Annotated in this window: 53 protein-coding genes and 1 pseudogene (1 of these 54 running past the window's edge); 19 read left to right on the top strand and 35 right to left on the bottom strand. The window is 68.4% G+C overall.

The genetic code is table 11. The annotated features are described in order from the left end of the window. The 4 genes in view from guaA to guaB are tightly spaced (at most 15 nt apart) and all read right to left on the bottom strand, a layout consistent with a single transcriptional unit that may run on beyond the window. On the bottom strand, nucleotides 1-1,000 hold the 5' portion of the coding sequence (gene guaA, locus EES48_RS13775; RefSeq protein WP_122468433.1) for a glutamine-hydrolyzing GMP synthase. The gene continues 554 nt to the left of window position 1, outside the view; 1,000 of the gene's 1,554 nt are visible here — the first part of the coding sequence; it begins with the start codon at nucleotides 998-1,000; its stop codon lies beyond the left edge, outside the window. After that, a complete protein-coding gene (locus tag EES48_RS13770) occupies nucleotides 997-2,409 on the bottom strand; it encodes an RsmB/NOP family class I SAM-dependent RNA methyltransferase (RefSeq protein ID WP_122468430.1) in 1,413 nt (470 codons plus the stop codon). The genes guaA and EES48_RS13770 overlap by 4 nt, the downstream gene beginning before the upstream one ends. Nucleotides 2,410-2,419: 10 nt before the next feature. Next, complete coding sequence (locus EES48_RS13765) at nucleotides 2,420-2,818, bottom strand: MAPEG family protein (protein ID WP_240623380.1); 399 nt, start codon at nucleotides 2,816-2,818, stop codon at nucleotides 2,420-2,422. 15 nt (nucleotides 2,819-2,833) lie between these two features. Then, entirely contained in the window at nucleotides 2,834-4,291 is a 1,458-nt protein-coding gene (gene guaB, locus EES48_RS13760; RefSeq protein ID WP_122468427.1) for an IMP dehydrogenase, read from the bottom strand. 140 nt (nucleotides 4,292-4,431) lie between these two features. Between guaB and EES48_RS13755 the strand changes: the two genes are divergently transcribed. After that, nucleotides 4,432-4,995, top strand: a complete 564-nt coding sequence (locus tag EES48_RS13755; protein ID WP_122468423.1) for a DUF2061 domain-containing protein — start codon at nucleotides 4,432-4,434, stop codon at nucleotides 4,993-4,995. Here the strand turns inward: EES48_RS13755 and EES48_RS13750 are convergent. Continuing rightward, nucleotides 4,992-5,750 carry an ATP12 family chaperone protein gene (locus EES48_RS13750; protein ID WP_240623379.1) on the bottom strand — a complete coding sequence of 253 codons (759 nt, stop codon included), beginning with the start codon at nucleotides 5,748-5,750 and terminating at the stop codon, nucleotides 4,992-4,994. The genes EES48_RS13755 and EES48_RS13750 overlap by 4 nt on opposite strands. A gap of 9 nt (nucleotides 5,751-5,759) precedes the next feature. Further along, entirely contained in the window at nucleotides 5,760-7,028 is a 1,269-nt protein-coding gene (locus EES48_RS13745) for a cation:proton antiporter (RefSeq protein ID WP_122468416.1), read from the bottom strand. A 121-nt stretch (nucleotides 7,029-7,149) separates the two neighbouring features. Between EES48_RS13745 and EES48_RS13740 the strand changes: the two genes are divergently transcribed. Beyond that, complete coding sequence (locus tag EES48_RS13740; protein ID WP_240623378.1) at nucleotides 7,150-8,691, top strand: MFS transporter; 1,542 nt, start codon at nucleotides 7,150-7,152, stop codon at nucleotides 8,689-8,691. A 227-nt stretch (nucleotides 8,692-8,918) separates the two neighbouring features. Here the strand turns inward: EES48_RS13740 and EES48_RS13735 are convergent, their stop codons facing one another. Both EES48_RS13735 and crcB read right to left on the bottom strand, forming a co-directional pair. Further along, on the bottom strand, nucleotides 8,919-9,911 hold the full coding sequence (locus EES48_RS13735) for an RluA family pseudouridine synthase (protein ID WP_122468410.1): 993 nt from the start codon (nucleotides 9,909-9,911) through the stop codon (nucleotides 8,919-8,921). Beyond that, the gene (gene crcB, locus EES48_RS13730) at nucleotides 9,908-10,282 is read right to left on the bottom strand and encodes a fluoride efflux transporter CrcB (RefSeq protein ID WP_122468405.1); all 375 of its coding nucleotides are present in this window, start codon (nucleotides 10,280-10,282) and stop codon (nucleotides 9,908-9,910) included. The genes EES48_RS13735 and crcB overlap by 4 nt, the downstream gene beginning before the upstream one ends. Before the next feature lie 47 nt (nucleotides 10,283-10,329). Here crcB and EES48_RS13725 point away from each other — a divergent pair, with 47 nt between their 5' ends. Next, nucleotides 10,330-10,770 (top strand): DUF2214 family protein, encoded by a 441-nt coding sequence (locus tag EES48_RS13725; RefSeq protein ID WP_122468401.1) that lies wholly within the window; start codon nucleotides 10,330-10,332, stop codon nucleotides 10,768-10,770. On the opposite strand, the gene EES48_RS13720 is transcribed toward EES48_RS13725, so the two are convergent. The 4 genes from EES48_RS13720 to EES48_RS13705 are packed head-to-tail and all read right to left on the bottom strand — an operon-like array spanning nucleotide 10,767 to nucleotide 12,857. After that, nucleotides 10,767-11,267 (bottom strand): CC0125/CC1285 family lipoprotein, encoded by a 501-nt coding sequence (locus tag EES48_RS13720; RefSeq protein ID WP_122468397.1) that lies wholly within the window; start codon nucleotides 11,265-11,267, stop codon nucleotides 10,767-10,769. The genes EES48_RS13725 and EES48_RS13720 overlap by 4 nt on opposite strands. 55 nt (nucleotides 11,268-11,322) lie before the next feature. Next, a complete protein-coding gene (locus EES48_RS13715; RefSeq protein ID WP_122468394.1) occupies nucleotides 11,323-12,057 on the bottom strand; it encodes an RluA family pseudouridine synthase in 735 nt (244 codons plus the stop codon). 9 nt (nucleotides 12,058-12,066) lie between these two features. After that, nucleotides 12,067-12,516, bottom strand: coding sequence for a hypothetical protein (locus EES48_RS13710; protein WP_122468389.1), 450 nt, complete (start codon nucleotides 12,514-12,516; stop codon nucleotides 12,067-12,069). Further along, nucleotides 12,513-12,857, bottom strand: coding sequence for an ElaB/YgaM/YqjD family protein (locus EES48_RS13705; protein ID WP_122468386.1), 345 nt, complete (start codon nucleotides 12,855-12,857; stop codon nucleotides 12,513-12,515). Before EES48_RS13705 ends, EES48_RS13710 begins: the two co-directional genes overlap by 4 nt. A gap of 141 nt (nucleotides 12,858-12,998) precedes the next feature. Here EES48_RS13705 and EES48_RS14945 point away from each other — a divergent pair, with 141 nt between their 5' ends. The 3 genes from EES48_RS14945 (at nucleotide 12,999) to EES48_RS13695 (ending at nucleotide 14,226) form a co-directional block, all read left to right on the top strand. Next, nucleotides 12,999-13,169, top strand: a complete 171-nt coding sequence (locus EES48_RS14945) for a hypothetical protein (RefSeq protein WP_162998180.1) — start codon at nucleotides 12,999-13,001, stop codon at nucleotides 13,167-13,169. A gap of 98 nt (nucleotides 13,170-13,267) precedes the next feature. Continuing rightward, nucleotides 13,268-13,495 carry a con-10 family general stress protein gene (locus EES48_RS13700; RefSeq protein WP_122468384.1) on the top strand — a complete coding sequence of 76 codons (228 nt, stop codon included), beginning with the start codon at nucleotides 13,268-13,270 and terminating at the stop codon, nucleotides 13,493-13,495. A 164-nt stretch (nucleotides 13,496-13,659) separates the two neighbouring features. Continuing rightward, on the top strand, nucleotides 13,660-14,226 hold the full coding sequence (locus EES48_RS13695; RefSeq protein ID WP_240623377.1) for a sigma-70 family RNA polymerase sigma factor: 567 nt from the start codon (nucleotides 13,660-13,662) through the stop codon (nucleotides 14,224-14,226). On the opposite strand, the gene EES48_RS14940 is transcribed toward EES48_RS13695, so the two are convergent. Next, entirely contained in the window at nucleotides 14,223-14,384 is a 162-nt protein-coding gene (locus EES48_RS14940; protein ID WP_205679480.1) for a hypothetical protein, read from the bottom strand. The two genes, EES48_RS13695 and EES48_RS14940, sit on opposite strands and share 4 nt — an antisense overlap. Before the next feature lie 122 nt (nucleotides 14,385-14,506). Between EES48_RS14940 and EES48_RS13690 the strand changes: the two genes are divergently transcribed. Then, a complete protein-coding gene (locus tag EES48_RS13690; protein WP_122468382.1) occupies nucleotides 14,507-15,340 on the top strand; it encodes a hypothetical protein in 834 nt (277 codons plus the stop codon). A gap of 54 nt (nucleotides 15,341-15,394) precedes the next feature. Here EES48_RS13690 and EES48_RS13685 read toward each other — a convergent pair whose 3' ends face one another. The 3 genes from EES48_RS13685 to EES48_RS13675 form a co-directional block, all read right to left on the bottom strand. Further along, on the bottom strand, nucleotides 15,395-16,558 hold the full coding sequence (locus EES48_RS13685) for an isovaleryl-CoA dehydrogenase (RefSeq protein WP_122468380.1): 1,164 nt from the start codon (nucleotides 16,556-16,558) through the stop codon (nucleotides 15,395-15,397). Between the two features lie 40 nt (nucleotides 16,559-16,598). Further along, complete coding sequence (locus tag EES48_RS13680) at nucleotides 16,599-17,876, bottom strand: lysozyme (protein WP_162998178.1); 1,278 nt, start codon at nucleotides 17,874-17,876, stop codon at nucleotides 16,599-16,601. A 136-nt stretch (nucleotides 17,877-18,012) separates the two neighbouring features. Beyond that, entirely contained in the window at nucleotides 18,013-18,948 is a 936-nt protein-coding gene (locus EES48_RS13675) for a DMT family transporter (RefSeq protein WP_240623376.1), read from the bottom strand. A gap of 94 nt (nucleotides 18,949-19,042) precedes the next feature. Between EES48_RS13675 and EES48_RS13670 the strand changes: the two genes are divergently transcribed. Then, nucleotides 19,043-19,480, top strand: a complete 438-nt coding sequence (locus tag EES48_RS13670; protein ID WP_122468375.1) for a YbaY family lipoprotein — start codon at nucleotides 19,043-19,045, stop codon at nucleotides 19,478-19,480. Continuing rightward, the gene (locus EES48_RS13665; protein ID WP_122468372.1) at nucleotides 19,477-19,698 is read left to right on the top strand and encodes a ribbon-helix-helix domain-containing protein; all 222 of its coding nucleotides are present in this window, start codon (nucleotides 19,477-19,479) and stop codon (nucleotides 19,696-19,698) included. The genes EES48_RS13670 and EES48_RS13665 overlap by 4 nt, the downstream gene beginning before the upstream one ends. On the opposite strand, the gene EES48_RS13660 is transcribed toward EES48_RS13665, so the two are convergent. After that, on the bottom strand, nucleotides 19,695-20,558 hold the full coding sequence (locus tag EES48_RS13660; RefSeq protein ID WP_240623375.1) for a LysR substrate-binding domain-containing protein: 864 nt from the start codon (nucleotides 20,556-20,558) through the stop codon (nucleotides 19,695-19,697). The genes EES48_RS13665 and EES48_RS13660 overlap by 4 nt on opposite strands. Before the next feature lie 53 nt (nucleotides 20,559-20,611). On the opposite strand from EES48_RS13660, the gene EES48_RS13655 reads away from it, so the two are divergent. From EES48_RS13655 to EES48_RS13640, 4 genes are all read left to right on the top strand, one after another. After that, the gene (locus EES48_RS13655) at nucleotides 20,612-21,748 is read left to right on the top strand and encodes an MFS transporter (protein WP_122468368.1); all 1,137 of its coding nucleotides are present in this window, start codon (nucleotides 20,612-20,614) and stop codon (nucleotides 21,746-21,748) included. Nucleotides 21,749-21,830: 82 nt separating this feature from the next. Next, a complete protein-coding gene (locus tag EES48_RS13650) occupies nucleotides 21,831-23,696 on the top strand; it encodes a cation:proton antiporter (protein ID WP_122468364.1) in 1,866 nt (621 codons plus the stop codon). A 161-nt stretch (nucleotides 23,697-23,857) separates the two neighbouring features. Then, a complete protein-coding gene (locus EES48_RS13645; RefSeq protein WP_162998177.1) occupies nucleotides 23,858-24,268 on the top strand; it encodes an OmpA family protein in 411 nt (136 codons plus the stop codon). Between the two features lie 48 nt (nucleotides 24,269-24,316). Next, nucleotides 24,317-25,033, top strand: a complete 717-nt coding sequence (locus EES48_RS13640; protein ID WP_122468355.1) for an SIMPL domain-containing protein — start codon at nucleotides 24,317-24,319, stop codon at nucleotides 25,031-25,033. A gap of 3 nt (nucleotides 25,034-25,036) precedes the next feature. On the opposite strand, the gene EES48_RS15200 is transcribed toward EES48_RS13640, so the two are convergent. Beyond that, complete coding sequence (locus EES48_RS15200; RefSeq protein WP_240623374.1) at nucleotides 25,037-25,333, bottom strand: hypothetical protein; 297 nt, start codon at nucleotides 25,331-25,333, stop codon at nucleotides 25,037-25,039. 123 nt (nucleotides 25,334-25,456) lie between these two features. Between EES48_RS15200 and EES48_RS13630 the strand changes: the two genes are divergently transcribed. Next, entirely contained in the window at nucleotides 25,457-27,826 is a 2,370-nt protein-coding gene (locus EES48_RS13630; protein WP_420807955.1) for an ATP-dependent helicase, read from the top strand. Nucleotides 27,827-27,838: 12 nt separating this feature from the next. Here EES48_RS13630 and prfB read toward each other — a convergent pair. Next, a protein-coding gene (gene prfB, locus EES48_RS13625) for a peptide chain release factor 2 (RefSeq protein ID WP_122468348.1) occupies nucleotides 27,839-28,964 on the bottom strand; the annotation gives its coding sequence in 2 pieces (ribosomal slippage) (nucleotides 27,839-28,894 and nucleotides 28,896-28,964; 1,125 coding nt in all). 140 nt (nucleotides 28,965-29,104) lie between these two features. Continuing rightward, nucleotides 29,105-31,498, bottom strand: a complete 2,394-nt coding sequence (locus EES48_RS13620; protein WP_122468842.1) for a penicillin-binding protein 1A — start codon at nucleotides 31,496-31,498, stop codon at nucleotides 29,105-29,107. A gap of 203 nt (nucleotides 31,499-31,701) precedes the next feature. Here EES48_RS13620 and EES48_RS13615 point away from each other — a divergent pair, with 203 nt between their 5' ends. Continuing rightward, nucleotides 31,702-32,928, top strand: a complete 1,227-nt coding sequence (locus tag EES48_RS13615) for a TadE/TadG family type IV pilus assembly protein (protein WP_122468344.1) — start codon at nucleotides 31,702-31,704, stop codon at nucleotides 32,926-32,928. A gap of 63 nt (nucleotides 32,929-32,991) precedes the next feature. Next, complete coding sequence (gene parE / locus EES48_RS13610; RefSeq protein ID WP_122468340.1) at nucleotides 32,992-35,064, top strand: DNA topoisomerase IV subunit B; 2,073 nt, start codon at nucleotides 32,992-32,994, stop codon at nucleotides 35,062-35,064. 3 nt (nucleotides 35,065-35,067) lie between these two features. Here the strand turns inward: parE and EES48_RS13605 are convergent, their stop codons facing one another. From EES48_RS13605 to EES48_RS13555, 11 genes are all read right to left on the bottom strand, one after another. Beyond that, entirely contained in the window at nucleotides 35,068-36,144 is a 1,077-nt protein-coding gene (locus EES48_RS13605) for a sulfotransferase family protein (RefSeq protein ID WP_122468336.1), read from the bottom strand. A gap of 19 nt (nucleotides 36,145-36,163) precedes the next feature. Next, entirely contained in the window at nucleotides 36,164-38,008 is a 1,845-nt protein-coding gene (gene cysN, locus EES48_RS13600) for a sulfate adenylyltransferase subunit CysN (protein WP_122468333.1), read from the bottom strand. Next, nucleotides 38,008-38,907, bottom strand: a complete 900-nt coding sequence (cysD, locus tag EES48_RS13595) for a sulfate adenylyltransferase subunit CysD (RefSeq protein WP_122468330.1) — start codon at nucleotides 38,905-38,907, stop codon at nucleotides 38,008-38,010. The genes cysN and cysD overlap by 1 nt, the downstream gene beginning before the upstream one ends. A 75-nt stretch (nucleotides 38,908-38,982) precedes the next feature. Further along, entirely contained in the window at nucleotides 38,983-40,590 is a 1,608-nt protein-coding gene (locus EES48_RS13590) for a DUF4139 domain-containing protein (protein WP_122468327.1), read from the bottom strand. Between the two features lie 2 nt (nucleotides 40,591-40,592). Further along, entirely contained in the window at nucleotides 40,593-42,011 is a 1,419-nt protein-coding gene (locus tag EES48_RS13585) for a DUF4139 domain-containing protein (RefSeq protein ID WP_122468324.1), read from the bottom strand. 78 nt (nucleotides 42,012-42,089) lie between these two features. Continuing rightward, nucleotides 42,090-43,679: a phytoene desaturase family protein gene (locus EES48_RS13580; protein WP_122468320.1), complete on the bottom strand. Its 1,590-nt coding sequence runs from the start codon at nucleotides 43,677-43,679 to the stop codon at nucleotides 42,090-42,092. Next, nucleotides 43,676-44,359: an SMC-Scp complex subunit ScpB gene (gene scpB, locus EES48_RS13575; protein WP_122468316.1), complete on the bottom strand. Its 684-nt coding sequence runs from the start codon at nucleotides 44,357-44,359 to the stop codon at nucleotides 43,676-43,678. Before scpB ends, EES48_RS13580 begins: the two co-directional genes overlap by 4 nt. Next, nucleotides 44,356-45,171, bottom strand: a complete 816-nt coding sequence (locus EES48_RS13570; protein WP_122468311.1) for a segregation and condensation protein A — start codon at nucleotides 45,169-45,171, stop codon at nucleotides 44,356-44,358. The genes scpB and EES48_RS13570 overlap by 4 nt, the downstream gene beginning before the upstream one ends. Further along, nucleotides 45,168-46,211, bottom strand: a complete 1,044-nt coding sequence (nagZ, locus tag EES48_RS13565; protein ID WP_240623373.1) for a beta-N-acetylhexosaminidase — start codon at nucleotides 46,209-46,211, stop codon at nucleotides 45,168-45,170. The genes EES48_RS13570 and nagZ overlap by 4 nt, the downstream gene beginning before the upstream one ends. A 133-nt stretch (nucleotides 46,212-46,344) precedes the next feature. Then, entirely contained in the window at nucleotides 46,345-47,124 is a 780-nt protein-coding gene (locus EES48_RS13560) for an SPOR domain-containing protein (RefSeq protein WP_122468307.1), read from the bottom strand. Between the two features lie 111 nt (nucleotides 47,125-47,235). After that, nucleotides 47,236-48,417: a deoxyguanosinetriphosphate triphosphohydrolase gene (locus EES48_RS13555; protein WP_240623372.1), complete on the bottom strand. Its 1,182-nt coding sequence runs from the start codon at nucleotides 48,415-48,417 to the stop codon at nucleotides 47,236-47,238. 59 nt (nucleotides 48,418-48,476) lie between these two features. On the opposite strand from EES48_RS13555, the gene erpA reads away from it, so the two are divergent. Further along, nucleotides 48,477-48,851 carry an iron-sulfur cluster insertion protein ErpA gene (gene erpA, locus EES48_RS13550; RefSeq protein WP_122468299.1) on the top strand — a complete coding sequence of 125 codons (375 nt, stop codon included), beginning with the start codon at nucleotides 48,477-48,479 and terminating at the stop codon, nucleotides 48,849-48,851. A gap of 24 nt (nucleotides 48,852-48,875) precedes the next feature. On the opposite strand, the gene arsH is transcribed toward erpA, so the two are convergent. From arsH to EES48_RS13530, 4 genes are read right to left on the bottom strand one after another with little or no spacing between them, the layout of a single operon-like run. Continuing rightward, entirely contained in the window at nucleotides 48,876-49,622 is a 747-nt protein-coding gene (gene arsH, locus EES48_RS13545; RefSeq protein ID WP_122468292.1) for an arsenical resistance protein ArsH, read from the bottom strand. Next, nucleotides 49,619-50,707 carry an ACR3 family arsenite efflux transporter gene (gene arsB / locus EES48_RS13540; protein ID WP_122468289.1) on the bottom strand — a complete coding sequence of 363 codons (1,089 nt, stop codon included), beginning with the start codon at nucleotides 50,705-50,707 and terminating at the stop codon, nucleotides 49,619-49,621. Before arsB ends, arsH begins: the two co-directional genes overlap by 4 nt. Then, entirely contained in the window at nucleotides 50,707-51,129 is a 423-nt protein-coding gene (gene arsC / locus EES48_RS13535; protein WP_122468286.1) for an arsenate reductase (glutaredoxin), read from the bottom strand. Before arsC ends, arsB begins: the two co-directional genes overlap by 1 nt. Nucleotides 51,130-51,143: 14 nt before the next feature. Then, nucleotides 51,144-51,473 carry an ArsR/SmtB family transcription factor gene (locus EES48_RS13530; protein ID WP_122468285.1) on the bottom strand — a complete coding sequence of 110 codons (330 nt, stop codon included), beginning with the start codon at nucleotides 51,471-51,473 and terminating at the stop codon, nucleotides 51,144-51,146. A gap of 134 nt (nucleotides 51,474-51,607) precedes the next feature. Here EES48_RS13530 and ettA point away from each other — a divergent pair, with 134 nt between their 5' ends. After that, entirely contained in the window at nucleotides 51,608-53,275 is a 1,668-nt protein-coding gene (gene ettA / locus EES48_RS13525; RefSeq protein WP_122468282.1) for an energy-dependent translational throttle protein EttA, read from the top strand. Between the two features lie 93 nt (nucleotides 53,276-53,368). Continuing rightward, nucleotides 53,369-55,748: pseudogene (locus tag EES48_RS13520) on the top strand (calcium-binding protein); the annotation flags it as partial.

The following is a 55,748-nucleotide window of genomic DNA, read 5'->3' as shown; positions in this document are numbered from 1 at the left end:
TCACGTCGGGATACAGCGTGCCCTGGGCCAGGAACTCGGCCCCCTCGATCTTGCCGGCCTCGCGGTCGAACACCTCGATGAACACCCGGCCGATGGTCTTGCGCTTGGTTTCGGGGTCCGAAACCCCGGCCAGCTGGCCCAGGAACTCGGCCGAGGCATCCACATGGATCAGGGGGATGTTGTAGTGCTCGCGGAACAGCGTCGTGACCTGGGTCGCCTCGTCCTTGCGCAGCAGGCCGGTGTCGACAAACACGCAGGTCAGCTGATCGCCGATGGCCTCGTGGATCAGCACCGCCGCGACCGAGGAATCGACGCCGCCCGACAGGCCGCAGATCACCTTGGCCGAGCCGACCTGGGCGCGGATCTTGGCGATCTGCTCGTCGCGATAGGCGGCCATGGTCCAGTCGCCGGTGAGGCCCGCGATGCCGTGGGTGAAGTTCTTGAGCAGGGCGGCCCCGCGCGGCGTGTGCATCACCTCCGGGTGGAACTGGACGCCATAGATGCGCCGCGACTCATCGGCGATGGCGGCGAAGGGGGCGCCTTCGCTGGTCGCGATGACCTCGAAGCCCGGCGGGATGGCGGTGACCCGGTCGCCGTGGCTCATCCACACCGGCTCGCGGTGATCGACGGCGCCGATGCCGGCGAACAGCGGGCTGTCCTTGGCGATGACGATCTCGGCGCGCCCAAACTCGCGGTGATGGCCACTCTCGACCCGCCCGCCCAGCTCGGCGCAGATCAGCTGTTCGCCATAACAGATGCCCAGGATCGGCACGCCCGCCTCGAACACGGCGTGATCAACGCGCGGGCTGTCCGCCTCGGTCGTCGATGATGGCCCACCCGACAGGATGATCGCCTGGGGCGCCATCGCCTTCAGCGCCTCGCCCGCCTTCTGGAACGGGTGAATCTCGCAATAGACGCCCGCCTCGCGCAGGCGGCGCGCGATCAGCTGCGTCACCTGGCTGCCAAAATCGACGATCAGGACTTTCTGGTGGTCGGTCATGCGGTGCGCTCGTAGAGGGCGAAGAAGAAGCCGTCGGTCCCGGTCGTGGCGGGCGACATCCGAAGGCGAACAGCGGGTGCTTCAGCGAAGGGCGGGGTTGTGGCGACCAGCGAAAAGTCTGGATGATTCGCCTCAAAGGCGTCGGCCGAGGCCTCGTTCTCGCGGCTCAGCATGGAACAGGTGACATAGACCAGCCGGCCGCCCGGCTTCACCAGCCGCGCCGCCTGTCCCAGGATACGAACCTGGAGCGCGTGCAGCCGCTCCACCTCCTCGGCCGTCAGCCGCCAGGCGTCCTCGGGGCGGCGGCGCCAGGTGCCGGAGCCCGAACAGGGCGCGTCGACGAAGACCAGATCGGCCGCGCCGTTCAGGTCCTCCATCCCCCCGCCGTTCTGCCCGATCAGCCGCAGCTCGGCCTCGATCCCCGCCCGCTCCAGCCGGGGCCGGATATTCTCCAGCCGCTTGTTGACGACGTCCGACGCGATCAGACGACCCGTCTCCCTTTGTGGGAGAAGGTGGCCCGCAGAGCGGGTCGGATGAGGGGTCGCGCCGGCCTCTGACGATGAGGTGCCGCCATCAACGGGCGACCATTTGCGCGGCCCCTCATCCGTCCGGTCTGCCGGTCTGCCACCCTTGCCCAGCGGGAGAGGAGGAGCCATCATCTGGCCCAGCCCGATCGTCTTGCCCCCGCCGCCGGCGCAATAGTCCACCACCGTCATGCCCGGTGCGGCGCCGGCCAGGGCGCAGACAATCTGGCTGCCTTCGTCCTGAATCTCGATCCGGCCGTCCTTGAAGGCGTCCAGCGCCTGGATATTCGGCGGCGGTTCCGACGCCAGCCGCAGGCCCACCGCCGACCAAGGCGTGCGCGTGGCCTCCAATCCCGCCTCGCGCAGTTCCGCCTCCACCGCCTCGATCGTGGTCCGGGCGGTGTTCACCCGCAAGTCGATCGGCGCGCGCGGCTGCATCAGCCCCCGGGCCTCCTCGGTCCAGCGCTCGCCGAAGGTCGCCTTGAAGTCCTCCACCACGAATTCCGGCAGGCCGGCCGCGACCCAGCCCGGCAGTTCACCCTCCCCCGCCGTCAGGCGCGATCGCTCCTGTTTCGACAGCGGACGCGGCCCATAGCCTTCTCCGGAATGCAGCGCCTCGATCTCGTCCAGGCTCAGGCCGTCGATCAGGCTCAGCGAGCCGATCACCAGCGCCCGCCCATCCTCGCGCCCGCCCATGGCCCACGACAGCCGTCCGCGCGCGCGCAGGACCTTGTAGACCCGGTCGGCCACGGCCCGGCGATCCTTGGACCCGGCGTAGCGATTGGCTTGGCCCCAGGCCTTGAGCACAGCCTCGGCCGGCTGTCGGCCCTGGGCGATGCTGTCGAGAACCGAAGCGGCGGCGGCGAGGCGGGCGGAAGGGGTCACGGGGCTCCGATCAGACGAACAGGGCGGCGATGATCAGCACCAGCCCCAGCGTCGCCACGCCCCAGGCCGCCGAGCGGACATAGGGCACGCCGAACGCGTAGAGCGGCACATAGGCCAGCCGGCCGAAGAAGTAGAGCTGCGCGCCCAGCAGGGTCAGCGTCCCATCCTTGCCCGCCACATGGGCCATCAGCACGGCCGCGATGAACAGCGGCAGGGTCTCGAACAGATTGGCCTGGGCCCGCATCAACCGCCCGGCCAGCTTGCCCGGCGGCGGCGGTGTCCCGTCACGCGGCCCGGCGTTCCACCTGGCGCCCAGCTCGGCCGTCCGCGCCGCCCCGGCCGCCAGGATCTGCACCAGCGCCAGCACCAGCGTCGCCGCCAGCAAAATGAATTCCGGCGTCATGTCCATGGCGGCCTCCCAGCCCTAGCCCTGCCGATAGTTCGGCGCCTCACGGGTGATCATCACGTCGTGCACGTGGCTCTCACGCAGGCCCGCGCCGGTGATCCGCACGAACCGGGCCTTGGCCTGCATCTCGTCGATCGTGGCCGCCCCGACATAGCCCATGGCGGCGCGCAGACCCCCGACCATCTGATGCAGCACCGGCGCGATCGGCCCCTTGTAGGGCGTCTGCCCCTCGATCCCCTCGGGCACCAGCTTCTCGGACGACACCTCCTTCTGGAAGTATCGGTCGGCAGAGCCCCGGGCCATGGCGCCCACCGAGCCCATGCCGCGATAGCTCTTGTAACTCCGCCCCTGGTACAGAAAGACCTCGCCGGGGCTCTCGTCGGTGCCCGCGAACATCGAGCCCATCATGGCGACCGAGGCCCCCGCGGCGATCGCCTTGGCCAGATCGCCGGAATATTTGATGCCGCCGTCGGCGATCACCGGCGCGCCGCTCTCGCGGGCCGCGCGGGCGGATTCCATCACCGCCGTCAGCTGTGGCACGCCCACGCCCGCCACGATCCGCGTGGTGCAGATCGAGCCCGGCCCGATCCCCACCTTCACCGCATCGGCCCCGGCGTCCAGCAGGGCGCGCGTGGCGTCATAGGTGGCGACATTGCCAGCGATCACCTGGACCCGGTTGGACTCGCGCTTCACCCGCTCGACCGCCCGCGCCACCGAGGCCGAGTGGCCGTGCGCGGTGTCGATCACCACCACATCGACCCCGGCCTCCGCCAGCATCATCGACCGCTCGTATCCCGCGTCTCCCACCGTCGAGGCGGCGCCGACCCGCAGCCGCCCCTCCTCGTCCTTGGCCGCGTTGGGGAAGGCCTGGGCCTTTTCGATATCCTTCATGGTGATCAGGCCGACCGCGCGCTGATCGGCGTCGACCACGATGACCCGTTCGATCTTGCGGGTGCGCAGCAACTCGCGCGCCTCCTCACGACCCGCCCCCTCGCGCACCGTGACCAGCTCGCCGGTGGTCATCAGTTCGGCGGCCTTGGTGTTCAGGTCGCTCTCGAACCGCATGTCCCGGTTGGTCAGCATGCCCAGCAGTCGGCCCGTCCTGGGGTCCACCACGGGAAAGCCTGAAATCTTGCGCGCCGCCACGATTTGCCGGACTTCACCCAGGGTCGTGTCCGGGTTCACGGTCACCGGATTGATGACCATGCCGCTCTCATAGCGCTTGACCATGCGCACCTGATCGGCCTGTTCCTCGGCCGTCAGATTGCGATGGATGACGCCCAGCCCGCCCGCCTGGGCCATGGCGATGGCCAGCCGGCCCTCGGTCACCGTGTCCATGGCGGACGACAGCAGCGGGATGTTCAGTTTGATGTCGCGCGTCAGCCGGGTCGAGACGTCCGCATCCGCAGGCATGATCTCGGACGCGCCGGGTTCGAGCAAAACATCGTCGAAGGTGAGCCCTTCGCGTATCTCCATCGGGAGTCTCCGTTTTGCGGGCCGCGTATAAGCCGCCCCCGACCCCGGGCACAAGGGGCGGAGATGCCGTTCCGCCACGATCGGCGACATTGGCTCTTCGGCGTTGCAACCTTGCCGCCCCGCCCCCATTGTCGTTGGCGATGGTCCGGGCCCTGGTGCAGTCTTTTCGCAGCCTCGCGCTGAAGATCGCCAGCTATGGCGTGATGCACCTGATTGTGGCGATCCTGGTGGCTTATGCCCTGACCCGCGACTGGCGCCTCGCCCTGGCCGTCGGCATCGCCGAGCCGATCGTCCAGACCCTGGCCTATTCCATCCACGACCGCGTCTGGCACCGCATCGAACGACGGCGGATGCTGTCGAACGTCGAGGAGGCGGCCGAGGCCTTCACCGCCCGCCTGTCGGCGATGGACTTGGCCGAGCAGCAACGCAGCCACGGCCACGCCGGTCACAGCCACGCCCTGCCCCGCGAATTCCCCCGCGACCTGCGTCAGGTGGCGCTCAAGACCGTCACCTACTGCGTCATGCACTTCGTGGTCGCTGTCAGCGTGGCCTTCGCCCTGACCGGCGATATCCGCATCGCTCTGGCCATCGGCATCATCGAGCCCCTGGTTCAGACCGTGTTCTTCACCGTCCACGACCGCGTCTGGAACCGCATCGAAGCGAGGAAGGCCGCCCGCGCCGCCGACAAGGTGGCCACGGCCTAGGGCTCCAGAGCCCTGAACCAGCGGTCCAGCATCTCGGCCTCGGCCCGGCGCGCCTCGGTGCGTTCGGCGGCTTCTTCATCGACGCCCCAGCGCTCCTCCTGAAACGCCTCGTCGAGCCTTGAGACCCCGAACAGATCGCTCCCCGACGCCGCGCCCCGCTGCAACGCCAGGCCCAACACCGCCGAGCCGAACAGCGGCGCGGCCATGGCCAGCCCGGCAAGACCGAAGTCGTCCAGCTCAAGCGCCAGCGCCCTAACCCGCGCGATCGCCTCAGGCGATTGGGCCCGGTGGATGATCCCCTCGCAGGGCTCCAGCGCCACCCCCAGTTCCCGCGCCGCCCAGTCCCGCCAGGCGCCCCAATGCCGCGCCTGACGCTCGACCAGACTGGTGGGCGTCTCGGCCAGGTAGCAGAGCGCGTCCGACCCGGCGTAGGCGGCGATCTCCTCGGCCACGGCGTCGCGGGCCTTGCCGATGCGGTCGATGGCCGTGGCCGCCAGTCGCTGGGCCGGCATGGTGGACGGGTCGAGGAACTCGCCCTGCGCCGCCCACTCCTCGGCCACCATCCGCGCCACCGCCTCGGTCGGCAGCTCGACCCGTGCGCCGGCCGGGGTCTTGGGCGTCCGTCCGTCCAGCGTCACGGCCCAGCCGCCCTCGCCCCGCTCCGTCCCGACCTCGTTCCATACCCGCCGCACCCGGTCGGGTGACAGTTCGACAAAGCGGGGACGAGGTGGCTTGGCGGGAGGCGTCTGGGTCATGCCGCCCATCTAAAGGTCCGTCGGCGCCGCCGCCAGTTCGCCGCGCTCGCGCGCCTTCCTGCCATAGACCCATTCGAACAGCGGCGAGGCCATCAGGGTGGTGATGATGGCCATCAGCACCAGCATGGCGAACAGCTCCGGCCCGATCACCCCGTGCTGCAGCCCGATGTTGATGATGATCAACTCCATCAGCCCGCGCGCGTTCATCAGGGCGCCCACCCCCATGGCGGTGGCGTTGTCGTGCCCCGTCAGCCGCGCCGCCGCCCAGCAGGCCAGCCCCTTGGCCGCGACCGACCCGATCAGAACCACCCCGGCGATGGCCAAGAGCCCCAAGTCGTTCACTGTCGTCAGTTGGGTGTTCAGCCCCGAGAAGGTGAAGAACATCGGCAGCAGCAGTACCACCACCACCGGCTCCACCTGCTTCCGCACGCCCTCCGAGAGCACGCCCCGCGGCATGACGCAGCCCAGCAGGAAGCCGCCGAACACCGCGTGAATTCCCACCGCGTCCATGGCGAAGGCCGACAGGGCGAACAGGGTCAGCACCACCGCCAGGGTCGTCTGCCTGACCCCGCCCTGCCGCTCCGCCAACCGCCCGAGCGGCGCCAGGACACGCGGTCCCAGGGTCAGCATGAACACGGCGAACAGCCCGCCGCCCACGATGGCCTTGATCGCCAGCTCCGGCCCGCCGCCCAACATGGCCAGCACAATGGCCAGGATGGTCCAGGCTCCCGCGTCATCCACCGCCCCGGCCGACAGCGACAGCGTCCCGATCGGCGCGCCGGCAAGGCCCCGCTCATGGATGATCCGCGCCAGCATCGGAAAGGCTGTGATGGCGATGCAGGCGCCCATGAACAGGGTTGCCTGGAACTGCCCCACCTGCGCGCCGAACAGGTCGCGGCTCATCAGCCAGGGCGTGATGGCGACGGCCACCAGAAAGGGCGCGGCCATGCCCGAGATCGACACCGCCGCCGCCGAACGCGCGTTCTGGCGGAAATGCTCGGTGCGGAATCCTAGCCCGACCATGAACATGTAGAGGCCGACGCCCAGTTGGGCGAGCACGAACAGCACGCCCCGCGACCCTTCCGGAAACAGCGTGGCCTGAATGTCAGGCGCGATCAGGCCGAAAAGCGACGGGCCCAGGATCACCCCCGCGATCATCTCGCCCACCACCTGGGGCTGGCCCAGAAACCGCTTGGCCAGCCAGCCCACGGCGCGACAGGCGGCCAGGATCACCGCCAGCTGCAGAAAGAAGATCACGCTCAACTCGGCCGGCGTCATGCCCGTCCCCCACGGCCGACCGGCCCCCGAGTTCCGCGTTAGCATGCCCCCCGGGGAACGCCAGAGCTATCGATGGCGGTGCGAACGGTGTAGGCGCGAACACTTCTCGGGGGAGACGAACTTGCTTCAGTTGCGTCGGAACGCCTGGGCCTTCTGGCTCGGCTGCGGGGTGGTCACGGTGGGGGTGGTGCTGCACCTGCCCATGTACTGGATGGGCCGCGACATGGGCTTCCACTTGGCCGGCATGGCCATGGACGCCGGTATGCTGTGGGGCATGGCCGCCATCGTGGTCGGCATCGGTCTGACCGGATTCGGCCTGCTGCCCGCGGCCATCGAGGGCGAGCAAACCGTCGAGACCATCGCTCCGCCCGAGGACGCGGCCCTGACCCGCGCCCACTGGGGCATGATGGCCCTGCTGGCGCTGGCCCTGATCATCGACATCATGAAGCCCGCCAGCCTGGGTTTCGTCACTCCCGGCATGCGCGCCGAATACGGCGTCGGCGACGCCCTGGTCGCCGTCCTGCCGTTCGCGGCCCTGGCGGGCACGGTCGTTGGGTCGTTCGTCTGGGGCTGGCTGGCCGACATCTACGGCCGGCGCGCCACCATCCTGCTGTCCAGCGTGATGTTCATCGGCACCTCCATCTGCGGGGCCATGCCGGACTTCTGGTGGAATGTGGGCATGTGTTTCCTGATGGGCGCGGCGGCGGGCGGCATGCTGCCGGTGGCCTATGCCCTGCTGGCCGAGATCATGCCGACCAAACATCGCGGCTGGGCCCTGGTCTTGGTGGGCGGCATCGGCGCGGTCGGCGGCTATTTCGCCGCCAGCGTGCTGGCCGCCTGGCTGCAGCCCGACTGGGGCTGGCGGATCATGTGGTTCCTCAACCTGCCGACCGGCCTGATCCTGATCGCCCTCAGCCCGCTGCTGCCGGAATCGGCGCGCTTCCTCCAGCACATCGGCCGGATCGATCAGGCCAAGGCGGTGCTGGCCCGGTTCGGCGCCGTGGTGCGGGTGGACGCCGAGACCCAGGCCGCGGCCGCCCGCGAGAGCCATTCCCACCTGCCGCCCGTCGATCGTCGCCACTTGGGGATCACGCTCGCCCTCACCCTGGCGGCGCTCAGCTGGGGTCTGGTCAACTTCGGCCTGCTGCTGTGGCTGCCGGGCGCCCTGGTGGCCGAGGGACGCAGCGTGGAAGCCGCCAGCGCTCTGATCGCAAAATCGACCCTGATCGCCGCGCCCACGGTGATCCTGTCGGTCTGGCTCTACAGTCGCTGGTCGACTAAAAAGTCGCTGGCGTTGATGCTGGGGCTGACCGCTCTGGGGTTGATCGGCTTCCTGCTGCGCGGCGCCGGCGCGCCGTGGCTGGCCGACCCCATCGCGCCCCTGGCCCTGCTGATCGTGGGCTCCAGCGGTGTGATCTCGATCATCCTGCCCTACACGGCCGAGAACTATCCCCTGCGCATCCGGGGCCGGGCCACCGGTTGGATCGCCGGCTGCTCCAAGCTGGGCGGGCTGCTGGCCCAGGGGCTCAGCGTCCTCGCCCTGACCCCGCCGTTCGGCGTCGCCGCCGCGCTGATCGGCATTCCCATGGCGGGGGCGCTGGGCCTGATCCTGTGGCAGGGGCGCGAGACCCGCGGCCGCGACCTGCGCGATCTGGAGGACTGACGCTGTTCCCGCATCAGCGCCGCCCATCGCCGGATTTTCGTCGGGGCGGCGGGCAAGGGCCATCTGGAGGGGTCGATTTGGCCGACACCCTCGCCCGATCCGCTATGGTCAAGGCCCGGTCTTTCTCATCCACCGCTCAGCCAACACGGACGGCCTGGACTCCGAGTCCAGCCGGAAGCGACGCGGTTTCAGCGACTTAGACTCATTGGACTCATTTTTTGTCGGGTTCAGCGTTGCCGCCGAACGCCGGCGAAGGGGTCCGGATCGGCTTCGTGCTCGTCAAAACCGAAATGCTCGAATCCGGCCCTGATCGACGTCCCCAGCGGCGCCTCGACGATCAGCTTGCCGCCGCCGGGATGGTCCAGCTCGATCCGACGCGCGTGCAGCTGCAGTCCCAGCGGCCCCGACAGTTCCCGCGAGACGTCGTTGCCGTATTTCATATCCCCGACAATGGGATGACCGAGGGCGCTCATGTGCGCTCTCAGCTGGTGCGTCCGTCCGGTAAAGGGGCGGAGGCCCATCCAGGCCGCCCGGTGCGCCGCCCGCGACAGGGTGACATAGGCGGTCTCGGCCGGCTCGGCCCCGTGCTCCTTGGGATCGGCCGGGCGCATCATCTCGTAGTCGTTGATGCCGGTCTTCTTCAGGGCCATGTCGATCTGACCTGCTGTCGGCTTTGGATTGCCCGCCACAATGGCCCAATAGGTCTTCTTCGCCTGCCGCCGCGCGAAATTTCCCGCCAGCCGCTTGGCCGCCTCCGGTCCCTTGCCCAGCAGCAGCACGCCGGAAGTGTCGCGGTCCAACCGGTGCACCAGTCGCGGCCGTTCCATCCCCTCCCCCCACGCCGACAGCAGCCGGTCGACGTGTTTCGTCGTCTTGGTGCCGCCCTGCACGGCCAGGCCGGCGGGCTTGTTCAGGGCGATGACCAGCTCGTCCTCGTGCAGCACCAGGGACTTGGCGTAGGCGATGTCCCGGTCGCTCAGTTCACTGGTCCGCTCCGGCCGCTCACCCGGCTCCGGCAGCGGCGGGACGCGCACGGCCGCCCCGGCGGTCAACCGCGCCTCGGGCTTGATCCGCCCGCCGTCGACCCGGATCTGGCCCGACCGCGCCAGCTTCTGCACCTGGATATGCGACACATGCGGCCAGCGCCGCTTGAACCAGCGGTCCAGGCGGATGCCGTCCTCGGCCTCGGCCACATACAGGGTCTTGATCTCGCGGCTCATGCGAACAGCCTGCGCGCCAGCATCAGCCCCAGGAACAGCGCCGCCACCGACAGCACCACCGAGGCCAGGGCATAGCCGCCCGCCAAGGCCAACTGCCGCCGCTCGATCATCAGGGCGGTCTCCAGCGAAAAGGCCGAGAAGGTGGTGAAGCCGCCCAGCACGCCCACGGCCGCGAACAGCCGCAGTTGCTCATTGCCGCCGCCGGCCCGGAACGCCAGCCAGCCGCTGAGCAGACCCATCGCCAGGCCACCGACAACGTTCACAGTCAGGGTCGGCCAGGGAAAGCCGGTCGCGGGCAGCCATCGACCGACGCCATAACGAGCCATGGCGCCCAGGGCGCCGCCGGCGGCGACAAGGAGAAGACGGGTCATGCGCAGCGGCTTATACTGTCGCCGCGGCGATGCGAAGGGAGGCGCGCATGACCGATCTGATCCTGGCGGTGGCCCACCACGCCCTGGTGTTCGGCCTGGTGGCCATGATGGTGGCCGAGCGCACCCTGGTGTCGGCGACCCCGGTCGATGTCCGAAGGCTTGCGGGCCTCGACGCCGGCGTTGGCGCGACATCCGCGCTGGTGCTGGGCGTCGGCATCGCGCGGGTGGTCTGGGGCGGCAAGGGCTGGCTGCTCTACCAGGACAACCCCTTCTTCTGGGCCAAGCTGGCGACCTTCGCCCTGATCGGGGCGCTGTCGCTCATCCCGACCCTGGCCTTCCTGCGCTGGGCGCGGGCTCGAAAGGCGGACGCCGCCTTTCAGCCGCCGGACACGGAACGACGGCGGGTCCACAACGCCCTGGGGATCATGATCCTGCTGATCCTGCCGCTGGTCGGCTTCGCCGCCGCCATGGCCCGCTGGCCGTTCTAGTAGCGCAGCCGGGCTCCGAGGCTCTCGACCACGCCGCGCGCGTCATAGGCCTCGCGGCGGTCCGGACGCGGGCCATTGCCGGTCAGGATTTCCAGACTTGTCGAGGTCGGCGACGGGCCGGAGAAGTTCAGCCCGACCCCGACGCCCACGCCTGAGCTGGAATAGCGGCCATACCGGCCCGAGCTGGCCCCGATGCCGACCGAGGGCCTGACGCCCCCGGCGCTGTCCGGTCGACCATCGACCCAGCGCTGGGTCACCTCGAACCAGTCATAGCCGTTCTCCAGGGTCAGTTCGGCGGCTCTCAGCAGGGCATAGTCGGCCACCGGCCCGGGGGCGCCGACGCCGTCATAGCTGACCCGCCAGCGATCCCGCTCGATTCGTTGCTCGGCATAGCCCTGCCCCCCCGCGCCCATCTGCGGCCCATAGGGCGCCAGGCTGGCGCAGGCGCCGAGCGCGAGAGTCGAGGCGGCGGCGAGGACAAGGCTGAAACGCGTCATGACGGCAACTCCCGGTGTACGCGAGAGAAAGCGGGCGTGGGCGATGCCGGTTCCGTCAGCCGGGCAGGCTGAGCCCCGCCGCCTCGGCCAGGGCGCGCATGTCGTCGGGAACCGGCGCCTCCGCCGTCAACTCCCCGCCCTCCGGGTGCGGCGCGGAGATTCGCCAGGCGTGCAGCATCAGCCTGGGCGCCGCCCGCCCGGCCAGGGTCAGCGCCCCGCCGTACCGCACATCGCCCACCAGGGGCCGACCGATCGACGCCATGTGCACCCTCAGCTGATGCATCCGCCCGGTCAGCGGCCTCAGCTCGACCAGCGCCCCAGCTTCCGACGCCGCCAGGGTTCGGTACAGGCTCTCGGAGGCTTGCGCCCCCTCCGCGCCCGGTTCGACCACCCGCGAATAGGCCTCGCGCCCGATCTCCTCGCGACGCAGCGGCTGGTTGATCCGCCCGTCACGCGGCTCTGCGGCGCTCTCGATCAGGGCCAGATAGGTCTTGCGGACCCGGCGCCCCTGTAGCGCCTTGCCCAGGAAGCCCGCCGCCGGTTTGGTCCTGGCGGCCAGGATGACGCCGGAGGTGTCGCGATCAAGCCGATGCACCAACTCCGGCCGTTTGCCATTCGAGCGCGCGAAGGCCCACAGCAGGTCGTCGAGCGTATGGGCCCTGATCCGCCCGCCCTGGCTGGACAGGCCGCTGGGCTTGTTCAGGGCCAGGACGTGGGCGTCCTCATGGACGACCCACGACCTCACGGCGGCGACTTCGGCGTCGGACAGGGCGATCGGCTGGCGGCTCACGCCCCCTGCTTAGCGCAGAACGCCCCGCTTCATCATCATCCACGAGTACCAGAGGAAGAACAGCGCCCCGGCCAGGATGACGAACTGCATGTAGATGGCCGAACCCATCACCTCCGCTCCGTTCGACAGACCGAAGGCGTAGATCAGGCTGACGATCAGCCCGACCATCGACAGGGCGAAGGCGTGGAAGGCGTAACGCGAGCGCAACAGCAACAGGATGCTGCCCGCCACCGCGCCCCACACGCCCAGCACCCAGGGCGCGTACATCCAGGTCGGCATGGCGTCGTAATAGGCGATTTGGGCGTCGGTCATGCCCATCGAGCGGAAATAGGCCTCGCCCTGCGTCACGCTCATGGTGAAGTCGTATCCGCCAAAGCCATTCCACAGCACGGCGATGATCCCCACCACCCATAGGTGCCAAGGCGTGCGCACCGTCATCGGCGCGTTGGTCGTGGTCATGCTTCCCTCCCCAGGTCTGAGCACGGAGGGAAGCTTAAGACCTCATCGCCCGAGCGTGGCAATGGGTCGTGAAACGCCGGTCTTGAGCGCGAGATCAGAATGCCCAGGATCACGCCGGCGCCGAGCGCCCACAGCGTCGATTCCAGCGGGTGCTCGCGGATGTGCGCCTCGGTGCGGCCTGCCCGTTCGCGGGCCCAGTCGCGTCCATGACGGATATCCTCGCGCACGCTGTCGCGCACGCCAGGGCGGCGATAGGTCGACGGATCACGCGGCGCGACGCCGGAGCCGTTCAGGTCGTCGATGTCCTCGGGGCTGATAGCGGCGGGATCGATGTTGCTCATGGCGCGGCTCCTCGGGTGGCGGTGGGGGTCGAGGTCGAAACCCTGAGTTCGCATCGCGGTTCCGAAGGAACGCGGGTCACAGATCGGCGCGAACGATCGGGCCGCTCGGCGCGTTCTCCCCAGACCACAAGGAGAGCGTCCATGACCTATATCGAGCCCACGCCCGCCGGCGTTCCTCAGCCCGAGATCGAGCCGGGCGGCCCCGCCGGCCAACCGGAAATCCAGCCGGCTGAAACGCCTGAGGAACTGCCTCAGCCCGAGCCGGGCGGCGGCGATCCCGGCGATTCCCGACCGCACGACGGGGCCAGCTGAGACGTGTGGTCGCGGTCGAAGCCGTGCGGAACCTTCGCCCGTACATAGGGTTCAAATCCACAACACCGCCCCGCTCAAACCTGTAGGGAATCAGTAGAATGGCCCAGTCGACGCCCCATCGTCCAAACGGCGCCTCCAAGCGCGGTTTTGCTTCCATGGATCCCGAGCGACAGCGCGAAATCGCTCGCAAGGGGGGCGCCAGCGTCCCTAGTGAAAAGCGCAGTTTCTCCCAAGATCGGTCCCTGGCCGCCCAAGCCGGCCGCAAGGGCGGAGAGGCGTCCCACGGGTCGCGACGTCCCGGCGAGCCGCCGTCGCCGCGGGTCTGATCGACATCTCGGAATTCGGGAAAGGGCCGTCCCTGGGGGCGGCCCTTTTTCCTTGGCCGAAGCGTCGTGGGAATGTCGCCTAGCGAGCATAGGAACGGCCCTTGGAAGGGGTGCGTTCAGCTTGGGCGAGGTCGGCAGGGACCTCGCTCCTCGCCGGGTTTCTCATGCTCAGTTCCGCCCTTCCCTTCGACGCCATGGCCGCCAGTCGATCCGGCGTGATCGACGTCGATGACTGGCGCAGCGGCGTCATCGCCCTCGCCCCGTCATTGCGGGCCTTCGCCTACTCCCTGTCGCGCGACGCTTCCGACGCCGACGACCTGGTGCAGGAAACCCTGACCAAGGCCTGGGCTCACCGCGCCAAGTTCCAGCCGGGCAGCAATCTGCGCGCCTGGCTGTTCACGATCCTGCGAAACAGTTGGTACAGCGCCGCCGGCAAACGCCGCCGCGAGGTCGCGGACGAGGACGGCCACCACGCAGCCGGCCTGTCCTCGCCCGCGGCCCAACTACCTTCCCTGGAGCTCAAAGAGCTTCAGGACGCCCTCGATCAGCTTCCCGCCGAGCACCGCGAGGCCATCGTCATGGTTGGTGCAGCGGGGCTCTCCTACGAGGAGGCGGCCGAGATCGCCGGGTGCGCCCTCGGCACCATCAAGAGCCGCGTCAACCGCGCCCGCAACCGTCTGGCGGAACTGCTGGACATTGACCGGGGTGACCACCACCCCGATTGGCGCTAGCTGCGTCGATCCCGTCGGCGGTCCGGAGCCTCGGGCCGATTGATCAGGTCGCGCACAGCCTCCGGTAACGCCTGGGCTTCCACGGCGCGGAAGGCGGCGCTCAGCCGATCATCCACGATCTGCGTTCGGCGTCGGCGCTTGTCCGGCGTCTGATCCACGGCGATCCCCCTCATAACCCAACCTAGGGGAAGCTTTGCCGTTTGAAAAGCGGTGTTGGCTGGGGAACATTCGGGGCGGTCGGTGGGTAGTCGCGGCATCCTCAACAGGAGACTGCACCGCCATGCAAAATCCCTTCCGACACCGCGCCCAGGACGACTTCGGCCGCCGGCGCGACGAAACCGACCGCCCCGTGGAATATGGCTCAGCAGAGCCTCGCAGCTGGCAAGGCGAGGACCAGGATCGCAACCGCTACGCGCAGCGCCTCGGCGACGACGCCACGCCCCGCGACGTCAGCCAGGACCAAGGCTACGACGCCGGCCACCAATCGCGACATGATCAAGGCTACGACACCGCCCGCTACGAACGGCCGTGGCATCAGGACCGTGGCTATCGCTCTGGCTCAAGCGACAGCCGCTACACCCGGTCCGACTACGACGACTATCGCGAGGACCACTCCCACAACCCCGGCCCGCGCTGGCAGTCCGGCGAATTCGGCCGCGACTACGGGGTCAGCGGCCGAGGCCGTTACGACCAAGGTGAGCAGGACCGCTCCGGATCGTCCCGATACAGCCAGGGCCGCTCCGACTGGCGGTCGGGCGGCCAGGGGCAAGACCGGTATCAGCGGGGCTACGCCTCGTCCGACTATGACGACCGGGGCTATGCGCCCGGCGCCGACATCTGGAATGACCGCGAGCGCGGTCAGGGCCGCCACGACTTCGAGCCCGACTACCTCCACTGGCGCGAGCAGCAGCTGAAATCCTTCGACGACGACTATTCGACCTGGCGCACCGAGCGTCGCCAGAAATTCTCGTCAGACTTCGACAACTGGCGCTCCAGCCGACCCAAGGGCGTCCAGACCGAGGCCGCCAACCCCTATGTCGGCGACGTCTCCGAAGGCGGCACCGGCGACGGCGAGAAGATTCACGACAGCAAGGCCGACAAGTCCCGCACCTGATCGGGATCCGGTCATCTCGCGAGGGGCTCGGCCATCGGCCGGGCCCCTTTGTCGTCAGGCCCCCAGCAACTCCCGTCCGATCAGGAACCGCCTGATCTCGTTGGTTCCGGCGCCGATGTCGTACAGCTTGGCGTCGCGGACCAGGCGTTCGACCGGCCATTCCTTGGTGTAGCCCGCGCCGCCCAGGGCCTGAACCGCTTCCAGCGTAACCTTCACCGCGTTCTCGCTGGCCAGCAGGATGGCTCCTGCGGCGTCATAGCGGGTGGTCCGGCCGGCGTCACAGGCCTTGGCCACGGCATAGACATAGGTCCGGGCGCTGTTCAGGGCGACGTACATGTCGGCCACCTTGGCCTGCATCAGCTGGAACGATCCGATCGGCTTGCCGAACTGCTTCCTCTCGCGGACATAGGGTAGCACCACGTCCAGCGCCGCCTGCATGATCCCCAGGGGTCCTGCCGACAGCACGGCGCGCTCATAATCGAGGCCGGACATCAGCACGGCCGCCCCCCTGCCCTCGCCGCCCATGATGTTCTCGGCCGGGACTTCGCAGTCCTCGAACACGAGCTCGGCGGTGTCGGAGCCGCGCATGCCCATCTTGTCCAGCTTCTTGGAGACGCTGAAACCCTTCATGCCCTTTTCGATCAGGAAGGCCGTGACCCCGCCGTTGCCGTCGCCGGTGCGGGCATAGACCACCAGGGTCTCGGCCGAGGGGGCGTTGGTGATCCAGAATTTCGTGCCGTTCAGGACGTAGCGGTCGCCCTTCTTCTCTGCCCTGGTCTTCATCGACATGACGTCCGAGCCCGACCCGGCCTCGGACATGGCCAGCGACCCGACATGCTCCCCCGAGATCAGGCCCGGCAGATACTTGCGCTTCTGCTCGTCCGTGCCCCAACGGCGGATCTGGTTGACGCACAGGTTGGAGTGGGCGCCGTAGCTGAGGCCGATCGAGGCCGAGGCGCGCGACACCTCCTCCATCGCCACGACGTGCTCCAGATAGCCCAGGCCCAGGCCGCCGAATTCCTCCTCGACCGTGATGCCGTGCAGCCCTAGCTCGCCCATTTCGGGCCAGAGGTCGCGGGCGAATTCGTTCTTCTCGTCGATCTCGGCGGCGCGCGGCGCCAGGCGGTCGGCGGCCCAGCGGGCGGTGGTCTCGCGGATCATGTCGGCGTTCTCGCCGAGGCCGAAGTCCATCGATTGGGGGGCGTTGGGAATGCTCATGACGGCGGAGTTAGCACCGTCCCGCCCGTCCCGGAACCGCCTAGTCCGCCTTGTCTTGCGGAGGTAGCACCGCGTCCGAGCCGTAGCGCTTGTGCAACTGATGCGCGGCCACGCCGACGCAAGCGGCGGCGATCAGGGTCAGGGTCCAGGCGATCAGCCGGGTCTGGTCGCCGTCCAGCTCGCGATCTGCGGCCAGACGGAAGGCGCCCAGCGCCGCCCCGAAGGTGATGAAGCCGAGCGCGCCCAGGCCCAGAAACGCCAGGGTCTCGACCACCCGCGTGCGCGGCCCGGCGTCTTCCGTGTCCGGCGCGTGGCGCACGATTCCCGGCCGGGGCCGCGACCCGGTCAGCACATCGTCCTCGGCCTGCCGGGCGAAGCTGTTGCCGGGGCCAGCGCGCGACGCTTCGACGGCCGATGCGTCCATGGCCGCCACGGACGCGATGTCGGTCGATGGAAGGTCAGCCCCGGCGAGGCGTTGCTCGCCGGTTGGAAATTGCTCGAGGGTCTCCTCGGCGACAGGAGCCGACACCGCATCCGCGGCCGGCTCAGCCATGATCAGGCGGTCGCTGCTTGACGCTTCGGCCACGGCGCCCGCCGCCAGGGGGGTATCGGACAGCAGCGCCGCCACGGCGTCGGCGCGGGTGTCGCGCAGCACGCCGCCTTCGGTCGCCACGTCGGCCTGCGGCGCGGCGTCCAGCGTCGCCTCGTCCGGCGCTTCGATGAGAGACGTCTCGACGGCCGGAAAGGCGGCGACTTCCGGCGTCTCGGCTTCCTCGACCACCACCGGCTCTGGCTCGACGGCCGCGATGGAGGCCGCATCGGCGAACGGAAGCGGAGCGGCGAGCAAGTCGTCCACGGTCACCGCGCGGGCGGGGTCGGTCAAGAACAGGGCGCGTTCGGCTCCCCGTCGACGCTGGGCCATGGGCGCGGCCGGCGCGCTGGCCGGCGTGCGGTCGTCCTCGGCGATGGCGGCGGCGGCAGCCTGAAGCCGGCCCTCGTTGATGGCCTGGATCACCGGCGAACCGCGCAGGCGGGCCGCCCCCAGGCTGAGCCCATAGGAGGCCAAGGCGTCGAACTGGTGCTGATTGATCTCGCGGGTGACGGTCTGGTTCAGGGCGGCGACGATGGGCAGGAGGTCGTACTGCAACAGCAACTCGGCCTCGTCCGCCGTCAGCCGAGCGCCCTCGCGGGCCGAGGCGGTGTGGCCATAACCGATCACCCAACGGCCGTCGCCGGCCTTCTGCGCCGTGGTGCGCAGGCCCTCCAGGCTCTTGATCAGGGCGATCCCCTCACGGGAGACCTTCTTGCGTTCCGTCACTGACCCTTGACCCATAACGACACGGCGGCCGGCCCGCCTGACCGAAGCGCAGCAAGGCCCGGGCCGTAACTCCTCGTTCACTATACGCCGATGTCGGGAATGGGGCGCAGGTTCGCGTCTCAGGCGAACGCGTTGATCATCGCTTCGGCGCGCGGATCAGCAGCGCCTGACCCGCCAGCACGATCGCCAGCCCGATCAGCGCCGTCCAGCCAAACCGCGCGCCTTCGAAGGCGACGGACACCAGCATGGCGATAGGCGGCGTCAGGGCCGAGATGTAGCTGGCCATGGTGTAGCCGATCACCCGGGCGATGGTGAAATACAGGCCGAAGGCGATGACCGACCCGAAAACGGCTAGATAGGCCAGCGAACCGAGATAGCGGGCGGTCGGCTCGATCGACCACTCGACCCCAGTCGCCAGACCCCAGAGCGCCAGCAGCCCCGTGCCATAGGCCATGGCCCAGGCGGTGGAGGGAATGACAGCCGAGCCCGCGTTCTGACCGCGCCAGGCGAAGAAGTTGCCGAAGGCCGAGGCCGTGGTCGCGACCAGGGCCAGACCGACTCCCAGCGCCGCCTCGCGATCGAAGCCCGCCCCCAGAATCTCGCCGCCGGACAGCACCGCCACGCCCGCGACCCCCAGAACCGCCCCGGCCCAGGACGCCGCCGCCGCCCTCTGCCCCGCCGCCACCCGGAACAGGATCAGATTCAGGAAGGTCAAGGCCGCGAAGGTGACCGCCACGATGGCGGAGGCGACGTGATGCTCGGCCGCATAGGTGAAGCTGTAGCTGATCGAAAAGGCGAACAGGCCCTGGAAGAAAGCGGCCAGGTGCTGATCCCGCGTCAGGGTCAGGGGCCAGCGCATGACCATGCAGGCCAGACCCAGGATCACCGAGGCCAGACCGAAACGCCAGACGATGGAGACCAGCGGCTCGACTACGCCGAACTGGAGGGTGATGCCGTACCAAGTCGTGCCCCAGATCAGGGCGCAGACCCCCACCCCGGCGATGCCCAGCAGGGTAGTGCGCGACAGCGGCGCGCGCGCCACGGGCCGGTTGGCGGAATCGGGGGAGGCCATGGCCGCGCAATGGACCGCGCCGCCGTCAGCGGCAACCCCGATCTTGCCTCCGCGCTGTTGTCGGGTCCCAATGCCGCCAGATGGAGGATTTCCGATGCGTCCCCTGCCCGCTCTCTGCGCCGTCGCCCTGCTCGGCGCCTGCGCCGCGCCCGCAACTACGCCCTCGGGCCCCGACCTTGGCCCTGACGTCGGCCACGGCATGACTACGGTGCAGGTCAGCGCCACCTACCGCGAGCGCATCCTGCTGCCGCCCGGCCACACCCTGATCGTGCGCATCGAGGACGTCAGCCTGGCCGACGCCCCCGCCCGGGTGATGGCCGAGCACCGCGAGCCTCTGGACGGCCGCGCGCCGCCCTATACGACCACGCTCGGCCTTCCGTCCGCCCAGATCGATCCGCGCCACACCTATGCCGCCCGCGCCGAAATCCGCGACGAGGCCGACCGGCTGCGCTTCACCACCGACACCCGCCACGCGGTCCTGACCCAGGGCGCGCCCGCGACCGCCGACATCGTCATGGTCGCCACCCCGTGAGCGGACTGAAGAAGCGGTCGGTGCTGCTGGCCGGCCACGCCACCTCCGTGGCGCTGGAGCCCGAATTCTGGGCCATCCTCGACCGCGTCGCCGAGGCCGACGGCCTGACCCACGCGGGGCTGCTCAAACGCATCGACGCCGACCGCGGCCGCCGCCCCCTCGCCTCCGCCTGCCGCCTGCTGGCGTTGGAGTGGGCGGCTCGGAACGGTCCGGCCTAGGCGTTCGCCTCAACCTTGAGCCATCCCAGCACCGCGCGCTCGTCCCTGGTCAGCATGGGGCGCGCCGGAATCGCGGCCAGCACGCCTCCGTCTTCGACGAATCCGAAGGGCGCCGCCAGACGCCCCGCCTCCAGATCATCCTGAACCAGGGTGCGCGGCAGGACGGCGGCGCCCAAGCCAGCCAGGGCGGCGTCGAGCACGTAATGGACGTGGGCCAGTATGCGCGTCGGTCCAATCGGCGCCGCCTGCCCGATAGCTTTCGCCCAGTCAGTCCACCCCTGCGGATGGGTGCGCGCCGTCAGCCGGGTCGCTGACGCGAGGTCAGCGGCCAACGACGGCGAGCAGACGAGAGCGATGCGATTGGCCCCCAGAACCTCGACCCCCTGTAGGGTGTCGGCCTTCTCGGCGCTCAGATAGCGGATGGCCATGTCGGCGCCACGCACGCGCGACGCCTCGAGCGGCAACTCGCTGAGGGTCACCGAGATGTCGGGATGCGCACGCTCGAACCGCGCCAGACGCGGAATCAGCCATTTGACCGCCAGGCTGGGATGGACCGCCAGACGCACGGTCGCGTCCGGCGCCACCGCTCGGACGGCGGCGGCGATGGCGTCAAAGCCGGGCGTCAGGCCGTCCAGCAGGGCCCGCCCCCGGGCCGTCAGCCGCAGCGCGTGGCGCGGCCCTTCGAACAGGCGCACGCCTGTGGCCGCCTCCAGCGCCTTGACCTGCCGGCTCACCGCGCCGTGGGTGACGTGCAGTTCGGCGGCGGCGCGCGTGGCGCTGCCGGTGCGGCCCATGGCCTCGAAGGCCCTGAGCGCATTTAGCGACGGCAGCGGGCGCTCGCCTGTGAGATTTTCGCACATGACCGTCCGGATAAGTCGCTTTCGCGGGAGCCGCAATCGCCTCACCACTCCTCATGTCCCGCAACCTGCCCGTCGTCGTTGTCCTGGGTCTCGGCCAGATCGTGGCCTTCGCCTCCAGCTACTATCTGCTCGGCGTCCTGGCCGATCCGATCGCGACGGAGTTCGGCGTGCCACCGGCCGGCATCTTCCTGGCCCTGTCGGTCGCCTTCCTGCTGGCCGCCGTCCTGACCCCGGCAGGGGGGCGATTGATCGAGGCCCATGGGGGTCGCCAGGTTCTGATCCTGGCGCACCTGGCGTTCGGCGGCGCGCTGCTGCTGATGGCTTCTGCGGCCGAGCCGTGGCTTCTCTACGTCGGCGTGGCCGCCCTGGGCCTGGGCATGGCCGTCGGCCTGTACGGTACGGCTTTCGCCGTGCTGGTCGAGCTTCATGGCGACGGCGCCAGACGGCCGATCACCGCGGTCTCCCTCATGGGGGCGTTCGGCGGGATGGTCGGCTGGCCCGTCAGTCGGTTGGCCGTCGACGCATGGGACTGGCGGGCGGCCTGTCTGATCTGGGCGGTGATCCATCTCGCGATTTGCGTCCCGCTCGTCGTACGCATCCTGCCCCGCCGCCCTCAGATCGCGCCCGAAGATCGTCGCGCGCCGGCGCCGATCCGCTGGGACCGGCGCATGGTCCAGTTGGCGGTGCTGTTCGCTGGCGCCTGGATGGTGGCGACGGCCATGGCCGCGCACCTGCCGCGCCTGCTGACTTCGCTGGGCATGACGCCGGTTCATGCGGCCTGGGCGGCGGGCGCCATGGCGGGCTGCGCTATCCTGGCCCGCGTCGTCGACCTGACTCTGCTCCATCGGTCCCATCCGATCCTGACAGCGAGGTTGGCGGCCCTGTGCCATCCGATCGGCGCCCTCGTGGCCGCTGTCGGCGGGTCCAGGCTCGCGCCGGCCATCGCGGTGGGCCAGGGCGTCGGCAATGGGTTTCTGGCCGTCGCCTCGGGCGTGCTGCCGCTCCATGTCTTCGGAGCGGACCGCTATGCTGTCCGACAGGCGCTGCTGTTGACCCCCGCGCGCTACCTCCAGGCCGCGGCGCCCGCCGGCTACGCTCTGGCGCTGGGCATCTCGACCGGAGCGGCCATGATCCTTACCAGCCTGATCTGTTTGATGATGTTCGCCGCAACCTTCGGTCTCCGGAGGTAAGGCCGGCGCCGCGACGCGCGAAGCAACGCCGCCGCCGTCCGCGCATTCCTCTCCCTTGGGACGTAGCGGCTGAGGGGCCCCTATGCATCATCTGGCCTTGGTTCTGGCCGCCATCGGCGTGCTGGGGATCGGCGCGCAGTGGATCGCCTGGCGCACCGGCTGGCCCGCCATCGCCCTGATGCTGATCGCCGGCATCCTGGCCGGTCCGGTCACCGGGTTCATCCAGCCTGAGCGCGATTTCGGCCCCATGCTGGAGCCGCTGATCTCCCTGGCGGTGGCCATCATCCTGTTCGAGGGCGGGTTGAACCTGAACTTCCGCGAGCTGCGGCACGCCGAGGGCGCTGTGCATCGACTGGCGCTGCTGGGGGTGCCGATCGCCTGGGGGCTGGGCGCCCTGGCCTGCTACTATGTGGCCGGCCTGGTCTGGCCAGTGGCGATCCTGTTCGCGGGCATCCTGGTGGTCACCGGACCCACGGTGATCCTGCCCCTGCTGCGCCAGACCAATCTAGCGCACAGACCGCGCGCCATCCTGAAATGGGAATCCATCGTCAACGATCCGCTGGGCGCCCTTTGCGCGGTGGTGACTTATGAAATCCTGCATCGCACGGCCCAGGGCGACTCGGTGGCAGGTGTCGCCGTCTCCCTGCTGCTGGCCTCGATCGTGGCGGGCCTGCTGGGCTGGGGCGCGGCGCGTCTGATCGCCTGGGCCTTTCCGCGCGGCCATGTCCCGGAATTCCTCAAGGCGCCGGTGCTGCTGATCGCGGTGATCGGCGTCTTCGTCGGCGCCAACATGATCCAGGAGGAGTCCGGCCTGCTGACTGTGACCGTCATGGGCGTAGCCCTGGCCAACATGCGGCTGGCCAGCTTCCGCGACCTCATGCCGTTCAAGGAGAACATCACCGTTCTGCTGGTCTCCGGCGTCTTCGTGATGCTGTCGGCGTCACTCAATCTTGAGGTGTTGCGTCAGTTCGAGTGGCGGTTCCTGGCATTCCTGGCGGTGCTGTTGTTCCTGGTTCGCCCGGCCACCGTGCTGCTCAGCCTCGCGGGATCGCGCGTGCCGATGCGCGAGCAGCTGTTCATCGGCTGGATCGCGCCGCGAGGCATCGTGGCCGTGGCCATTTCCGGCCTGTTTGCGCTGAAAATGGGCGACTTGGGCTACGAAGATGGCGGCGTCCTGGTGTCGCTGTCCTTCGCCGTCGTGATCGCCACCATCTTCGCCCACGGCTTTACAGCCAAGCTGGCGGCGCGCTGGCTGGGCGTGACCGGCGACACCAAAAAGGGCGTGCTGATCGTCGGCACCACGCCCTGGAGCCTGGCCTTGGCCGAAACCCTGCGGGAGCTGGAGATGCCCGTGGTGGTCGCCGACACCAGTTGGCAGCGGCTGGCGCGGGCGCGCCAACGCGACATTCCGACCTATCACGGCGAGATCCTGGCCGAGGCCACCGAGGACCATCTCGACATGGGCCGGTTCCAGGCCCTGGTCGCCGCCACGGACAACGAGGCCTACAACGCCCTCGTCTGCAATGAACTGGCGACCGAGGTGGGGCGCCACGCCGTCTATCAGCTGGGCGATGTCGATCACGACGACGCCCGCGCCCTGCCCGCCGCCCTGCGTGGCCGCACGCTGTTCCCGTCGGGCCTCGGTGTGGAGGAGATCGATCAGAGGCTTCGCCAGGGCTGGACCCTGCGCAAGACGCGCCTGACCGAGCAGTTCAGTCTCAAGGACGCTATGCGGGAATTGCCCGAGGGCGCGGACCAGCTGATGGTCATCGGCAAGAGCGGCAAGATCCACTTCTTCAGCCACGCCTCGCGGCCCAAGCCCGAGGCGGGCGACACTGTGGTGTCCTACGCGCCGCCCAAGCCTGGCGCGGTGCGTTCAGAGACGGTCGAAAGCGCCACCTCAACACAGGGAGACGAAGATATGACCGCTTCGCCCGCATTACCATGAGAGCGGGGACGCTCTGCGCCGGTCTGGGCGCCGTGGCGCTGGCCGCGTCTGGGTGCGACCGCGAACCCGAACCCGCGACGCCGCCGCCGGAGTCACAGGCCGCGGTCGAGGAACCCGTCGCCTCACGCGGCTCGATCCTTAGACCCGAGGTCAAGGCCGAGATGACCGCCGACGTGGCGCCCGCGCCCCAGCCGCTCGAAGCCCGCGTCTATTTCGATCTCGGCACGGCCGATCTGTCCGACGCGGCGCGCGCGGACCTTGAGGTCTTCGCGAAATCGATTCCGGATTCGTCGTGGCGCATCGAGCTTGCCGGACGTACCGATCCAACGGGTGACGCCGCGCTGAACCGCCGCCTGGCCCGTCAGCGAGCCGAGGCGGTGCGCGATCATCTGCTGACCCTGGGTGTAGACCCGCAACGCCTCACCGTCAGCGACGACGACACGGCGCAGGTCGACACGCCGCCAGAATCCGCCCTGCCAATGGAGGAGGCGCGTCGCGTCGACCTCGTCGCACGGCCGGGGCCATCGGACGCCTCCGAAACCCTGAGCAATTCGGCGGACCAAACTGACTGATTGACCCTTGCGAGATTTGGCGCATGGTCCGGTTCGGAGACCGCCGCCATGACCGACAACCGCCTGCTGCCCGCCGCTCTTTTCGCCGGCATCCTCGCCGTCGGCATGCTGGGGGCCGGAGCCTTCATCGGACACGGCATCGTCGATGCGCGCACCGGCGATCGCTCGGTAACGGTCAGGGGTCTGTCCGAGCGCTATGTGCGGGCCGATCTGGCGGTTTTGCCGATCCGCTTCACCGCGTCCGGCGATGTCCTTTCTGAGGTGCAGGCGAGGATCGACGGCGACCTGGCCATCGTGCGCCAATTCCTGACCGCCCAAGGCTATGCCGAGGACGCGGTGAGTCTGGGCCGGCTGGAGGTGGCCGACACCCAGTCGCGTGAATACGCGGCTCAGACCGGAGGCCCTCGCTTCATCCTGGCCCAGACGGTGATCGTGCGCACCAACGACGTCGATCGGGTCCAGGGCACCACGCGGGCGCTGAACGAGCTGGTCCGCCAAGGGGTTGTGCTGCAGGACTTCAACGGCCCAAGCTATGTCTTCACTGGCCTGAACGACGTCAGGCCGGAGATGATCGCCGAGGCCACCGCCGCCGCGCGCAGCGGGGCCGAGCAGTTCACCGAGGATTCCGGCGCCGCGCTCGGCCCCATCCGTCAGGCGACCCAGGGCTCTTTCGAGATCCTGGCCCGCGACGAGGTCGAGATGGAGAGCTCATCTCCTGAAAAGAAGATCCGGGTGGTCACCACCGTGGTGTATCAGCTGCGCTGACGGTCACTCCGCCGGAGCAGGGACCGGGTTGGCCGGCATTTCCGGCATCTTGGGCGCTTCCGGCAGATTGATGTCGACGTCGGCGTCGATGCTCTCGGGCACGGCCATGTCAGGACCGGCGCCGCGGGCGAATACGAACCAGGCGATCACGGCCAGCACCACGACGATGCCGCCGATCACGAAAGCCATGCCGGCGCCGCCGCCGCTGCGTTCGGCCGGTGCGGTGTTGACGACCGTGGTGTGGTGGCGGGTCGAGTCGGTGTTCTCGGGTGGCGGGCTGTTTGGCGGTGTGTCGGTCATGCGGATGTCTCCTTGCGGCCGGTGAGAGCCGGCCTCCCTCTCCGTTATGGCCAAGCCTGAACGGCAAGCCGCGAGTCGGGTTCCGGACAGGGCCGTTGCGCATGGGGTTTCAGGGCGCTCCGCATCCCCCTATGTTCCGCCGATGTTCTCGACTCTCCCCGACCGCCTGTGACCGACGCCCTCCCTGCCCCCCGCATTTCCGACCTCGCGCGCGCGCGCGGGCCCGAGGGTGCGCCCGACTATCTGGAAGGGCTGAACCCCGAACAGCGGCTGGCCGTTGAAACGACGGAAGGCCCGGTGCTGGTCCTGGCCGGCGCGGGCACCGGCAAGACGCGGGTCTTGACCACGCGGCTGGCGCACATTCTCGCGACGGGCCGGGCGCGGCCATGGGAGCTGCTGGCCGTCACCTTCACCAACAAGGCCGCCCGCGAGATGCGCGAGCGGATCACCGCCCTGATCGGACCCTCGGCCGAGGGACTCAGATGGCTCGGCACCTTCCATTCGGTCGCCGCCCAGATCCTGAGGCGCCACGCGGAACTGGTGGGGCTGAAGTCCAGCTTCACCATCCTGGACACCGACGACCAGGAACGGCTGCTGAAACAGCTTCTGGAAGCCGCGAATATCGACACCAAGCGCTGGACGCCGCGCTCTCTGGCCGGGCTGGTCGATCACTGGAAGAACCGCGGGTGGACGCCCGACAAGCTGCCCGCCACCGAGGATTTCGCCAATGGCAAGGGGCAGTCGCTCTATGCCGCCTATCAGGAGCGGCTGCGCACGCTGAACGCCTGCGACTTTGGCGATCTGCTGCTGCACAACCTGACCATCCTGTCAAAACACGCGGATATCGTCGAGGAATACCGCCGTCGCTTCCGCTACATCCTGGTCGACGAATATCAGGACACCAATGTCGCCCAGTATCTGTGGCTGCGGCTGCTGACGGCTTCGACCGGCAATGTCTGCTGCGTCGGCGACGACGACCAGTCGATCTATGGCTGGCGGGGCGCCGAGGTGGACAACATCCTGCGCTTCGAACGGGACTTCCCCGGCGCCCGGATCATCAAGCTGGAACGCAACTATCGCTCGACCAGCCACATCCTGGGCGCCGCCTCGGCCCTGATCGCCACGAACAAGGATCGTCTCGGCAAAACTCTGTGGACCGAGGACAAGACCGGCGACAAGGTCCGGGTGCGCGGCGTCTGGGACGGCGAGGCAGAGGCCCGTCTGATCGCCGACGAGATCGAGACGGCTCGACGAGAAGGCCATCGATACAAGGATATGGCGGTGCTGGTTCGCGCCTCGCATCAGATGCGGGCGTTCGAGGAGCGGTTCGTCATGCTGGCCGTCCCCTATGTGGTGATCGGCGGTCCGCGCTTCTTCGAGCGGGCCGAAATCCGCGACGCCCACGCCTATCTGCGCCTGATGCAGTCCGAAGACGACGACCTGGCCTTCGAGCGGATCGTCAACACGCCCAAGCGCGGCATCGGCGACACCAGCGTCCAGAAAATCCTGCAGATCGCCCGGCTGGCCGGCGTCTCAGCCATGACAGCCGTGCGCGACCTGATCGTCTCGGACGAACTGCAGGCGCGGACGCGCACGGCCCTGTCCAACTTCGTGCGCGACCTGGATCGCTGGCGGGCGCTGGCCCAGACCGTGCGCCACTGGGAGCTGACGGAGACGGTGCTGGAGGAGAGCGGCTACACCGACATGCAGCGCGCCGACCGCGCCACGGGCCAGACCCGGCTGGATAACCTCAAGGAACTGGTCCAGTCGATGCAGGCCTTCGACAACCTCCAGGCCTATCTCGAGCATGTGTCGCTGGTCATGGACCTGGACCGCGGCGAGGCCGGCGACGACTCCGTCCAGATCATGACCCTGCACGGCGCCAAGGGACTGGAGTTCCCGCTGGTCTTCCTGCCCGGCTGGGAGGAAGGCGTGTTTCCGTCCCAGCGCTCAATCGACGACAAGGGCGAGAAGGGCCTCGAGGAAGAACGGCGCCTGGCCTATGTCGGCGTCACCCGCGCCAAACGTGACGCCCGCATATCCTTCGCCGCCAACCGCCAAGTCTATGGCCGCTGGACGACCCAGTTGCCCAGCCGGTTCGTCGATGAACTGCCGATCGATCACGTCGAGGCCGAAAGCGAGACGGGCTACTACGGCGCCTCGACCGGCATGAAGGAAGCCAAGAGCCGCTGGGACGACACGCCCACCTTCGGCGCCGGCTATTCCTCGCCTGGATGGAAGCGAGCCCAATCGTTCACGGCGAGCAAGGTCCCGGCCGGCCGCACGGCGAGAACGACCCTGATCGAGGGCGACGGCCGCCTGATCGCCTCGGCCGATCCGAAGTCCGGAGGGGCCTGGTCACGCGGGGAGCGCGTCTTCCACCAGAAATTCGGCTACGGCGCCATCCGTCAGATCGAGGGCAACAAGCTCCTCGTCGACTTCGAGAAGGCGGGCGAGAAACGGGTGATCGACACCTTTGTGGAGAAGGCGTGACGGCGAAGGAGCCTACCCCTCCGCCGCCTCCCCGCGCTTGTCGCCCACCCGGGCCGCCAGCGCCGCGCCCATGAAGGCGTCCAGGTCGCCGTCCAGCACGCCGTCGGTGTCCGAGGTCTCGACGTTGGTGCGCAGATCCTTGACCATCTGATAGGGCTGCAGGACGTAACTTCGGATTTGGTGGCCCCAGCCGATGTCGGTCTTGGCGTCGGCCAGGGCCTGAGCGGCGGCCTCTCGCCGTTGCAATTCCAGTTCGTAGAGGCGCGCGCGCAGCATCTTCCAGGCCTGATCACGGTTCTGATGCTGCGATCGACCGGCCTGGCAGGCCACCACGGTGTTGGTCGGAATGTGGGTCAGACGCACCGCCGAGTCGGTCTTGTTGACGTGCTGGCCGCCGGAGCCCGAGGCGCGATAGGTGTCGGTGCGCACGTCGGCCGGGTTGATGTCGATCTCGATCGTGTCATCGACAACCGGGGATACCCCGACCGAGGCGAATGACGTGTGGCGCTTGGCCGCCGCATCATAGGGGCTGATGCGCACCAGCCGGTGCACGCCCGATTCCGACTTCAGCCAGCCATAGGCGTTCGGCCCCGTGACCAGGATGGTGGCGGACTTGATGCCGGCCTGATCGCCGTCTTCCGAGGCCTCGATCTCGACCTCGTAGCCGTGAGCCTTGGCCCAGCGGGAGTACATGCGAAGCAGCATGCCAGCCCAGTCGCAGCTCTCGGTGCCGCCGGCGCCGGAGTTAACCTCCAGATAGGCGTCGTTGCCGTCGGCTTCGCCGGACAGCAGCGCCTCCAGTTCGGCGCGGGCGGCGCGGTCCTTGATGGCCTTCAGCTGGGCGCGCGCCTCCTCGAGGGTGGCTTCATCGCCCTCCTCGTCGGCCATCTCGGCCAGCATGACGCCGTCGTCGACGCCCTGTTCCATCTCCTTGACCGCGTTTATCTGGGCTTCCAGCCGCGAACGGTCGCGGCTGACGGCCTGCGCCTGGTCGGGATCGTCCCACAGGGTCGGATCCTCGACCCGAGCGTTCAGCTCATCGAGCTTTCTGACAGCGACATCCCAGTCAAAGACGCCTCCTGAGCAGAGCGACGCTCTGCTCGATGTCGGCCTTCATGGCCTCGACATCCGGTCTCATCGCACTCTCCGATGTTCATCCCTCAAGCTGTCGGTCGCCGCGCGATCGACATAGGGACCAGAAACGGCGCGCCAGGGCGGCGCGCCGTGATGACGGTTAGGTAGAGCGCCCGGGCCTCGCGCTCAAGGCCCGGCGTCCGGTCAATACAGTCCCGACAGATCCTCGGCCGGCGCCTGGCGCGGCGGCGGGGCGGCCTCCGGCTGGGGCGGCGGCGCGGGCGGAGGCGGGATGCCACCGGTGTCGCGACCGATCTCGGCTTCGCGGCGCAGCACCTCGTTGTAGGAGACCGGACCCCTATCGACGGCGACCGGCTGCTGCTGGCGCTCGACGATGCGGCGCTCGGTGCCGGGACGGAAGGCCTCCTCGACGCCGTTGACCATGCGGAAGACGGCGTTTTCGGGTCGTTCAAATTCCCGCACGGGGCGCTCTTTCAGGGCCGTTTCCATGAAGTCGATGAAGATCGGCACCGCCGAGGTCGAGCCGGTCTCGCCGCGGCCCAGCGGCCGGTTGTCGTCAAACCCAATGAAGACCCCGACCACGATGTCGCGCGTGAAGCCGACGAACCAAGCTGAGCGGTATTCGTTGGTCGTCCCCGTTTTGCCGCCGATCCAGCGGCCCAGGCTGGAGGCTCGGGCGGCGGTGCCGCGCTGCACCACGCCTTCCAGCATGGAGCTGATCTGATAGGCGGTGATCGGATCTATGATCTGTTCGCCCCGCTCCGGCAGGCGCGGCGAGGCGGAGCCATCGAAGCCGCGACCGCAACCGCGGCAATTGCGGCTGTCGGCCCGGTGCACGGTCTTGCCGTACCGGTCCTGCACCATCTCGATCATATAGGGGTCAACCCGGCGACCGCCGTTGACGAAGGCGGCATAGGCGGCGGTGATCTTGTACGGGGTGGTCTCCCCCGCCCCCAGAGACATCGACAGATTCGGCGTCATGTCGTCGATAACGCCGAACGCCTCGGCGGCGTCGGAGATGTTGCGCATCCCGACCTGCTGGGCCAGGCGCACGGTCATGGCGTTGCGCGACAGCTCCAGCCCCTTCCTAAGCGTCTGGGGGCCATAGAAACGGCGGTCATAGTTCTGGGGCGCCCAGCGGCCGCCGTTGGCGCCGCCCGGGAAGCTGATCGGCCCGTCGACGATGATCGACGCCGGGGTGAAATCGCCTTCCAGCGCCGTCGCGTACACGAAGGGCTTGAAAGCCGAGCCAGGCTGGCGCTCGGCCTGTGTGGCGCGGTTGAAACTGGACAGGGCGTAGGAGTAGCCGCCCACCATCGCCAATACCCGGCCAGTCTGGGGCTCCATGGCCACGAGGGCTCCGTTCACCGCCGGCACCTGCTTGAGGGCGTACTGCCCGCCATCAGGCTCGACGAAGATCAGGTCGCCGCGCTCCAGGCCGCGCCCGGCGTTAGCCCAGGCCACGTCGGCCGAGCGCAGCGCGCCGGTCTCGTCAGTGGCCGCCAGCCGGATGCGGACCGTGCCGCCCTCGGCGCTCTCGACAGCCGCCGCGCGCCACTCCCGGCGCTCGGGCGGGGTGGTCTCGTCGGCGGCTTCCTCCTGCCAGCCCTCGGCAAAGTCGGTCTCGCCCCACGCCCCCCGCCAGCCGTGGCGACGGTCGTAATCCTCGAGGCCCTCCATCAGCGCGCGGCGCGCGGCGCTCTGCAGTTCAGGGTCCAGCGTGGTGCGCATGTAGAAACCGCCGGCGTTGATGTCCTGGCCGAACAGACCCAGCGCCCGGCGGCGCGCCTCCTCGACGAAGAAATCGGCGTCCTGATATTGGGCGCGGCGCGGCGCGTCCTGGGTGACCAGGGGCTTGGCCACCGCGGCCTGATAGTCAGCGTCGGTCAGCCAGCCGACCCGGTTCATCTGACCCAGCACCCAGTTGCGCCGCTCGGTCGCCGCCTCGGGATTGCGCTTGGGGTGGTAGTTGGACGGCCCCTTGGGCAGGGCTGCGAGGAAGGCCGCCTCCTCCGGCGTCAGCTGCTCCAGCGACTTGCCGAAATAATTGAAGGCGGCCGAGGCCACGCCGTAGGAGCGATAACCCAGGTAGATCTCGTTCAGATACAGCTCGAGAATCTGCTGTTTGGACAGCACGGCCTCCAGCCGGCTCGACAGGATTGCCTCCTTCAGCTTGCGGCTGAGGGTGGTCTCGTTGGTCAAAAGGACGTTCTTGGCCACCTGCTGGGTGATGGTCGATCCACCCTCCAGACGCCGACCACTGACCACGTTGAAAACGTTCTTGAACATGGCCCGGCCAAGGCCGCCCACGTCGATGCCGCCGTGGTTGAAGAAGTTCCGGTCCTCCGCGGCCAGGAAGGCGCGGATGACGGGCTCCGGAATCTCGTCATAGGGCACATAGATGCGGCGCTCCTGCGAGTATTCACCGATCAGGGTGCCGTCGCCGGCATAGACGCGCGTGGCGGTCGCCGGTCGATACTCGGCCAGGTCCGAGGCGTCGGGCAGGTCGTGGAACATCCAGGCGGCGTAGACGGCCGCGATCACGCCCAGAACGGCGATGCCGGCCAGGATCGCCATGGCTGCCGCCACGTACCAGCGCTCGCCGATCGCCTTCACGTCACGCTCCGCACTCGCGCCCCCGCGCCACTCGCCCGAGTGACCGCTTTAGCCCGCGTCGGGGGGCGGTGGGAAGGGCGCCCGCTGTGTCGATTTCCGACTCAGGCCCTCTTAACCCCCGAGTGCGACAAGGAGGCTGACGACGACAACGTCGGAGTGTACAGTTGCGTGCCTGGTGGCGAGAGTTCCGGAATGACGACCGCGGCGCTATCGCGCTGAAGTTCGCCTTTATCGTGCCGCCTCTGGCGCTGCTGATCGCCGCGGCGGTGGACCTGCGCGCCGTGGCGGCCCAGCGCGCCGACTTCCAGCAGGTGGCGGAGGCGGCCGCCCTGGCCGGCGCCGGCGAGATGTCCATGGCGGTATCCGACGACGTCGCCATCGAACGCGCCAGGGCCTTCGCCGAGGCGCAGCTGAAGGACTCGGCCTACGTGGCCCTGGTCGAGCCGACCATCGAGCCGATGGGCTCAAGCCGCGTCCTCGATGTGGAGATCTCGACCAAGCGGCCATCCTTCTTCGGCAATCTGCTGCCGCCCGGCGGCTGGGATGTGCGCGCCTCGGCCGCGGCGGCCTCAGTGTCACGCGTCCCGTTGTGCATCATCGCCAGCGGCGCGTCGGACAGGCGGGACAAGGTCATTCTGGTCGCCGACCGAGGGGTGATCACCGCGCCCCAGTGCCTGATCCATTCCAACTACGATATCGACGCGGGCAAGGGTCAGATCAGCGCCAGCCTGGTTCAGGCCGTGACCACCGCGCGCGGGTCGATCCTGCCGGGCGCGAATGTCGGCGCCGTGCCCCTGGAGGACCCCTTTGCCGCAACGGCCATCCTCACCGACCAGTCCTGCTCGGGCGGCGAACAGCAGGTCCAGTACGAGGGCGGCTTTCATACGATCGCCGCCGGCGTTCATTGCGGCGGTTTCCAGTTGAAGAAGGGCGCGCAGGTAACCCTCGCCCCCGGAGACCACTATTTCATCAAGGGCGACCTCGACGTCGACGACGAGTCCCGTCTGGTCGGGGTCGACGTGGCCCTGATTTTCGATCGCAACTCCAAGTCCGACTTCAAGGGCCACTCGACGGTCGACCTGGATGGACGCAAGACCGGGCCTTTCGCGGGCTTTGTGATCATCACCACGCGAAACAACGATCAGGACTTCAAGATCAACTCCGACCGTGTCAGCCGACTGCTGGGCGTTCTCTACATTCCATCGGCGCGGCTGTTCATCGAGGGCGGCAAGGACATCGCCAAGGACTCCGACTGGACGGTGATCGTGGCCGAGTCGATCGAGTTGAAAGGATCGCCGTCCCTCTTCATCAACGCCAATTACGCGGGCTCGGACGTTCCGGTGCCCGATGGGGTGGGTCCGCGACAGGGAACGGCGCGCCTCGTGCGCTGAATCTTGCCCCCGCGATCACTCGCGCCTACCAGACCGGTCCGCGAATCGCCGCAGACTGATCCGATGCCCGCCTCCTCGCCCAGCCTCTTCGACCTCGACCCGCCGGAGCCGGAGAAGCCCGTCAAGGCAGAGCCGACGGCCGCGCCCGCCGCGCGACCCCAGGCCCTGGCCACGCCGGCCACAGCGCCGACGCCGCCCGCCTCGACCAGCGACTATTCCGCTTCGTCGATCGAGGTGCTGGAGGGGCTGGAGCCCGTCCGCAAACGACCCGGCATGTACATCGGCGGCACCGACGAGCGGGCCCTTCACCACCTGTTCGCCGAGGTTCTAGACAACGCCATGGATGAGGCGGTGGCCCGCCACGCCAAGCGCATCGAGGTCGAGCTGGACGCCGAGGGCTTCCTGTCCGTCCGCGACGACGGGCGCGGCATCCCGGTCGATCCGCACCCCAAACACCCCGGCAAGTCGGCGCTGGAGGTGGTGATGACCGTGCTCCACTCGGGCGGCAAGTTCTCGGGCAAGGCCTATGAGACCTCCGGCGGCCTGCACGGCGTGGGCGTGTCGGTGGTCAACGCCCTGTCCGAGCGGCTGGACGTCACCGTCTGGCGCGACGGGCATGAGTGGCGCCAGTCCTTCAGCCGGGGCCATGTTCTGGGCCCCGTGGAGCAGGTCGGCCCCAGCCGCAAGCGCGGCACCCTGATCCGCTTCAGGCCCGATGAGGAAATCTTCGGAGTCGGCGCGGCCTTCAAGCCGGCGCGGCTGTACCGCATGGCGCGGTCCAAGGCCTATCTGTTCCGGGGCGTCGAAATCCGCTGGAAATGCGCGGCCGAGCGGATCACCGACCACACGCCCGAAGAGGCCGTGCTGCACTTCCCCGGCGGTCTGGCCGATGCCCTGATCGAACGCATCGGCGAGATCGACACCGTGACCCCAACCTTCGCCGGGCGGGTCGAGCGCCAGGGCGAGGCGGGCGCCGTGGAATGGGCCGTGACCTGGTCGCCGATCGGCTTTGGCGAGGCCGACGGCTTCGTCAGCTCCTACTGCAACACTGTCTCGACGCCTGACGGCGGCACGCATGAGGCCGGCTTCCGGGCCGTGCTGGTCAAGGGGCTCAAGGCTTACGGCGAGCTGATCAACGACAAGCGCGCCGCCATCATCACCGCCGAGGACGTGATCGCCAACGCCGGCGCCCTGATCTCGGTCTTCATCCGCAATCCGGAATTCCAGGGCCAGACCAAGGACCGCCTGTCCTCGCCAGAGGCGACGCGGCTGGTCGAACAGCTGGTGCGCGATCCGCTGGATCACTGGCTGACCGAAAGCCCGAAACAGGCAAGCACCCTGCTGGGCTTCGTCATCGACCGGGCCGAGGACCGGCTGAAACGCCGCAAGGACAAGGAAGTCCAGCGCGCCGCCGCCACCCGCAAGCTGCGCCTGCCCGGCAAGCTCAGTGACTGCACCCGCCAGGCGGCGGAGGGCACCGAGCTGTTCATCGTCGAAGGCGACTCCGCCGGCGGCTCAGCCAAGCAGGCGCGCGATCGCAACACCCAGGCCATCCTGCCCCTGCGCGGCAAGATCCTGAACGTCGCCTCGGCCACGGCGGACAAGCTGCGCGCCAATATCGAGCTGTCCGACCTGGCCCTGGCGCTGGGCGTCCAGCCAGGCGCGCGCTTCAACATTGACGACCTGCGCTATGAGCGGATCGTCATCATGACCGACGCCGACGTCGACGGCGCCCACATCGCCGCCCTGCTCATCACCTTCTTCTGGCGCACCATGCCCGAGACGATCCGTCAGGGCCGCCTGTTCATGGCCCTGCCCCCGCTCTATCGCATCCAGGCCGGTCCCTTGAGTGAGTACGCCCGCGACGACGCCCACCGCGACGAGCTGATGGCGACGGTGTTCAAGGGCAAGAAGGTCGAGATCGGGCGCTTCAAGGGCCTGGGCGAGATGATGGCCTCCCAGCTCAAGGAGACCACCATGGACCCGCACAAGCGCACCATGGCCAAGGTCACGGTGCCGGACGCCGAGGCCGAGATCGAGGATCTGGTCGAACGCCTGATGGGCAAGCGCGCCGAGGCCCGCTTCCAGTTCATTCAGGAGAATGCCAAGTTCGCTGCGGCCGATCTGGACGTATGAACCTTAGTCGGCGGACGCTGTCTGGGCGCCCGCCTCGGCCTCGCTGGCGATTTGGGTCAGCACCGTATCCAGAAGATTCTCGAAATCGCCGGCCTCGGCGACGACACGAAGCGCCGACAGGTTGTCGTTGATCGAATGGCCGCTGCGCACCACGAGCGGCAGATAGGTGGCCAGCACCGACGTCGCCGGCAGGCTGAGGTCGCCGTGGTCCTCCGGCGTATAGCCGAACCGCCGCATGACCGGCGCAGTCAGCAGCTCAACCATCTGCACCTCGCTGGCCGACAGATACCGCTTGTAGCGGCTGGAGGCGGCCGCGACGCCCGGCACCACCTTTACCCTTCCTCCCGGCGCGTCGTCGCCAAAGGAGGAATTGCTCAGCAGCCCCTTGTCCACGCTCGCCCAATCGTAGGCGTTGGGGTCGAGGTCCAGGAACGTCAGCACCCGCTCCATCTGCCCACGCTGGTCGGCCACAAGATCTTCATACCTCAGCACCAGGACTGTGGGATCGTCCACGTGGTGCTCTGCAAAGCGGGCCATGTTGAGGATGTCGTGGATGATGCTCAAATTCCGCGTCGGCGGCTGGCTCAGCGTCCGGAACTTGTGATAGGCCACCACATCACGCGGGTCGCGCACCATCACGACCAGCCGGGCGTCGGGGAACTGCTCGCGAAACAGCAGGAACTCGTTGCGAATACCGGTGTATTTGACGCCGAACCGCGTCATCGCCTCGATCGGACAGCGGGTTACCGAGGCAAGGCGCTCGCGCAACTGGCGGACCATCTCCATGGCGAGTTCGTCGTGGTTGGATACCGTCACCTCGCCGACATCGACCGTCCGTCCGAATGTCGGAAGCCACGCCGGGTCCTGCACCGAGGCACGATAGGGCTTACTGTTCCTCAACATCATCAGCCCGTGGCGGAAGGTCGGCATGCCCTCCATCGAAAAGACGATGTCCGGGTGCCGCCGCGTGCGGGTCAGACGAGAATAGAGGAGGTCCGACAGCAGCGACGTTCCCGACCGCATCGTGCCGGTCACGAAGAACACCTTGCCCTGGATAGCCTGCGCATCGGTCATCGACATTTGTCCCCGGTCCTGTCGATCAGCAATAGCCGCGCGCGCTCAGCCACGCCTCTAAACGCTCCGCCAGCGCGTCCGCACTGTCTTCCTGAGTATCCAGCCTCAGTTCGGCGTTCTCTGGTGGCTCGTAAGGCGAATCCAGGCCGGTGAAGTTGGCGATCTCGCCACGCAAGGCCTTGGCGTAGAGGCCCTTGGGGTCGCGCTCGGCGCAGACGTCGAAGGGCGTGTCCACGAAGATCTCCACGAACTGGCCCTCGGGCATCAGCTCACGCGCCATTCTGCGCTCGGCCCGGAAGGGCGAGATGAAGGACACGATGACCAGCAGGCCGGCCTCGGCCATCAGCCTGGCCACCTCGGCCACTCGGCGGATGTTCTCGACCCGGTCGACCTCGGTGAAGCCCAGATCGCGGTTCAGCCCGTGCCGCACATTGTCGCCGTCCAGGATGAAGGTGTGCCGCCCCTGAGCGTGCAGCTTCTTCTCCAGCAGGTTGGCGATGGTCGACTTGCCCGAGCCCGACAGGCCAGTGAACCACAGCACCGCCGGCTTCTGGTGCTTAAGGGCGGCCCGCGCCTCCGCATCCACCGTGATCGCCTGCCAATGGACGTTGGCCGCGCGGCGCAGCGGATGCAGGATCATCCCCGCCCCCGCCGTGGCGTTGGTCATCCGGTCGATCAGGACAAAGGCGCCCGTCACCCGGTTGTCGGCATAGGGGTCGAAGGCGACCGGGGCTTGGGTCGACAGATTGCACAGGCCGATCTCGTTCAGCTCCAGCGACTTGGCGGCCTCGTGGGCGAAGGTGTTCACGTCCTGGCGATGCTTCAGGTCGGTGACCGTCGCCGGAACCTGATCGGTTTCGGTGCGCAGCCAGTAGGAGCGGCCCGGCAACATGGGCTGCTCGTCCATCCAGACGATGTGGGCGGCGAACTGGTCGGCGACCTCGGGCCGCTCGGTCGGACGGCACAGCATGTTGCCGCGCGACGCCTCGACCTCGTCCGCCAGCACCAGAGTCACCGCCTGGCCCGCCGTCGCGCGTTCTTGATCGCCATCCGGGCCGACGATGCGGCTGACCTTGGTCGAGACACCCGACTTGGCCACCGTGACCGGATCACCGGCGGCTATCTCGCCCGACGCCACCGTTCCGGCGAAGCCGCGGAAGTCCAGATTGGGCCGCGACACATACTGGATCGGCAGGCGGAAGGGCGCGGCGCCCGCCCGGTTCGCCGTGGGCGCTCGCTCCAGCAGTTCGATCAGCGTCGGCCCGCCGTACCAGCTTAGACGCGCCGACCGCTCGGCGATGTTGTCGCCGTACCGGGCCGAAAGCGGAATGGCCTCGACCCGCTCCAGCCCCAGATGCCCGGCGACCTCGGCGTAATCCGAGACGATGTCGTCGAACACGGCCTGGTCGAAGCCCATCAGGTCGATCTTGTTCACCGCCAGGATGACGTGACGAATGCCCAACAGCGACGCGATGAAGGAATGTCGCCGCGTCTGGGTCAGCACACCCTTGCGCGCATCGACCAGCACGATGGCCAGATCGGCGGTCGAGGCGCCGGTGGCCATGTTGCGGGTGTACTGTTCGTGCCCCGGCGTGTCGGCCACGATGAACTTGCGGGCGGGCGTGGCGAAGAAGCGATAGGCGACATCGATGGTGATGCCCTGTTCCCGCTCAGCCTCCAGCCCGTCGACCAGCAGGGCGTAATCGACGTCGTCGCCGGTCGTGCCGTGCTTGCGCGAGTCCCGGGCGAGCGCATCCGCCTGATCCTCGAATATCTGCCGGGTCTCATGCAGCAGCCGCCCGATCAGGGTCGACTTGCCGTCATCGACCGATCCGCAGGTGATGAAGCGCAGAAGCGTCGTTTCGGCCATCAGAAATAGCCCTCGCGCTTCTTCTTCTCCATCGAGCCCGCCTCGTCGCGGTCGATCAGCCGGCCCTGGCGTTCGGAAGTGCGCGATACCTGCATCTCGGCGATGATGTCGTCGAGTGTCGCCGCCTCGGACTCGATCGCCCCGGTCAGCGGATAGCAGCCCAGGGTCCGGAACCGCACCACGCGCTGCTCGATGCTTTCGCCGGGCCGCAACGCCATCCGCTCGTCATCGGCCATGATCAACATGCCATCGCGCTCGACCACCGGCCTCGGCTTGGCGAAGTACAGCGGCACGATCGGAATGGCCTCGCGCTGGATGTATTGCCACACGTCCAGCTCGGTCCAGTTGGACAGCGGGAAAACCCGCATCGACTCCCCGTCCGCGACCCGCGTGTTGAACACGCGCCACATCTCCGGGCGCTGGTTCTTCGGATCCCAGCCGTGGCTGCGGTCGCGGAAGGAGAAGATCCGCTCCTTGGCCCGCGACTTTTCCTCGTCGCGCCGGGCGCCGCCGAAGGCCGCATCATACCGCCCGGCGTCCAGCGCCTGGCGCAGCCCCAGGGTCTTCATGACGTGGGTGTGGACGCTCGAGCCGTGGCTGAACGGGCCGACGCCGTCGCGCACGCCGTCCGGGTTCATGTGGACCTTCAGGTCCAGGCCGTGCTCCGCCGCCATCCGGTCGCGAAAGGCGATCATCTCCCGGAACTTCCAGCCGGTATCGACGTGCAGCAGCGGGAACGGCACGGGACCAGGGGCGAAGGCCTTGATCGCCGTGTGCAGCAGCACCGACGAGTCCTTGCCGATCGAATACAGCATCACCGGCCGCGCGCAGGTCGCCGCAACCTCGCGGAAGATGTGGATCGCCTCGGCTTCGAGGGCGTCGAGATGCGACAGGGCCATGAACCGTCCGGGCGGTGGAGAGACGCGGGACCGCTGGCTACGCGGTTCCCGGCGGGCGGACAAGCCGGCGGCGGCTCAACCCTCAACCTCAAATCGGTAACGCAGCGAGGCGAAACCGTCGGCCGGAACGGTGACGCGAAACACGGTCAGGCCGGAATCGGCGACCTGGCTGGCCACCGTCGTCTCCAGGATGCGGAAGCCTTGCCACGCCTGGGCGCCGGGGATCATTTCGACCTCGATCGGCGCGTCCGTCCGATTGCGAAGCTGGAAGTCGACATCCAGCGTGCGCGTCGGCAGGCCCGAGGCGTTCGGCGTTTCGGAATTCAATCGGCCCCGAATCTCGATTCGGCGATCCTGGCCCAGAGCCAGTTCGACCGGCAGGCCGATGGGCGTGTCTTGGATGGTCGCCTCCCCGGCCAGAGAGGCGCGGCCCCCGACCGTCTCCATCACCGCCACGGACCCGCCCGGCAGCGCCAGACCCAGACCATCGTCCGTTTCGTTGCGGGCGCGGACCAGCAGTTCGGTGGCGTCGATCCGTTCCGGGTCGAGGTTGAATTCGTTGATCCGATAGCGGTTCAGCCGGTCGAACCGCACCGCTGGCTGCTCCAGGAACCGCACCTGCTTGGTCTGGCGCGGCAGGACGGACGTCGGTTCCGGCAGGGTGTAGAGCTTGTAGTCGCCGAGGTCGCTCTGGGTGGCGAGCGGTGGCGGTGGCGGAGGCGCTGGGGGCGGCGGCGGCGGAGGGGGCGGTGGCCCGGCGGCCATCATCTCACGCGCCGTCAGTCGGCTGCCGGTGACGACGATCTCCTCGATCATCGCGCCCTCGGTCGTCGTGTCCTGCGGCCAGCATGCGGGCTGAATATACGCCGGGCGCGGCTGCACCGGCCGCGTCGCCCCATCCCGATTGAAGCGCCCCGCCACCGCCTGAACCGGTGCGGCCGGGAACGACGAGCCGCCGACATTGGCCAGGGTCAGCCAGCCGGTCAGGCTCAGCGTCTCGCCATCCGGATTGATCCGCGCCACGTAGTCCGCCGACCACATCAGCCCACCCGCCAGATAGGCCAGGGTCACCTCCGCCCGCCGCGCCCGCTCGGACCGGGTCCGCATGGTCAGTGTCGGCCGCTCGGCGAGGCCTTCCGGCACTCGGTCGAACACGATCCGCTCGGTCAGGCCGGAGCAGTCCAGCGCCTCGATCCTCCCGTCGACCTCGACCACCACACCCTGAGGCGCGGCGCGCAGCATCGCCGGCCGCGCCGTCTCCGCGCCCGTCTCCGCGTTGGTGCGCACCACGGTAACTGGCTGGCCGACCGATCGCGCCAGCAGCGAGCCGGGCGACAACAGATCATAGTCCAGGTTTCGCTCCACCACCTCGGCAGGCAGGCCGTCTATGGTCGCGGTCTCGGCGATGACGCCCTCGGCCAGCCCCTCCAGCCGGATCACCGCCTCGCCCGCCGGAATGTCGATCGTGCGCCGCTCAACCACCAGCCCCAGGCCCAGGCCCGGGTCGATCCGGCCGCCCCGCACAGTCCGCAGCAGCGCCGAGGTCGACACCGGCCGATCGCGATAGAAGACCACCGCGCTGTTGTCCGGCCCCTCGGACACGACGACGGGCTGCGCCGTGGCTGCGGCCGCCACGCCTGCCAGGGCCAGTCCGATCAGGCCCGCGCGCAGGGCCACCCTCATGGTCAGTAGCCCGTGTCGACGACGGTCCGCACCACCGTCTGGCCATTGGCCGGAACCCGCACCGACCAGCCCAGGGTCCGGCTGTCCAGCAATTCGCCGCCACCCGCCTCGACGAACTCGGTGTTGCGGCTCAGGCCCCGCTGGCGCAGCTCCACCGTCACCGGCTCGCTGCGGGCGTTCCGGACCGTGTATTCGACCGTGTAGCGTGTGCGCCACCAGGTCCAGGGCGCCGGATCGGCCCGCTCCTCCGACACCACGCGCGGCTGCACCGTCACATCGAAGGCCTGGCCGGTGGTGACGGCGATCTCCGAGCCCGCCGGGGTGTGGTCGATGGCGTCCTCGCCGATGAAGCGCGGCTCGCCGGCCTCGTCGCGCATATAGACCCGCATCACCCCGGCCGGCAGGGCGCGGCCCAGACCGGTCGACTGGCTGTTGGAGAAGACCACCGCGACATCGGCAGCCTGAGGCTGCTCATAGGTCTGGAAGCCGGGGATCTCGGCCCGATAGCGCCGCGCCGCCGTGACGCCGGTCGCGTCCAGCAGACCGACCTGTTTGGTCTGGGCGTTGGCCACGGTCACCGGCTCGGGCAGCGGATAGATATAGACATCGGCCAGGCCGCCCGGCCCGCCGGCCTCCGTCCCGTCGCCGCGATTGCCGGGGATGCCCCGGGGCGGCTGCGGATAGCCGCGCGGATTGTACGACTGTTCAACCAGGGCCACGTCGCCCGCCACCACCCGGGTCTCGGCCTGTTCGAAGCTGGACCCGGAGGTGTTGGTGACGGTTATCCAGCCGTTCAGGTCCAGGCTGCCGGCCCGCTCGTCGAACCGCGCCACATAGTCGGCCTTCCACTGCAGGCCGGTGGTCAGATAGGTGAGGGTCGTCTCGCGCGGCCCGGCCCGCTCGGCGTCCAGGGTGACGCTCAGGGTCGGCCGTGGGCGAAGGTTCTCCGGCACCTCGTCGAAGATCACCCGCGTCGGCACACCGTCGTCACGCAGCACCTCGACCCGGTCGCCGATCCTCAGCACCACCCCCTGGTTAGCGGCCAGCACCGTGGCGCGGATCGTCTCCTCCGCCCCCGTGCCCGGATTGGTCCGCACCAGCATGATCTCGTCGCCCACCGCCGCCTGCATCAGGGCGTCGGGCGTCAGCAGGTCGTAATCGAAATTCTGCTCCACCACCGACAGACCCTCGCCGGCGATGCCGACGGTCTCGGGCCGGATGGCGGCCGAAACGCCCGGAAAGGTCTGGCGCGTCCGCCCGGCGGGCAGGGTCAGGGTCCGCACATCTTCCACCAGGGCGATGTTCTGATTGTAGATAGTCAGAGCGACCCGCTCCGGCCCCTCCGGCTCCTGGGCCAGGGCCGTCCCCGCGAACATCAGCGGCGCCAGCGCCGCCCCGATAAACATCGCCGTCCGTCGCATGGGCCGTCTCCGTCCGTGGTTCGGCGGCGAGCGTCGCACCGGCGCGCGTGGTTGTCGATGCACCGTGAACGCGTCGGCTCAGCCGCGCCGCAGATCCTTCAACACCACCGACGCCGCATTGTGTCCCGGTGCTCCCGTCACCCCGCCGCCCGGATGCGCCCCCGAGCCGCACAGATACAGGCCCGGAACCGGCATCCGGTGATCGGCGTGCCCCATCACCGGCCGGGCGCTGAACAGCTGATCCAGGCTCAGCCGGCCGTGGAAAATGTCGCCGCCGACCAGGCCGAACCGCCGTTCCAGGTCCAGCGGCGTCAGGGCCATCCGCCCGACCACAGACGCCTTGAAGCCCGGCGCCACGGTATCGACCGTATCGATCATCAGGTCGGCGACCGCGTCGCGATGATCGTCCCAGCTCGCCCCATCCTCGAGCTGTGGCGCGACGTGCTGGCAGAACAGACTGGCGACGTGCTTGCCCGCTGGCGCCAAACTGTCGTCCAGGGTCGAGGGGATCAGCATCTCCACGATCGGCTGTTTCGACCAACCATGAAGGCGCGCGTCCAGATGCGCCCGGTCCATGTAGCCGAGGCTTGGGGCCACGATGATGCCGGCGGTCAGGTGATCGCCCTCGCCGGGACGGGCCGTGAAGCTGGGCAGCCGATCCAGCGCAACATTCATCCGGAATGTGCCCGAGCCAGACGCATAACGTCCGATCCGCTCCGTGAAGTCCGACGGCACGACGGCCGGATCGACCAGCCGCTCGAACAGCAGACGCGGATGCAGGTTCGACACCACCGCACGTCCCCGGAACGTTTCGCCCGCCTCGGTCACCGCCCCGACCGCGCGCCCCTGTTCGACCAGAACCTCGGCCACCGGACTGTCCAGGCGGATGTCGACGCCTTGTTCGGCGCAGGCCCTGGCCATGGCCTGGGTGATCGCCCCCATCCCCCCGAGGGCGTGACCCCACACGCCACGCTTTCCATTCACCTCGCCGAACACGTGGTGCAGCAGCACATAGGCCGAGCCGGGCGTGTAGGGGCTGGCGTAGTTGCCCACCACGCTGTCGAAGCCGAACAGGGCCTTGATCGGGTCGCTCTCGAACCAGCCGTCCAGCCAGTCGCCGGCCGACTTGGTGAACAGGTCCAGCACGTCGCGGCGTCCCTGGGTGTCCAGCCCCGCCACCCGCCGCCCGATCGAGGCCGATTTCAGAAGCTCAGGCAGGGCGGCGACGAACCCGCCCTCCACGACGTTCGGCGGCACGGTCAGGATCAGCCGACGCAGCACGTCGGCCACCACCTCCAGCCGCCGCTCGTATTCCGGCAGGCGCTCGGCGTCCCTGGCCGAGAAGCGCGCCACCTCTCGCTGCGTGATCCCCTCCCCGGCCGAGAAGCTGTCATTACCCGGCAGGGGCAGGAAGTTCGACATCCGCCGCTCGACAACCCGCAGGCCATGCCGGGGCAGGTCCAGGTCGGCGATGACCTTCGGATTCAGCAGGCTGACGGTGTAGCTGGCCGTGGAGTTGCGGAATCCCGGATGGAATTCCTCGGTCACCGCCGCCCCGCCGACCACGTGGCGCCGCTCCAGCACCGTCACCTTCAGGCCAGCGCGCGCCAGATAAAAGGCGCAGACTAGGCCGTTATGGCCGCCGCCCAGGATGACGACGTCGCTCATCGCTGTCCTTCAGCCTCATCGCCCAAGACGAAATCCTGGGCGAATTCCGGCGCGTCGCCGGTATCATCAGCCTCGATGGCGTCCTCGTCGTCGCCCTTGGTCCGCGACGGATCCGGCACTTCGAACCCGGCGGGTAGAGCCAGATCCAGCAGCCCCGCCGCCTTCATCTCCGCCACGCCGGGCATGTCGGCCAGGGACGCCAGGCCGAAATGCTCCAGAAAGGCGTCGCCGGTCGCATAGGTCACCGGCCGGCCCGGTGTCCGCCTGCGCCCGCGCAGCCGAACGAATCCCATCTCCAGCAGCAGGTCCAGCGTGCCGCGCGACAGGCTGACGCCCCGCACGCTCTCGATCTCGGCGCGGGTGCAGGGCTGGTGATAGGCGATGATGGCCAGGGTTTCGAGCGCCGCCTTGGACAACCGTCGCGGCTCCTCGCGCTCCTCTGTCATGAGGAAAGCCAGATCCGGCGCGGTCCGCAAACGCCAGCGTCCCGCCACGCAGTCGATCTCAACCCCGCGCCCGGCGTATCGTTGTTGCAGCGCCAGGACGGCCAACTCGGCATCGGCCCCCTCCGGCAGCCGCCGGGCGATCTCCGGCGTCGACAGCGGCCCGGCTGCGGCGAACAGCAACGCCTCCACGCGCCGCTCGACCTCCGCGGGCTCCAGGGTGAAGGCCAGGGTCATGGAACCAGCTCCAGCGGATGCCCGATCTCACGCCGTTTCAGATAGAGGGCCTCGAACGCCGCCGCTTGCCGGGCCTGCAAGCCGCCTTCCTTGATCAGCTCCAGCCCCGCCGACAGGGTCGAGGCGACGTAGCTGGCGCGGCTCGGCCCCTCCCCGTCCCCCTCGGGCGCCACCTCGTCCAGCGGCGTCCATTGCGTCAGTTGAGGCGCGCGATCGCGAAGCCAGTCGCGGGCGGCCTCCAGTGGAAAGGCCTCGATCCTCTGGCCTGGAGCATAGTGGCGCGCCTGTTCACGCCGTCTCTGGCCGACATAGGCGACCATCAGCTCGTACAGGCTTGCGTCGATCCGGTCCGAAGGGATGATCACCGTCGCCTCCGGGTCGCCGCGGGTGAAGATGTCGCGCTTCAGCTGCGGCCGGTCGGTGATGGCCTCCACCGCCTTCCTCATCGCCTCCAGCTTCTGCAGCCGAAACGCCAGGGCCAGGGCCATCTGCTCGGCCGGCGGCTCCTCGCCCTTGGGCCGCTCGGTGCGCGGCAGAAGCAGCCGCGACTTCAGATAGGCTAGCCACGACGCCATCACGAGATAGTCCGCCGCCAGGGCGAAATTCCGCGACCGCGCCTCGTTGACGAAGGCCAGATACTGTTCGGCCAGCCGCGTGATCGACAGCTTGAGCAGATCGACCTTCTGCGTCCGCGCCAGGGCCAGCAGCACATGCAGCGGCCCCTCATAGCCCTCCAGATCGACGACGAACGCCTCTTCCGACGCCTGTTCGACGGCGGTGAAGTCCAGGGTCGTCTGGAACGGCTCGCTCACGCCTCGCCCGCCGGCGGTCCGGGCGCCGCCTCTCGCCTGCCCGACAGAAGCTGGTCCAGCCGCCCGCGCGCCGCTTCGGGATCGAACGGCTCGACGTCGCGCGCCAGCCGCGCCAGGGCCGCCTCGGCGCGGCGTCGGGCCTTGCCCTTCAATTCGGGCGCAGCCTCCGCGACCTCGAACATCTCGTCCATCTGGCCGTTGCAGTGCAGGACCACGTCGCAGCCGGCGATCAGCGACGACCGCGCCCGCTCGCCGATCGACCCCGACAGGGCCTGCATCGACAGGTCGTCGGTCATCAGCAGGCCATCGAACCCCAGCTCCCGCCGGATCATTCGCACGGCCTTGCGCGAGGTCGTGGCCGGGCGTTTCCGATCGATGGCCGGGTAGACGACATGAGCCGTCATCGCCATCGGCATGTCCGACAGGGCACGGAACGGCGCGAAGTCCCAGGCGTCCAAATCCTCTCGCGACGCCTCGACCACCGGCAGGTCGTGGTGGCTGTCGGCGCCCGCCCGGCCATGACCCGGAGTGTGTTTGATGACCGGCAGCACGCCGCCGGCGATCAATCCCTCGGCCACCGCCCGGCCCAGCTGAGAAACCGTGGCCGGATCGCCGCCGTAAGCGCGGTCACCGATAATGGCGTGGGCGCCGGGCGTCGGCACATCCAGAACCGGGGCGCAGTCCACGGTGATGCCGACATCACGCAGTTCATGCGCCATCAGCCGCGCGCCCAGCCGCGCCAGCTCCCGCGCCGCCAGAGGATCGTTGGTCGCCCGGAGATACGCCGCAGCCGGCGGATGCTTCGGCCAGTGCGGCGGCCCCAGCCGCTGTACCCGACCGCCTTCCTGATCGACGAGGATCGGCGCATCGACGCGTCCCACCGCCGAGCGGAGGCTTGCCGTCAGCGCGCGCACCTGATCCGGGCTCTCCACATTCCGCTTGAACAGAATGAAGCCCCAGGGCCGGACGCTCTCGAAGAACACCCGCTCGGCCTCGGTCAGCACCGGGCCGGAACATCCCAGGATCATGGCGGCGGTCAACGCTCACCGCCTTCCCGGCGGAGACCGGGGTCCAGGAGGGCTTGCGTGAGATGCATCCGATAGCTGGCGTTCGCGGCCTTAGGCCCCGGCCTTCGCCGGGGAGACGGATCAAGGCTCACGGCCGACCTTATCCTCACCGCACGAAACACTCGCGCCCGGCCGCCTGCAGCGCCGCACAGAACTCGCGCGCCTGCTCGCGGGAAAAACCGCCCATGGTGGTGCGATAGGCGGTCGAGCCGGCCGAGGTCGTCACCTGCTCGACGCTCTTGGTCCGACCCGAGGCGAAGCTGGGGAAGGCGCCGGCCACGGCGGCATATTCGCGATCGGCCAGCGCGCGCGACGAAAACGCGCCGATCTGCACAGAGGCCGAGCCGGTCGCCGGCGTCGGACGCGGCGCGGTCTTCTCGGCCGGCGGCGGCGGGGTCGGAGCCGGCTGCGGACGCGGCTCGGGCCGGGCCGCGGCTGGCGGCGGCGCGGCGGGCGTGGTCGGCAAGGGTTGAGGGTCAGGACGCGGCTGCACGGCCTCGGGCGGCGGCGCGAACTGCGGCTCGCCTGGCTCCTCGGCCGGGTCGTAGACGTCGATGCCCAGGCTGGGATCGACCGGCTGGGCGTCGATCGGGGGCGCGGTCATCTGTCCCACCGGTTCGCCCACCGCCGCCGGCGCGTCCTCCGACGACCTCAGGCCCGAGCGATAGAACAGGATGACCGCCACGATCAGGACCAGCAGCACGCCGGCGGAGATGATCAGCGTCAGAGGAACAGGACCTCGGCCTCCGCCGCCGATGCGCCTGCCGCCCTGCCGGGCGTCGAACCCCGATCGCCGGAACGGCAGGTCATCGTCGTCCGGAGGCGTGTAGGCGCCGCGGCGCGGATCATGTCGGGGGTCGTGTCGGTGATCGTCGTCGTAGGACATGGCCGGTCTCGTTAGGATCTTCAGCCGCCCGTTCGCACGCACGTGAGCGAATCAAGCGGCACAGAACGCCACTCTAGGCCCATTCCGGGGCCGTTTCGCGTCCGTCGTCGCCTACAAATCCAACGCCAGGTCGAGATTGAAAAGCTTCCGGTGCTCTTCGATGGCGAACCGGTCGGTCATGCCGGCGATATAGTCGCACACTGCCCGCGCTCTGCGGGTCTCGTCCCCGACATTCGCCTTGGCCGCCCATTCCGGCGGAAGCACGTCGGGCTCGGCCATGAACAGGGCGAACATCTCCGAAATGATCCGCCTGGCCTGGCTGCGCATTCGATTGACGCGGTAATGGCGGTACATCCGCTGATACAGGAAGGCGCGCAGCACCCCCAGGTCGCTCAGCATCCGCTCCGAGAACTGCACCAGGGGCCGTCCGGCGGCGCGGACATCATCGGTCGACCCGATACCCTCGGCCATCAGCCGACCCTCGGTCTCCATCAGCACGTCGTCGACCATCAGTCCGATCATGCGCCGCACGGCCTCCAGCCGCACCATCCGGTCGTCCAGGTTGGGCCAGTCCTTGCGAGTCTCGTGCAGGGCCGGCCCGATGATCGGCACCTCGGCCAGATCGGCCAGGGTGAACAGGCCCGCCTGCACCCCGTCGTCCACATCGTGGTTGTTGTAGGCGATGTCGTCGGCGATGGCTGCCGCCTGGGCCTCCAGCGAGGCGAACCCGTCCAGACCCAGGTCCCACCCCGCCGTATAGTCGGCGATGGCCTGCCACGCGGGCTCCTCCAGCCGGTGGCCGACCGGCCCGTTGTGTTTGACCACCCCCTCGATGGTCTCCCAGGTCAGGTTCAGACCGTCGAACGCCGGATAGCGTTCCTCCAGCTTGGTCACCACGCGGAAGGTCTGGACGTTGTGGTCGAAGCCGCCGAACCCGGCCATGCAGGCCTGAAGCTCGTCCTCGCCCGCATGGCCGAACGGCGAGTGGCCCAGGTCGTGGGCCAGGGCGACCGTCTCGGCCAGATCCGTGTCCAGCCTCAGCGCGTGGGCCAGCGAGCGCGCTATCTGCGACACTTCGAGCGAATGGGTCAGACGCGTGCGATAATGGTCACCCTCGTGGGCGACGAAGACCTGAGTCTTCTCCTTCAGCCGCCGAAAGGCCGAGCAGTGGATGATGCGGTCCCGATCCCGGGCGAAGGCGTTGCGCGTTCGGCTGGCCGGCTCCTCAACCCTGCGGCCGCGCGACGCCTCGGCGTTTTCGGCATAGGGGGCCCGGTCTGCGAGGTGGCTCACGGCGATGCTTTCGCTCTCCGGGCTTTGCGAACGCCCGTCAGAGCCTCATATAGCCGGGCATGAACGGCGTCCAACCGAGCTCCGACCTGACCGTCTCGCCCCGCAGCCCCTCGGCTGTGGTCCTGGCCGAGAGCGCCGCCGTCCGCATTGCCGAGATCGCCGCGGCAGAAGGCAAGCCGCTGATGTTACGCGTCGCCGTCGACGGCGGCGGCTGCTCGGGCTTTCAGTACCGGCTGGAACTGGTCGAGGAGGCTGAGCCCGACGACCTCAGGGTCGAGAGAGACGGCCAGGTCGCCCTCGTCGATCCCGTCTCTTTGCCCTTCCTGACCGGCTCTGAGATCGCCTTCGTCGACGAACTCGCCGGCGCCCAGTTCGTGGTCCGCAATCCCAATGCCGCCTCCAGCTGCGGCTGCGGCGTCAGCTTCTCGATCTGAGCGCAGACCCCGGCGGCTGGTGGTTCAGCGTCCGCCGATGGCGATGGCCGATAGGTCCGACCCGGCCTCGACCGCAACCCCGGCTGCTTTGCGCTCCGAATAGCGGTCGACCAGCCGCCCGGCATGCGGCCGGGTCAGCACGGTGAAGCGGACCAGCTCCTCCATCACGTCGACGATCCGGTCGTAATAGGCCGACGGCTTCATCCGCCCCGTCTCGTCGAACTCGGTGAAGGCCTTGGCCACGCTGGACTGGTTGGGGATGGTGATCATCCGCATCCAGCGCCCCAGAAGGCGCAGTGTGTTGACCGCGTTGAAGCTTTGCGACCCGCCCGAGACCTGCATCACCGCCAGGGTCCGTCCCTGGGTCGGCCGCATCCCGCCCATGTTCAGCGGCAGGTGGTCGATCTGCAGCTTGAGCAGGGCCGAGATCTGGCCGTGCCGCTCCGGGCTGCACCACACCATGCCCTCGGACCACAGGGCGTGCTCGCGCAGCTCGTGGACCGCCGGATGGTCGTCGCCCGGGACTTGATCGGTCAAGGGCAGGTCCGAGGGATCGAAGATGCGGGTGTCGCAGCCCATGACCCGCAGCAGCCGCGCCGCCTCCTCGACCGCCAGCCGGGAATAGGACCGCTCGCGCAGCGAGCCGTAGAGCAGCAGGATGCGGGGCGGATGGTCCTCAGGGCCCAGATCCACGCCCGGCCGCGTTTGCAGATACTCCGGATCCAGCGCCGGCATGTGGTCGGGATCGGGAAGGGCGCGCAGCCGGCTCATCGCGGCGCCTCGGCCGGGACGGTGTCGGGAAACCAGCGCCGGCCCATCCACAACGCCACCGACACCAGCAGGATCAACACCGGCACCTCGACCAGCGGCCCGATCACGGCCGCGAAGGCGACCGGGCTGGCCAGCCCGAAGGCGGCGATGGCCACGGCGATGGCCAGTTCGAAATTGTTGGAGGCGGCGGTGAAGGCCAGAGCGGTAGTGCGCGGATAGTCGGCCTGGATCAGCCGTCCCATCAGGAAGCTGACCACGAACATCACCAGGAAATAGATGGTCAGGGGAATGGCGATGCGGAGCGCGTCCAGCGGCAGCGCCGTGATCTCGTGGCCCTTCAGGCTGAACATGGCGGCGATGGTGAACAGCAGGGCGATCAGGGTGATCGGGCCGATGCGGGGCAGGAAGCGGGTCTGGTACCAGTCCTCCCCGCGCCGCGCGACCAGCACCCGCCGGGTTAGGAAACCGGCCACGAACGGCAGACCCAGATAGGTCAGCACAGCTCCCGCAATGGTCCAAACCGACACGTCCACCACGCTGCCCTCCAGGCCGAACAGCGGCGGCAGGACGGTCAGGAACAGCCAGGCGTAGACGCTGAAGAACAGGATCTGGAACACCGAGTTGAAGGCCACCAGTCCGGCCACATAGTCGTTGTCGCCCCGCGCCAGCTGATTCCAGATCATCACCATGGCGATGCACCGGGCCAGGCCGATCAGGATGACCCCGGTCATGTACTCCGGCTGGTCCCTCAGAAAGATCACCGCCAGGGCGAACATCAGCACCGGCCCAATCAGCCAGTTCTGGATCAGCGACAGCACCAGCACCCGCCGGTCGGCGAACACCCGGGGCAGGGCCTCGTACTTCACCCGCGCCAGCGGCGGGTACATCATCAGGATCAGGCCGATGGCGATCGGGATGTTGGTCGAGCCGACCGACAGACTGTCCAGCCAGGCAGGCAGGCCGGGGATCAATGACCCCAGGGCGGCCCCCAGCGCCATGGCCGCGAAGATCCACAGCGTCAGCCAGCGATCCAGGAACGACAGGCGCCCGGCCTTGCGCGGCGCGCTCACCACGGCCTCGACCATCAGCGCACCCGCCGCCCAGTGTCATCGATAATGACCTCGCCGTCTTCCTTGGCGAAGGGCGCCATCGGCGTCTCGGGCAGGATGTCCAGCACCACCTCCGAGGGTCGGCACAGCCGCACGCCCAGCGGCGTCACCACGATCGGCCGGTTGATCAGCACCGGATGCGCCTCGATGGCGTCCAGGACGCGCTCGTCATCCGCCTGGGCGTCATCCAGCCCCATCTGGGCGAACTCCGGCTGTTTGGTCCGCAGGATGTCGTGCAGCCGCACGCCCATGCGTTCGACCAACTGCAGAAGCAGAGCCCGGCTGGGAGGCGTCTTCAGATACTCGACCACATGCGGCTCGATCCCCGCGTGGCGGATCAGGGCCAGGGTATTGCGCGACGTACCGCAGGCAGGATTATGATAGATGACGACGTCCATAGGGCCCTCTGGGGTCAGCAGGTCGAGAGTTCGGCGATCAGGGGCGCACAGGCGGCCGCGTCGCCACCGCAGCAGTCCTTCATCAGAAACAGCGCCAAGGCTCGGACCTGATCGATGTCGGCGCGGTAGATCACCTCGCGCCCGCGCTTGTCGAAGCTGACCAGCCCCGCCCGCGTCAGCACGCCCAGATGCACCGACAGGGTATTGGCCGGGACGCCCAGATGCTGAGCGACCGCCCCCGCCGCCAATCCCTCTGGCTCATGCCGCACCAGCAGGCGGAATGCGCCGAGGCGCGTGGCCTGGGACAGGGCGCTGAGCGCGTCGAGAGCAGTCGTCGATTCCATTGTTCTAGAATAATGGATCAGTGAACGGCCCGCAACGGCCGTCCCCAGCGCTGTTCATTTGCCTCCGCCCCGGCCAGTCGCTACATCCCGCGCCACCTCCCCCACACCTCATTCGACAGGGCGCGACGCTTCTCATGGCGCAGCAGTACATTTTCCAGATGCAGGGCCTGACCAAGGCCTATCCCGGCGGCAAGAAGGTCTTCGAGAACATCTGGCTCAGCTTCTACAACGACGCCAAGATCGGCGTCGTCGGCGTCAACGGCTCGGGTAAATCCACCCTGCTCAAGATCATGGCCGGGCTGGATACCGAGTTCCAGGGCGAGGCCAAGGCCGCCGACGGGATCAAGCGCGGCTATCTGGAGCAGGAGCCCCAGCTGGATCCCGCGCTGAACGTCCGCGAAAACGTCGAGGCCTGGTGCGAGGAGAAGCAGTGGGTCGCTCGCTTCAACGCCATCGCCGCCGAAATGGCCGAGAACTACACCGACGAGCTGATGGAGGAGATGACCGCCCTCCAGGAGAAGATCGACGCCGGCGACGTCTGGGACATCGACAGCCGCATCGAGATGGCGATGGACGCCCTGCGCTGCCCGCCCGACGACTGGGAGGTCACCAACCTCTCGGGCGGTGAAAAGCGCCGCGTGGCCCTGGCCCGCCTGCTGCTCAGCAAGCCCGACATGCTGCTGATGGACGAACCGACCAACCACCTTGACGCCGAGTCCGTGGCCTGGCTGCAGCATCACCTGGAGACCTTCCCGGGCTGCGTCATCCTGGTGACCCACGACCGCTACTTCCTGGACCAGGTCACCAAGTGGACGCTGGAGCTGGACCGCGGCAAGGGCCATCCGCACGAGGGCAACTACTCCTCGTGGCTGGAAGCCAAGACCAAGCGCGTCGTCCAGGAACAGTCGGAATCCGAAGCGCGTCAGCGCGCCCTCACCCGCGAACTGGAATGGGTCCGCTCGGGCGCCAAGGCCCGCCAGGCCAAGTCCAAGGCCCGCCTGGCCGCCTATGAGCGCATGGTCACCGAGCAGGAGAGCATGCGCGGCGCTCAGAGCCAGGCGCATATTCAGATTCCCCCCGGCCCGCGCCTCGGCAATGTGGTGCTGGAGGTGGAGGGTCTCGAGAAGTCCTATGGCGACAAGCTGCTGTTCAAGGACCTGACCTTCAAGCTGCCGCCCAACGGCATCGTGGGCGTCATCGGCCCCAACGGCGCCGGCAAGTCGACCCTGTTCCGCATGATCACCGGCCAGGAACAGCCGGACGCCGGCACCATCAAGGTCGGCGAGACGGTCAAGCTGGCCTATGTCGACCAGTCCCGCGACGACCTGGAGGCCGACAAGAACATCTGGCAGGTCATCTCCGGCGGCACGGACGTGATGATGGTCGGCAAGCGCGAGATCAACACCCGCGCCTATGTCGGCAGCTTCAACTTCAAGGGCGCCGACCAGCAGAAAAAGGTCGGCCTGCTGTCGGGCGGTGAGCGCAACCGCGTCCACCTGGCCAAGACCCTGGCCACCGGCGGCAACCTGATCCTGCTCGACGAACCGACCAACGACCTGGACATCGAGACCCTGCAGAACCTCGAGGAGGCGCTGGAGGAGTTCGCCGGCTGCGCCGTGGTCATTTCCCACGACCGCTGGTTCCTCGACCGCCTGGCCACCCACATCCTGGCCTTCGAGGGCGACAGCCACGTCGAATGGTTCGAGGGCAACTTCGAGGCCTACGAGGAGGACAAGAAGCGCCGCCTCGGCACGGACGCCCTGATCCCCCACCGGATCAAGTTCCAGAAGTTCGCGCGCTGATACGGCACTCAACGACCAGCGGCATCTGAGTATGGACAACACGGATCGCATGTGGCCTCTTAACCTCGGCCGGGGGCGGTCGAGGGGGCAGCGATGGCGGATCCGACAGATGGTAACGACGAGCTCGCTGGCGGCGACGGCGATGACGTGCTCACCGGCCGCGCGGGCAGCGACTTCATTCGGGGCGGCGCCGGAGATGACGTGCTCTACGGCGAAGATTCGGAGACCGGCGAAGGCGTCCCGGACACCGCCTTCGGCTTCGACGACGGTATAGACGGCGGCGCCGGCGACGATCTGATCTACGGCCAGAGCGGTAACGACACCCTCGCCGGCGGAACCGGTTCCGATACGATATACGGCGGTGAAGGCGCCGACGTCATCACCGGCGGCGGGGCCATCACCCTGCGCAAGTTTCTGGTTTCCACAACCACCGTTGTGGTCGAACGCTGGTTCTTTTCCTTCGTAGACAACGTCGATGATGGAGAACGCGACGTCCTCTACGGCGGCGCAGGAAACGACTCGATCCACGTGGGACGGGGCGATTTCGCCGACGGCGGCGATGGAAGCGACACACTGATTGCGTCGCTGGCCCACCTGACCTCCGGCCTGACCCTCGATCTCAGCAATGATGGGGAGGGAGCGCTCAGCGCCCTGCTGGGCGGGGAGTTTGTGAACTTCGAACAGTTCTCTGTCACCGGCACCAGCTTTGACGACCGAATTACCGCCGGCGCCGCAGGCTCAGCCCTCAGCGGCCGCGGCGGAGACGACGTGCTGATCGGTGGCGCGGGCTTGGATACGTTCGACGGAGGCGACGGTCGGGATGACCTCTACGGAGGGGACGGCAATGACCTTCTGATTGGAGCCACCTTCCATCACAGCCAGCTGATAGAAGGGAAGTCGGGCGCGCGTTTGGACGACAACGTCGAGGACATCCTGAACGGAGGCGCCGGGATTGATTTTATCGCTGCGGGTCTTTTGGATCGCGCCGACGGCGGGGATGGGCGGGACACGCTCAGCCTGACTCTCTATGGTCGGGCGACGGGTGTGACGCTCGATCTGACCGGCGCCGACCGCTTCTCACGTCTGGCCGAAGCCAGCAGTGGCGGGCTCGAAAATTTCGAGGCTATCTCGCACCTCACCCTCACCTCCCATGACGACGATGTCCAGCTGGGTGATGTCTCCAACGCCTACGGCGCCGAAGGTGACGATCGTTTGATCGGCAGCGCCATAGCCCAATTCATGGGCGGCGAGGAAGGCGCCGACTACCTGGACGGTGCCGGCGGCAATGACACGCTGTGGGGCGGCGATGGCGCCGACGTTTTGCTGGGCGGCGACGGGAACGACCGTTTGTACGCCGACGAAGACAACGCCGCTGGCTTCACCGTGGCTTACAGCTCGGACGACTATGCCGACGGCGGCGCTGGAGATGATTTGATCTTCGGCGGCGGAGGAAACGATCGACTATTCGGCGGCCAGGGCGCCGATCAACTGTTCGGCGACAGCACCGCGTACGGCGGCATCGGCGAGGCCGGCGACGACCTGCTTGTCGGGGGTGAAGGCGCCGACCTAATTCGGGGCGAGAATGGCGACGACTTCATCCATGGCGGCGCTCTGGATGCCTCGGACGAGGCGGCCGACTTTCTGTATGGCGGTAACGGTGACGACGTCGTCTATCTGGGCCGGAACGATCAGGCCTTCGGCGATGCAGGCTATGACACCGCAGTCGCATCGTTCGCGGGTATCACGGAAGATCTCACCATCACTCTTGGCGATGATCCGCTGGCCGTGCTCCGTGCCCTGTTCGGCCCCTCGACCGCTATCGAAGGCTTCGAACGCTATGGGGTTGTCGGTGGCTCCGGCAACGATCGGCTCACTGGCGGACGCGGTGATGATTGGCTCGACGGTGGCGTCGGCGTCGACACGATGGTGGGGGGTCTTGGGGACGACATCTATTACGTCGATCACGCCGACGATGTCGTGGTCGAACTGAATCGTCAGGGCTTCGACGAGATCCGCTCTTCGGTCAGCTTCGATCTGGCCGGGACCTATGTCGAGCGCCTGGTTCTGACCGGGACGGGCAACATCAACGCCATCGGCAACAGCCTGGCCAACCGGCTGGTCGGCAACGACGGGGCCAATCTGCTGAACGGCCTGGGCGGCGCCGACGACATGGCGGGCGGCAAGGGCGATGACATCTACATCGTCGATAACGCCAATGACCGGGTCTATGAGAACAACCGAGAGGGCTTTGACGAGATCCAGTCGTCGGTCAGCTACAATCTCGCGGGCATCTATGTTGAGCGCCTGGTGCTGACGGGCTCGGGCGATCTGAACGCGGTCGGCAATTCGCTGGACAACCGTCTCGTCGGCAACGCCGGCGACAATGTGCTGAACGGCATGGGCGGCGCCGACCAGATGGCGGGCGGACTGGGCGACGACACCTATCACGTCGACAATGCGCGCGACCGGGTCT

It is taken from the genome of Brevundimonas lutea (assembly GCF_003704105.1).
GTDB classification, from domain to species: Bacteria; Pseudomonadota; Alphaproteobacteria; order Caulobacterales; family Caulobacteraceae; genus Brevundimonas; species Brevundimonas lutea.
This window is presented reverse-complemented; position numbering and strand designations above follow the sequence as displayed.

What these genes read in the sequence shown, in the direction of transcription:
- EES48_RS13755 (WP_122468423.1), top strand. Translation starts at nt 4,432, where the DNA reads ATGGTCCGGGCCCTGGTGCAGTCTTTTCGCAGCCTCGCGCTGAAGATC.
- EES48_RS15200 (WP_240623374.1), bottom strand. Translation starts at nt 25,333, where the DNA reads ATGACCGACACACCGCCAAACAGCCCGCCACCCGAGAACACCGACTCG.
- EES48_RS13685 (WP_122468380.1), bottom strand. Translation starts at nt 16,558, where the DNA reads ATGAGCATTCCCAACGCCCCCCAATCGATGGACTTCGGCCTCGGCGAG.
- EES48_RS13745 (WP_122468416.1), bottom strand. Translation starts at nt 7,028, where the DNA reads ATGACGCCGGCCGAGTTGAGCGTGATCTTCTTTCTGCAGCTGGCGGTG.
- EES48_RS13645 (WP_162998177.1), top strand. Translation starts at nt 23,858, where the DNA reads ATGACCGCCGACGTGGCGCCCGCGCCCCAGCCGCTCGAAGCCCGCGTC.
- EES48_RS13530 (WP_122468285.1), bottom strand. Translation starts at nt 51,473, where the DNA reads ATGGAATCGACGACTGCTCTCGACGCGCTCAGCGCCCTGTCCCAGGCC.
- EES48_RS13765 (WP_240623380.1), bottom strand. Translation starts at nt 2,818, where the DNA reads ATGGACATGACGCCGGAATTCATTTTGCTGGCGGCGACGCTGGTGCTG.
- EES48_RS13720 (WP_122468397.1), bottom strand. Translation starts at nt 11,267, where the DNA reads ATGACGCGTTTCAGCCTTGTCCTCGCCGCCGCCTCGACTCTCGCGCTC.
- EES48_RS13560 (WP_122468307.1), bottom strand. Translation starts at nt 47,124, where the DNA reads ATGTCCTACGACGACGATCACCGACACGACCCCCGACATGATCCGCGC.
- EES48_RS13725 (WP_122468401.1), top strand. Translation starts at nt 10,330, where the DNA reads ATGACCGATCTGATCCTGGCGGTGGCCCACCACGCCCTGGTGTTCGGC.
- EES48_RS13690 (WP_122468382.1), top strand. Translation starts at nt 14,507, where the DNA reads ATGCAAAATCCCTTCCGACACCGCGCCCAGGACGACTTCGGCCGCCGG.
- arsH (WP_122468292.1), bottom strand. Translation starts at nt 49,622, where the DNA reads ATGAGCCGGCTGCGCGCCCTTCCCGATCCCGACCACATGCCGGCGCTG.
- EES48_RS13705 (WP_122468386.1), bottom strand. Translation starts at nt 12,857, where the DNA reads ATGAGCAACATCGATCCCGCCGCTATCAGCCCCGAGGACATCGACGAC.
- EES48_RS13660 (WP_240623375.1), bottom strand. Translation starts at nt 20,558, where the DNA reads ATGTGCGAAAATCTCACAGGCGAGCGCCCGCTGCCGTCGCTAAATGCG.
- EES48_RS13735 (WP_122468410.1), bottom strand. Translation starts at nt 9,911, where the DNA reads ATGAGCCGCGAGATCAAGACCCTGTATGTGGCCGAGGCCGAGGACGGC.
- EES48_RS13605 (WP_122468336.1), bottom strand. Translation starts at nt 36,144, where the DNA reads ATGTCGATGACCGATGCGCAGGCTATCCAGGGCAAGGTGTTCTTCGTG.
- EES48_RS13590 (WP_122468327.1), bottom strand. Translation starts at nt 40,590, where the DNA reads ATGAGGGTGGCCCTGCGCGCGGGCCTGATCGGACTGGCCCTGGCAGGC.
- EES48_RS13585 (WP_122468324.1), bottom strand. Translation starts at nt 42,011, where the DNA reads ATGCGACGGACGGCGATGTTTATCGGGGCGGCGCTGGCGCCGCTGATG.
- EES48_RS13640 (WP_122468355.1), top strand. Translation starts at nt 24,317, where the DNA reads ATGACCGACAACCGCCTGCTGCCCGCCGCTCTTTTCGCCGGCATCCTC.
- EES48_RS13675 (WP_240623376.1), bottom strand. Translation starts at nt 18,948, where the DNA reads ATGGCCTCCCCCGATTCCGCCAACCGGCCCGTGGCGCGCGCGCCGCTG.
- erpA (WP_122468299.1), top strand. Translation starts at nt 48,477, where the DNA reads ATGAACGGCGTCCAACCGAGCTCCGACCTGACCGTCTCGCCCCGCAGC.
- EES48_RS13655 (WP_122468368.1), top strand. Translation starts at nt 20,612, where the DNA reads ATGTCCCGCAACCTGCCCGTCGTCGTTGTCCTGGGTCTCGGCCAGATC.
- EES48_RS13695 (WP_240623377.1), top strand. Translation starts at nt 13,660, where the DNA reads ATGCTCAGTTCCGCCCTTCCCTTCGACGCCATGGCCGCCAGTCGATCC.
- EES48_RS13750 (WP_240623379.1), bottom strand. Translation starts at nt 5,750, where the DNA reads ATGACCCAGACGCCTCCCGCCAAGCCACCTCGTCCCCGCTTTGTCGAA.
- EES48_RS13580 (WP_122468320.1), bottom strand. Translation starts at nt 43,679, where the DNA reads ATGAGCGACGTCGTCATCCTGGGCGGCGGCCATAACGGCCTAGTCTGC.
- EES48_RS14945 (WP_162998180.1), top strand. Translation starts at nt 12,999, where the DNA reads ATGACCTATATCGAGCCCACGCCCGCCGGCGTTCCTCAGCCCGAGATC.
- arsC (WP_122468286.1), bottom strand. Translation starts at nt 51,129, where the DNA reads ATGGACGTCGTCATCTATCATAATCCTGCCTGCGGTACGTCGCGCAAT.
- cysD (WP_122468330.1), bottom strand. Translation starts at nt 38,907, where the DNA reads ATGGCCCTGTCGCATCTCGACGCCCTCGAAGCCGAGGCGATCCACATC.
- EES48_RS13650 (WP_122468364.1), top strand. Translation starts at nt 21,831, where the DNA reads ATGCATCATCTGGCCTTGGTTCTGGCCGCCATCGGCGTGCTGGGGATC.
- EES48_RS13710 (WP_122468389.1), bottom strand. Translation starts at nt 12,516, where the DNA reads ATGACCACGACCAACGCGCCGATGACGGTGCGCACGCCTTGGCACCTA.
- parE (WP_122468340.1), top strand. Translation starts at nt 32,992, where the DNA reads ATGCCCGCCTCCTCGCCCAGCCTCTTCGACCTCGACCCGCCGGAGCCG.
- cysN (WP_122468333.1), bottom strand. Translation starts at nt 38,008, where the DNA reads ATGGCCGAAACGACGCTTCTGCGCTTCATCACCTGCGGATCGGTCGAT.
- EES48_RS13670 (WP_122468375.1), top strand. Translation starts at nt 19,043, where the DNA reads ATGCGTCCCCTGCCCGCTCTCTGCGCCGTCGCCCTGCTCGGCGCCTGC.
- EES48_RS13620 (WP_122468842.1), bottom strand. Translation starts at nt 31,498, where the DNA reads ATGGCGATCCTGGCCGGCATCGCCGTTCTGGGCGTGATCGCGGCCGTC.
- arsB (WP_122468289.1), bottom strand. Translation starts at nt 50,707, where the DNA reads ATGGTCGAGGCCGTGGTGAGCGCGCCGCGCAAGGCCGGGCGCCTGTCG.
- guaB (WP_122468427.1), bottom strand. Translation starts at nt 4,291, where the DNA reads ATGGAGATACGCGAAGGGCTCACCTTCGACGATGTTTTGCTCGAACCC.
- EES48_RS13700 (WP_122468384.1), top strand. Translation starts at nt 13,268, where the DNA reads ATGGCCCAGTCGACGCCCCATCGTCCAAACGGCGCCTCCAAGCGCGGT.
- scpB (WP_122468316.1), bottom strand. Translation starts at nt 44,359, where the DNA reads ATGACCCTGGCCTTCACCCTGGAGCCCGCGGAGGTCGAGCGGCGCGTG.
- crcB (WP_122468405.1), bottom strand. Translation starts at nt 10,282, where the DNA reads ATGACCCGTCTTCTCCTTGTCGCCGCCGGCGGCGCCCTGGGCGCCATG.
- ettA (WP_122468282.1), top strand. Translation starts at nt 51,608, where the DNA reads ATGGCGCAGCAGTACATTTTCCAGATGCAGGGCCTGACCAAGGCCTAT.